We start from the raw sequence: 57,671 nt of genomic DNA, 5'->3' as shown, positions 1-57,671 counted from the left end.
TGATATTCAGCAGTTTCTCCATCTGGCTAAAAGCCGGTAAATTTGCGGCCTTATGGAGTTGACAAAAAATTTTGAACATAATGCTGCCGAACAAAAATGGTATAAGCATTGGAATGATAAAAAATATTTCAACAGTACACCTGATGAACGGGAACCCTTTACTGTAGTAATTCCTCCGCCGAATGTAACCGGTGTGCTGCATATGGGACATTGTTTGAATAATACGATACAGGATATTCTTGTACGCCGTGCAAGAATGATGGGTAAGAATGCCTGCTGGGTGCCGGGTACCGATCATGCTTCTATTGCGACCGAAGCAAAAGTAGTGCAGATGCTGCGTGAAAAAGGAATTCAGAAAGCATCACTCAGCCGCGAAGATTTTTTAAACTATGCATGGGAATGGAAAGAAAAATATGGCGGCATCATCCTTGAACAATTGAAGAAGCTCGGTTGCAGTCTTGATTGGAAGCGTACTTCGTTCACGATGGATGATGAATATTATAAAAGTGTAATTAGTGTTTTTATTGATCTCTATAATAAAGGTTATATCTACCGCGGCAAACGAATGATCAACTGGGATGTGAAAGCAAAGACGGCACTCAGTGATGAAGAAGTGATAAGAAAAGAGACAAAGCAGAAGCTGTATTTTGTAAAGTACTTTATTGATTCTCGTGAATCGTCAGACATGAAACGTGAGACTACTACTTTTACTCACGACTCACCACTCACGATTCACGACTACATCACAATCGCAACAGTTCGCCCCGAAACAATCATGGGTGATACAGCTATCTGTGTTCATCCGAAAGATGAACGTTACAAACATCTGCATGGAAAATTTGCATTTGTGCCATTGATCAATCGCCGCATCCCGATCATCACTGATGAATATGTGACGATGGAGTTTGGTACAGGTGCATTGAAAATTACACCGGCACATGATGTGAACGATTACCAACTCGGATTAAAGCATGATCTTGAGATTGTAGATACATTAAATGAAGATGGAACCCTCAATGAAGCAGCGCAGATATTTGTAGGCGAAGAAAGATTTGCTGCAAGAAAAAAAGTAGTAGCTGAACTGGAAGCAAAAGGGCATATTGTAAAAACTGAAGATTATACAAGTGAAGTTGGTTATAGTGAAAGAACGGATGCCGTAGTAGAACCAAGATTGAGCTTACAGTGGTGGATGGACATGAAAAAAATATCCGGCCCTGCATTGAAAGTGGTAATGGATGATGATATAAAATTTTATCCGGGTAAGTTTAAAAATTTATATCGCCACTGGATGGAGAATATTAAGGACTGGTGTATTTCCAGGCAACTTTGGTGGGGCCACAGAATTCCGGCATGGTACGCACCTGATGGTTCATTTACTGTTGCTGGGACAAAAGAAGAAGCGTTTAAAAAACTTATTCGTGAATGGTCAATTGTGAATGGTGAATCTAAGCAAGTAAACGAAATTCACAATTCACAATTCACCATTGACGACATTTCACAGGATGAAGATTGTCTCGATACATGGTTCTCCTCCTGGCTCTGGCCTTTTGAAGTATTTAAAGGTTATAGTCATCCCGGAAATGCAGAAGTAAAATATTATTATCCTACAAACACATTAGTTACAGCACCTGAAATTATTTTCTTCTGGGTAGCAAGAATGATAATGGCGGGATTGGAATATGAAAAACAAATTCCTTTTCGTGAAGTTTATTTTACCGGCATTGTTCGTGATAAGATCGGACGGAAAATGAGTAAGAGTCTTGGCAATTCACCTGACCTGCTTGAAATGATAGATAAAGATGGAGCTGATGCAGTTCGTTTTGGCATTATGATCTCTTCTCCTGCTGGCAACGACCTGATGTGGGATGAATCGGGGAATGAACAGGGAAAATTCTTTATCAATAAGATCTGGAATGCGATGAAGTTGGTGAAGATGTGGGAGGCAAGAGTTAGTACTCAGGAGTCAGGAGTCGGAAGTCAGGAGCCTGATTTTGCAGTAATGTGGTTTGAGAACAGACTTAACGAAGTGAAAGTAGAACTCGATGGTCAATTCAAAGAATTCCGTTTGAGTGAAGCATTGAAAACAATTTATTCTTTGATATGGGATGATTTCTGTAGCTGGTATTTAGAATGGGTGAAACCGCCGATGGGTGAATCAATTGACAAAGCTATATACGAAAAAACGGTTAGCTTCTTTGATGAATTGATGCAATTGCTGCATCCATTCATGCCATTCATTACAGAAGAAGTTTATCATACACTTCGTGAAAGAAAAGAAAGTGATGATTTAACAGTGAGACAGTCGACAGCGATCAGTCAACAGTCATCTGAAATTCTTACACAGGGAATTTTACTGAAAGAAGTAATAACCGGGCTGCGTGATGCAAGAAATAAAAACCAGATAAAGCCAAAAGAAAAAATAAAACTGTTTATTCAAAGTGAATCACCGGCAATTTATCAAACCATACAATCTATTCTTGCAAAACAGGTGAATGCAGAAACTATTGCTTTTGTAAATGAACAGGTAGCTCCGTCAATATCATCAGTTATTGGAAAGGATAAATTTTACCTGCAAACAGAACAACCGCTTGATACCGGTAATCAGAAAGACGAATTATTAAAAGACCTCGCCTATCAAAAAGGTTTTCTTGCATCAGTAGAAAAGAAACTTAGCAATGAAAGATTTGTTGCCAATGCAAAACCTGAAGTAGTAGCAAGTGAACAAAAGAAAAAAGCAGATGCGGAAGCAAGGATAAAAGCGATTGAGGAAAGTTTAGCTTCTATATAATTATCTTGGTAAAATACTTACTGGTAAAATGATCTCGAATATATTTCCTTTAAATCCGTCAAACTGGTCTGGATCGAACAGGTGACTGATGCGAAAACCAAATGTCAGTGGGTATTGGTTCCACCATTTTGTATCAAAGTAAACTTCTATACCTGTGCTACGCTGATCAGCTGTAGTTGTTTTATCCCGGGAATACACTTTAGTGAAATCATAAAAAGCATTTCCTCTTATACGTGTGATGTATAAAATATTTGCAAAACCCCAATCAGGATATAAAATTGGGAAATGATAATTGGCACTTGCACGCCACATTCTTGAAAAATAGCGGCCTTCATATCCTCTTGAATAAGGAAACCGGTCGCTGAATAATTGCGGGTTCACAGTATCCCGTTGTTGAAAAGAACCAGTAAGCACAACACTATGTGTGGAATGAAAACCCGGCAACGTAACTGATCCGCTACCCAAAAACTGGTAACCGGTATATTCAGTTATTGCATGGCGATGATTTAAAGAAACAGAATAACTGAACGGCGAATAGATATGCTGGGTTGCCCGCTGTCTCCGTTGGCTAAAGCTGATGAAATGATTCAGGTAACTAAAATTTTCATTACTGAAATTCATTTTCGATGGGCCCGTCACCATTTCATTTCTCAATACATAATTCGAACCGATACTAAAACTCTTACCTGATTTACCACTCACTTTATTTAATGGGATACTGAGGCCGATATAAGAATCAAGCTGGCTCCATTCTTTTTTCAAATTATTGATAGCTGCTACACGGTTGAAAGTATATTGCGTTCCGATATTTACATAAGGAAACCATGCACCATATACGGCAGCAGCACCTACAGAATGTTCTTTTTCATTTTCATTATACTGATAATAAATTTCTGTCTGTAAAGTATTCAGTACATTTTCGCCATATAAAGAAAAAGAAAATAGCGGATCGCTGTAATAAGGTCGCCAGCTATGAAAATTAAACAATCTCGTCCCTTTACTATACTTATTCACTTCGAAATTTCTGCTGGTTGTTGAATTTAGAATATCTATGCCGCTACCTGGGGTAAAACGGGATTGAAGGTTTTTAATATCTGCTTCCGTTAGTTCCTGCATTACTACCGGGAGGTCTGACTGCTTCAATTGGTAACCATTTGCAGTGAACTCGGAATAATATAATTTACCATCATATACATTCGGAAAATAACTACCAACAGGAGTACGATTTACTTTAAATATTTTTTTATCGCTCAGCCTGAACGCATAAATATCATTATTCCCGATATAAGAAGCCGTAAAATAGACAACCCCATCTTTTACCTGGGGATAACCAATCACATTAAAAGATAAATGAGTCAATCTTTCAACACTCCCGGTTTCAATATTTGCAATAGCAAGACACATCTTACCATCGGGAAGTCGTACTGCAGTTACAAGGGTATTATTATCAGCAAACTTTGGATCGGTGAATAAACCAATATCATTGCTTTTGATTATTTGAATTACTGTTCCATCGTCCGCATTTAATATATGCAATTCATTCTTCCCATTTGTGTCGTAAAATACAGCAACGATCTTTTTTCCATCTGCCGATATATCCGGAGTAAAATATTTTGAGTTATGCGTTATATTTTTTTGTTTACCCGTTTTAACATCAAGTAATTTTATAACACTATAATCCTTCCAGCTCCAACGGCTGTCAGTTTCGTATGCAGCATATACGATCTTGTTATTGCGGTAGCTGAATTGTTCATCAATGGAAATATCCCGCAACTTCAGTTTCTTTTCGCCGTTACTATTCCTTATATAAAATGCAGGCAAATGTCTGCCGCTTGTTTTCAAGTATACCAATGAATCATTACCGATCGCATACGGGAAATAATAATTGGTGATAAAATTCTTTTTGATCCGGCTTAGGTTTTTAATACCAGCGTTTCCGCCTTGATTAAACGTCCCTTGTCCCGCCGTTTGCGGGACTCCATTCATCTTTGTTTCCCTGGTTAAATTTTTTACCGACATATCATCCACTGTATCTGTTACAGTTTTTTGTAAGTAGTTTGTCTTATTCTCTTCATTCATCAGGTTCGTTTGCAACTCACTTTTATAAAAATCAAAAGCATCAGCAACAAATTTTTTATACTCTATCCCTGTATGTTTTTTTATCGCATGTTGGAAAGGATAAACCAATCCTTTAAATGCCGACGCATCGCTGGTTACTTTTTTCCAGAAATCATTTCCATATTTTGAATAACCATAGTTCACCAGCAGGTAACCGAGATAATAATGATTAGGCACATAATGTTTCAAGGAGCCATTACGAAGTTTCATCCATCTATAATCTTTACCTGACAACCAAAGAGACGGATATGCATTTAAAAACTGGGGCAGCCGTCCCCTGCCCTGTTCACTCAATACTGTTTCCTGGTAAACGGCGTCGCCTTCAAAAAACCAATCCGGAACAGCAGCATTACTTGCCAATGCATAACCATCTTCACCAAATAAAATACCCATTAGCTTGCTTATTCCATGCTTGAAATTATTGTATTGCTGTACATGCCGGTATTCATGCAATGCCAGTTGATCGGCCCATGTAATACTACCCTGGTCAAGATTATTAAATGCAGGCGTCATATAAAATTCACTGCGGTAAGGACCGAGATTTACATAACCGTTAGGTATTGTTGTCTGATTTTGTAAAACGATATTTATCTTTTGTACCCGGCTTCCCAATGAGTTCATATTATCCGCTGCAAGCCGGTGAACAATCGTTGCCGTCCTGTTTGCCTGGCTTTCAAGCCCAACAGGAAAAATAATTCTGACAGTATCCGTATTTATTTGTTTCCATTTAAGTGAAGGTGGGTTGCCGCCAAACTGTTGGCCTATCGCAATTACAGAAATAAAACCCGACAAAAAAACAAGAGAGATTTTTTTCATTAAAGGCTGAATTACTGCTGAAGATACAGAAAAACAATAATGTAAATATTGTACTGAATACCAGTATTTACCCTCTATCCTATTTTAGATATAAGCCTGCATTATACAAATAAATAAGGCTATCTTGTGTCTCTCAAAAATTGAAATAACATTTATGAAAATATATTCCTTGTTTGTAAGTGCAGTTTGTTCAATAGTTTTTATTTCATGCGGAAATAATTCAAGTGATGATAGCGCTGCAGCTACTCCGGCAACAAATACCCCGGCAAGTACCACGCAGCCTGTAACTACACAACAGAACCCTGGGACATCTGGCAGCACTGTTACGCCGCCACCAAGCCTTGCTCCGGGTCAGCTTACACAATCCGCTTCAGCAAATGGGGTGGTATTAAATCCGGCACACGGACAACCCGGTCATGATTGCACCATCGCTGTCGGTCAGCCATTAAAAAACACTACTGGTGCTGCATCACCTGTGGTAACTACCCAACCGACGCAAGTATCGCAAACTACTACGGCACCACCACCAACTATTGTTCCCGTATCGCAACCATTAGCAGGTCAGCCAAAGTTAAATCCGCCACACGGACAACCCGGACATGATTGCACCATCGCTGTCGGTCAGCCATTGAAAAGTACAACTACTAATGTATCACCAATAGTAAATACTCAACCCACACAAGCTGCTCAAACTACTACTGCACCGACATCAAAACCAGTTGCAGGACAACCCCGGTTAAACCCGGCTCATGGACAACCAGGTCATGATTGCAGTATTGGTGTTGGCATGCCTTTAAAAAATTAAACAGGAATTTTGCACATACATTTTATTTAAAAAATGATTAAGAAAACCCGGAAAATATTTACCGGGTTTTCTCTTTATACAAAACCATGAATCTGGAAAGATTTCTTTAATTTAACTTTTCGTTTGTTACTTGCAATCAAGCCTCCACATCCTTTGAGAAGCCTACATTTGTTTTTATTAAATCAAACCTGAATGCGGAAATTATTCTTAAGCTTATTAGTAGTAACCAGCTCAATTATCTCTTTTTCTCAATCATTAAACCGGCCCAAATTAATTGTAGGTATTGTGATAGACCAGATGCGTTGGGATTACCTATACCGTTATTATGACCGCTATGCTGCAAATGGTGGATTTAAGCGTATGCTTAACCAGGGGCATAGCTGCGAAAACACATTTATTCCTTATACCCCAACAGTAACGGCACCGGGGCATGCTTCTATTTATACAGGCTCTGTTCCTGCCATACATGGTATCACCGGAAACTTCTGGTGGGAAAATAATAAAGGTCAAAGCCTGTATTGCACTGAAGACCCGACAGTAAAAAATGTGGGTGCAGGTTCAGAAGAAGAAAGCCAAAGTCCACGCAATATGCTGGCTACAACAATCGGTGATGAATTGAGATTAGCTACAAATTTCCGTGGTAAAGTATTTGGTGTTGCTTTAAAAGACCGTGGTGGAATTTTACCTGCAGGCCATAATGCAAATGCAGCCTACTGGTATGATGGAAGGTCAGGCAACTTTATTTCTTCTACTTATTATATGAAGGATCTACCGACATGGGTAAAAGAATTTAATGGCAAAAAACTGGTAGATGGTTATTATAACCAGGGATGGAATACACTTTACCCTATCAATACTTACATACAAAGTAACAAGGATGATAACAAATACGAGAGCAAAGGGATTGGAACAGTTTTCCCTTATGATCTAAAAAAATTCATTGGTAAAAACTATGTCGCTGTGTTGACAACACCTCATGGCAATACACTTACTTCTGAATTTGCAAAAGCCATTCTTACAAATGAAAAATTAGGAACAGATTCTGAAACTGATCTGTTGGCCATCAGTTATTCCTCACCTGATTATATCGGCCATGGATTTGGACCTAATTCCATTGAACAGGAAGATGATTTTCTACGATTAGATAAAGAGTTAGGTGATCTGCTTGATTTTTTTGATGCTAAAGTCGGCAAAGACCAATATGTTGTTTTCCTATCGGCCGATCATGGCGTTTCGCAGGTGCCGGAATATATGAGTGAGAATAAATTGCCTGCAAGCAAAATCAATCCAGACGTTTTAAAAACAGAGTTGAATGCAAAACTTGCCCAACAATTCGGAAAACAAAACCTTGTAGTTAGTTCAATGAACTACCAGTACTCAATCAATTTGCCTTTGATTGATTCAGCAAAACTGGATAAAGAAGCAATTATTGACGCTATCGTCAGCTATGTATCCTGGCAACCGGGTGTTGCAAGAGTTTTTCCTATTGAAAAGATCGGTGATATCCCTTTAAATAGTAAATTGAAGGAAATGTTTGTCAACGGGTATTTTCCCCGCAGATGCGGACAGGTGCAGGTAATGATGGAGCCTCATTGGATTGAAAGTTTTGGGATTACTGGTACTACACATGGAGCATGGAATCCTTACGACTCGCATATTCCGCTATTATGGTATGGTTGGGGAATTAAACCAGGAAAGACCAACCGGGAAGTCTATATGACAGATATTGCAGCTACATTAGCGGCCATGCTGCATATACAGATGCCAAGCGGATGTGTAGGCAAACCCATTACAGAAGTTATGAAATAAGTAACCACCAAATAAAATAACAGTTATGAAAAAGTTGAGCACCACAGTTTTCCTGTTTTTTGTACTTATTGCAACCGTTGTTGCACAGGATAAAATTGACAGCATCCAGTTTTTCTTAGATGAAAAACCACTTACTGTAAACATTGCTTCAGATTTTAAAAAATTGTTTGGCACCAAAAAAGGAACTGAAACACCTTTCCAGGAAGCTACTGTTAGCATGACCTTTCCTGAAAGTGCTGCGCCTATTACAGAAGATATAAGAATCCGGGCAAGGGGAAACTTCAGAAAAGAACAATGTTACATGCCATCACTGCTATTGAATTTTCATAACCCCACTTCACCCAGGTTGTACCAGCTTGACAAATTAAAAATGGTTTCAGGCTGTGGCACCAATACAAGAGATGAGCAATTGGTGCTAAAAGAATATCTCGCTTACAAAATGTTTAACATTATATCCCCTCTCAGCTTCAAGGTTAGACTGATGCGGGTTTCTTTTGAAGACACAAAAGGGAAAATAAAAAAATATACCACTTATGGTTTCTTTATCGAAGATGTGGATATGATGGCAAAACGTAATAAATCCAGGGAATATGAAACACCCACTGAACAAAAGAGAACCGAACAAACTCGCATGACATTGGTAGCTATGTTTCAATACCTGATAGGTAACACTGACTGGTCTGTTCCCAATTTTCACAATATAAAACTGGTTACTCTAAAAGCTGATTCGTTGGCTCCGCCACTTTCAATACCTTATGATTTTGATTTTGCAGGAATGGTGGATGCAGGTTATGCTGCACCGGCAGAAATTATGGGTACAGAAACAGTAAAAGAAAGAGTATACCGTGGTTTCCCCCGCCCAATGGAAGAAATAACTGCAGCTATCACATTATTAAAGGAGAAAAAAGATGCATTTTATAAACTCATCAACGAATTTGAACTGTTATCAACAAGCGACCGCAAGACTATTATCAAATACCTGAATGAATTTTATGATACTGTAGACAGTCAGAAAGAAATACAAAAAATATTTATTGATAATGCAAGATCTAATTAATAAACACTATGGAACTACAAGAACTATTTGAAAAAGCAGCAGCTGAGAGCAAAAGCTTAAGTGAAAAGCCCAGCAATGAAACGTTGCTGCAGCTCTATTCATTATATAAACAGGGATCGCAAGGTGATGTAAATGTTGACCCGCCTTCAAATCCTTTTGATTTTGTGGCTAAAGCAAAATATGATGCGTGGTCTGGATTAAAAGGCAAAACGAAGGATGTTGCGATGAAAGAATATATTGACCTTGTAACAAAACTAAAAAGCTAATTCGTTTTAAGTACCTGTTGATACCAATCAGTAATTTTTTTTCCAATAACAGGATAACTGTATTTTAATGCGGTCAGGTTTGATATTTGATCACTATCAAAAGATGACCGCATTTTTATTATTTCCAGCATCCGCTCAGCCAATGCATCTGAATTTCGGGGCTCTGCAAAAAAACCATTGACACCTTCCTTTACTGTTTCATGAAAAACAGGAATATCACTTACAATAACAGGTATTCCGCAAGCATTTGCTTCAATAACAACACAACCAAATGTTTCATAGTCGGAATAGAGGACCAAAGCAACCGACTCTCTCATGTTGTCAGCTAATACTTGTTGAGGCACTTCAGCATGAAATGTAACAGCATTTATCAACCCAAGACTTTCTGCAAACGCTATTACTTCGTTGTTCAACGAACCGAATATTGCTAACTCCGCGGCAGGATGTAGATGCTTCACTTTTTGAAATGCTGTAAGTATTGCTTTCGGATTCTTCAACCTGGCCAAATTTGACACATGTATAAATTTGGCCGGTTTAGAAATTTTCCCAGGAGATGGATAAAATATTTCTGTATTCACTACATTGGGAATAACAGTTAATTTGCTAATGGATGCAATTTTACTTATAGCATTAAGAAGGCATCCTGATACCGAACTTATTGCAGATGCTTTTAGAAAAACCTTCCGCCACATCCATCTTGTGATTATTAACATATCCCGGTACTTCTCATCAGCCTCATTTAAAAAACCACCCCAATGTTCAGTTACGACAAAAGGGATATTTTTTTTCTCTTTCAACCACAGCGCTGCCAAACCAGCTTTCATCCCTACATGCAAATGTGCCAGCGAAACAGTTTTTTTCTCCGAAAGCAATTTTTCCAATGCCTGTTTATAAAGCCGTTTATACATTCTTACTGATAAATATTTTTCATACAACTTTATACGTGCCGGAGGTATATAATAGTAAATAATTATTTCTTCCAGGTTACCGGACTTATAATACTCCGTTGTTACATCTTTTGTTACTTTTCCGGAAAAATCCCGGACAACATGAATCACACTCACATTCATATAGCTGCTTACAGCTTCTGCATGGCGCCTCACAAAATCGCCATTATAAGGCGATAGCTTATCAGGATACCAACTCGTTAACCAAAGTACAGTAGGATTAGTATTTATTTCGTTACTCATTAAATATTCATTTGCAATTCAGCCCGAGGTTTTTTAAATTCGTTATCATCATAGTTTCCATTTAGATAAATCACGGTTGATAATAACAGACAACCGGTCAATATCATCAGATAACAATATTTTCAATTCATTCCTCAGGTTTTCATCCATCGGTTGCCTTTTTTCAATTACGATATTATTTTTAAAAGCCCGATTCATAATTCGTTCTCTTAATTTCTTAGAGGGCAATAGCACCCTCACAATCCTACGCAACATCTCCGGTGGCTTCTTTAATAACCTGTGTAATTTAAAATTACGTATTTGCTTATTGGGATTAATTACCCTTGCATCAATATTAATATCCGCAGACAATCCAAGAAATTTTATAACGTTTTTTACAACAGCAGTTGTATCACTGGCCAGATCCTCATATAAAATCACGTACACATTCTCCTTTCCAAAAACATCTAAATATCTTTTTACCTGGTCAGCAAATAGCACGGAGTCAATATAAGCTGGCAGTTTAATAAAATCAACTGACACGGGATCTTTAAGACCTTTAGCCCTGTCTTTATCATATTTTATCGCTGTGGCAAAATCCGCGATATTCTCATTACCATCATATAAATGCTGACTGTGGAGTGAATATAGTAACTCACCCGGGTTTCTGAGCATGATCAAAATTTTTGCTCCGGGAGAAAATTTTTTTATTTCTTCTGCAGCTGTTTTAGAAAACAGATACCATACAGATGCTTCACCGATGATCCTCTTTTCAGTAGCATTCTTAAACTCATGGAGGTAATCCTGCTCGGTGATCCTTGACCGCATTTCAAAATCCTTTCCAAAAAAATGCATCTCCTTTTTTTCAGCCATAAAAATATCGGGGTGAGATTTTAAGTATTCATTCATAGCAGTTGTACCGCATTTGGGAGCTCCGACTATAAAAAAATTTGGCTTCACTATTAAGGATGTTTAAATGAATTTTAACCCGGTTGTTTTGAGATTAGTTTTTTTGCGAACGATCATATAAATAAGAAAATTCCAAAGTATTAAACTGGCTCCCGAAGCAATTGCAACACCCATAAGCCCCATCGGAGGTATCAGTATAATATCCAGCACTATGTTTAGCACTATTGAAATTGCCAGCGTATAAATAGAGTATCGCTGGTGGCCTGACATAGATAAAATAACGCCTACTGATCCCATAAATACATTAATAAGCTGGGCAAAAGATAAGATCATTAACGATCTGAAAGAAACAGCGGAAGCCACATCAAAAAGAGCAAGCACTTTATTTCCGAATATGAGTATAAAAATAAAAAGTGGAAGACTGATAACTAAAGCAAGCCTTGCCGTGTAAGTGACGGCCTCCTGTAGTTTGGAAATTTCATTTTTCACAATATACTTTGATACCAAAGGCGCCAACAACATATTTACCAGGAAAAGTCCAATACCAACCAGTTCGCTCAGTTTTATAACAATATTGCAGGCTGCTACTTCTGTTGGATCATTTCTTAATAGACCAATAAGAAATATATCTACTCTTGAGTTGATATTATATAAAACATCAAGCAAGAAAAATGAAAAAGATATCCTGAGCCATGGAATTGTTTTAAGCTGAACTCCTATTGGAGCCAGCGTCTTAAGAACAACCTTGTGATGAACTGCAATTAAAACCAATACAGTCACCAACAACACTCCACTATTTATCATCACCAATTCTGAAGCTGAAAGATAACGGCCAAGTATAAAGAATATCGTTATGATGGCAATAAACAAAAGAGGTCTCAACAATTTATCCGCAAACTGGCTTAAAAAAGGTTTGCTTAATCCCTGAAAGGAAGATTGCAAAACAATGATCACCGATGTAAGCGGTAGTATTATAAAAAAAAGAAAAACAAGATCATACCAGTTAAGAGCATTTAAAGCAGACATAGAATCAAAAGCGAAAATAGAAACAAGACCTGCCAATAGCGAGAACAGCAATGTAAAACCGATCGCAAACAACAACAGGCCTTTAAACAGGGAGTTATTAGCCTGATCTTTATAGACAGCAAGATTTTTGACCAGTAAATTATCCGTGCCCATTACTGCAAATCCCGCAATAAGTGTAATAAGATTTAAAGCATACACATAAGTTCCATAGTCAGCTGTACCTGCAGACCTGATAAGTAAATAATTCAGTACGAATCCAAATACAATTGAAAGCAAATACAGCAGCAGCACAGATACAGTTCCTTTAAAAATATAGTCCTTCAAATCAACAGGTGATGACTCTGCCGGAACGAGTGAAGCTTTTATTGTAAAAAACTTTTTAAACAAGATCAAATTTTAGTTTGAAAAAACGAGGAACATTATTTTTTTACAGTGCTGATGAATTCGATCAGTCTTTTCACTGACGCCGCGATATCTTCTTTATCTGTTTCTATGATCAGATCAGGAGACTCCGGTATTTCAAAAGGATCATTTACCCCGGTCAAATTACTGATCTTCTCTGCATGCCCTTCCGGCAATAATGCCCTTTTATATAAACCTTTTGTATCCCTGCGTATCAATTCTTCAATGCTGCATTTAATATAAATCGTTTTTACATCCGGATAAGTTGATGCGATCTCTTTTCGTATCTCTTCATAAGGATTAATGGCGCAAATGATCGGGATGATATCACAGTCTGCAAACCTGCCTGCAATAAAAGCAAAGCGCCGGATATTCTGGTTCCTATCTTCTTTTGAAAACCCAAGGTCCGGACAAACATGTTTACGATATTCATCGCCATCAATTACTTCAATATTTTCATTTCGTGTTTTAAAATACGCTTTCGTTCCGGCTGCCAATGTTGATTTACCGCTTCCCGAAAGTCCACAAAACTGAATTATCATAATTCTGAATATTAATACACGAAAAAAATTGCCAAAAATAAGTACTTGCTTTTCTATTGCTGCGCAAAGTTATAGGTTTATCAGCTTTTAACCCGAATCAAAGAAGTAGAAAGGAACAAAGAGCTGAGTTCTTTTTCATGCCAAAAAAAATTAAATTTGAGGATGGCTATATTGAAAAGATTTAACACCCGTGCAAAAGCAGTTAATGATACCGGCTTTGGTGTAAACAGTAATGACAGCGGAGGCAGATTTGTAAACAGGGATGGGCATCCCAATGTTGCTAAAAGGGGTATTCCTATTCTTGAACGTTACAGCTGGTTTCATAGCATGCTTGCACTGTCCCGATGGAAATTTCTTTTCTTAATTATGCTTGCGTATATCATTATAAATATTTTCTTCGGGCTTGTATACACAATTATAGGTGTGGAAAGTTTAGGTGGAGTTGTAAAAGGAACAGCCTTTCATAATTTTCTTGAATCATTCTTCTTTAGTTTGCAGACCTACACTACGGTTGGTTACGGAAGAATAAGTCCGATTGGTTATCTCACCAGTTTTATTGCCGCCTTCGAAGCATTCTTAGGGTTGATGACCTTTGCATTAGCCACTGGTTTGATGTATGCCCGGTTTTCAAGACCCAATGCCTATCTTAAATTCAGCAGTATTGCTGTTATTGCTCCCTATAAAAACGGATCGGCTCTGATGTTTCGGTTTGTTCCTTTTAAAAACAATTACCTGACCGATGCTGAAGTAAAAGTTTCGCTGGCAATGAAACCGGAAGAAAATGGGAGCTTAACTAACCGATTCTTTAATCTTCAGCTGGAGTTATCAAAGATCAATGCATTAGCATTGAGCTGGACAATTGTACATGCTATTGATGAAACCAGTCCTTTGTATGGCATGTCCGCAGATGATATTAAGAATACATTTATGGAAGTGATGGTTTTTGTAAAGGCTTTTGATGAAGCTTATTCAAACACTGTTCTCGCAAGAACTTCCTATACCAATTCTGAAATCGTTTTCGGTGCTAAATTCAAGATTATGTACCACCCCGACAGCAATAGCCAGAAAACCATTCTTCAAATAGATGAATTGGATGATATAGAAAGAAAAGAATTACCCGTGCTGGCTGCTGCGGGTAACTGATAAGCTATCCTGCTTTAATTGTATAAAAGATTTCCGGTTGAAATAGTAAATCGCCAGCAAAAGAAAGATCGGAATAAAACTTACCAGCTTGATGAGTAAAAGACCAGTAATAAATCCCAACAAGTAAAAAAATATCATTATAAAAGCTCCACCCAGCAACTGCAGATCATTTACCGGGCTCACCACTTTGAAATAATAAAAACTCGGCTGCGTATAATTCAGTTCAATTGGTTTTGTAAAATGAAACCCGTCGGATACAACGATCTTTGTATGATTATCCTGTACTTCAATAATCACTGGTTGGTCATTATATAAAGGATATATCTCTTTACTATCCACAATAACCTGCACTTTCAGGAAACTGAGAAGTACCTGGTTTGTTCTCCGAATTACTATAAAGTTGTTTGCAGAAATAGTTTACTTCTTTAGTGACTTCATTATTTCAATAAAATCGGCAGCCACGAGCGAAGCACCACCCACCAATCCTCCATCCACATCTTTGCAACTGAAAATTTCCCTTGCATTACCCGCCTTTACACTGCCGCCATATAATATTGAAACGCTTTCAGCCACCTCTGAATTGTATTGCCCGGCAATAATTGCCCTTAGGTGTGCATGCATTTCCTGTGCCTGTTCGGTTGTAGCTGTTTTACCGGTGCCAATAGCCCAAATGGGTTCGTAGGCAATAACAAATCCTTTCATTTTTTCCGCCGGAAGATGAAAGAGGGATTCCTTTAATTGAACAGCTACATATTCATTTTGTGTACCTGCTTCACGAATTGCTAAAGGTTCGCCACAGCAGAAGATTGGGATAATATTATACTCGAGGCATAAATTCACTTTATCAGCAAGCATCGCATTGCTTTCCGCAAAATATTCACGACGTTCGCTATGGCCAATCACACAGTAATTAATGTTAATAGAACGCAGCATCTCAACCGACACTTCACCTGTATAGGCCCCAGATTTTTTGCTATAACAGTTTTGTGCAGCTACAACATAGTTCTTTTGTTCTTCTACATCACTTTTTGCCATTATCAGGTAAGGATAAGGAACAGCAAAAACAGAAAGCTGATCTTGTTTCATTTCAATTTCCGCATCCAGTATTTGATCTAACAATTTTTCTGCCTGCTGATAGGTAAGATTCATTTTCCAGTTTGCTGCTGCTATTTGCTTTCTCATAATTTTTCCTGTTATCTTTTATTTATTGTTGTTTATTTTTTATCCTCAGAAGTTCTGGAAAATATGCTTCAGGATTTTCTTTTCGTTTTGTTCAAGGCTTTTGCCCTTCATTTTTTTCCAATCTTCAATATCCAATAATGCTTTTTCAAAATCATAACGATTAACTCCATCGCTGCCCCATGCAAAAGAAGGTATATACTTGGGAGTGAGTCCTGCTCCAAATACATTAGCGCAAACACCGATTACCGTTCCTGTGTTGATAGAAGTATTAATTGAAGTATGTGTGTAATCACCCATCATTACGCCACATTTTCTTCCCACATTCAACTCACCTTTCGGCGTCCACACTCTTACATCGCTGGCATTATTCTTCATATTTGAATTTGTAGTGCCGGCCCCCAAATTACACCACTCACCTATTATTGAATCACCTAAATAACCATCATGGGCTTTGTTACTAAATCCAAATACTACTGAGTTCTTTATTTCACCACCGCATACTGAAGATGGCCCTAGAGAAACAGCTCCATAAATTTTAGAACCCATTTTCAAGCAGGCATTTTCTCCCAATGCAAATGGCCCTCGGATCAAACAGCCATCCATTACTTCTGCACCGGCACCGATATATACAGGACCAGTGGATGCATTGATAATAGCATGCTCAACCTTTGCGCCTTTTTCAATAAAAACCTGTAAAGGACTGCTTACTTTATTTGTTTTGGAAATGCGTTGTGATTTTCTTTTTCCCTTTAGTAATAAAAAATCGTGGCGTATTGCCCAATCATTCAAATGAAAAATATCCCATGGATAATGGATCGTTTTTACTTCACCATCAAAATCAACTGACTTCGTCACTTTCACTTTATGCTTTCCTGTTATTTCTTTTTTTGTAAACCTGAAAACAATGCCAGTAGTTCCTTTCGCTGAAATAAATTCACCATTCTTCAGCTGTTTGATCGTACGAATTAGTTGTGGGGTTGGCAAAACATTGCCATGAATCATAAAACAGGTATCATCATCTGCTATGTCAGAAAGATGAATGCTCCGGTCGAGATCTTTATAGTCATCTTCCTTTCGGTCATATGAAGACATACCCAACATTCGTTCCCATTTTTCTCTAATAGTAAGAATACCGACACGTATGTCCTGTATCTGCCGCGTCAATGTAAACGGGTAGAGGTTTTCCGGTTGGCAGAATTCTTCTGTGAAAATGATTTTGTTCATGGGAGTGTGATAGCTCAAAAATAAGGAAAGAAATACGGGAGGGCACAGAGGTGGTAAACAATTTTCAAACTGAGAATTATAAAAACAAACCCCCTGAAGAATCAGGGGGTTTAAAAGTATAGCCATGAAAAACAAACTCTTTGCGAAGCCTGTCCGAAGACAGTTTAACGAAGAGTCAGGACTAAGCTAAGGAATTATTTTTTTCAAACCGAATTTGTTTATAAACCGGTCATCAATTTACCTGTCTATAGTCTGATTAAGAACTATAAAAGAAGTAATTTTAATAAAACAAACCGTTATGAAGTACAGACTATTACTGTTCTCATTGGTTATTGCTTCAATAACAAAAGCCCAGACTTCTGTAATCACTTCCGGCGGCAGAACAGTTGGTGTTTATGATAACATTTACGGAGCTGTATTACCCGTCATAAAGCCGGACGATATAGAAGGCTCTCCTTTCTTAAGTGATGACTGGAACAAAGGAACTGTTGTTTTTAAAAAAGGAAAAAGAGCTGACAGCCTGCCACTAAAGTTTGACATCATAAATAACAAGGTTTATTTTCGACGGGATACCATGGCCATGGAGTTTCTTGAAGAGGTAACTTTCTTCCTATTCAATTATTATGAAGATGATGCATTAAAAACTGCATACTTTAAAAATGGCTATCCGGAAGAAGCCTCGCAGAATTCGGCAACATTCTACCAGGTCTTTGTAGAGGGCAATTCCTTTCATTTACTTAAATACCTGAAACGATTGATAAGAGAAGATTACGTGTACAATGGGCCCCCGAAAAGAAAATATGTGATGCAGGATATGTGGTATGTATTCGATGTAAAGAAGAAGCAACTAATACTGGTGAAACCCAACAAATCATTCTTACAAAAAAAGTTTAATGCTGAGTCTGATCGCATTGATGAATTGTGCCGTAAGAATAATTGGGATTTGAAAACAACTGATCAAATGATTGCCCTCTTCATTGAGCTAAATAAGGAATAGTTCATAACATGCTATATAAAAAAATAACCCCCCGGAGAACCAAGAGGTTTAAAGTATAGCCATGAAAAACAAATCGTTTAACCAGTGTTCTGCCGGTTTAAAAACTGTATTAATCTTTCTTTGCGTATTTCTTTTTGAATTTGTCGATACGACCTGCCGTATCAACCAGCATATTTTTGCCAGTAAAAAACGGGTGTGATGTATTGGAAATCTCCAATTTTACCAGCGGGTATTCATTACCATCTTCCCACTTTACTGTTTCTTTTGAAGCAGCAGTAGACCGGCTCAGAAAGCTGTGACTGTTACTCATATCTTTAAAAACCACTAAACGGTAGGCTTTTGGATGAATATCCTGTTTCATAAATCTTTGATTTTTAAGGTGTACGATTGCGACCGTACTGTTGTTAAATAATTAGGCCGGCAAAGATAAAGCCGGATAGCCGGAGTGCCAAATGAAAATTGAAAGAAAAAGGGGATAAAAACTAAAAGCGCCAAGTGAACTTCTTTCCAGCTTTCGCCTTCTTTCCGTTTACCCGACGCTTTCGTGAGTTACTTTCACCTTTTGAGGGGCTTCCGTATCTCAGGAGTAACTTCTTTCCTTGCGGATTTCTGTTTCTCCATACACTTCATTTTGTTTCCAAAACTCCGTGCAGTTGTAAAACGAATATAGCATTAGGAGATAGCGGTTTCCAAATTTTTCACCTTGTTGTTTAGCACTCCTTTTCCACTTTTTTTTACACATAAAAAGCATAAAACAACTGGGTTATCCACGTATCAATCTCTCATATTTACATATTGTAAAGGAAATTGGAGATTGGCTGTTTTGCATAGTTGGATCACGGCCTGTAAGTCGTCGATTTTTTTACCCTGGATCCTTACCAGGTCATCATTTATGGATGCCTGTACCTTCAATCCTGAGTCTTTTACCAGCTTCACTATCTTCTTTGCATCTTCCTGTGGCAACCCGTTTCTCACTGTTACTTCCTTTTTCCAAATCTTACCACTTTGAAAGCCTTCTTTTGAAAAATCAAAAGCCATCGGATCGATACCTTGTTTATGGGCACGGTTCATCAGCACATCACAAAGCTGGCGCATCTTCATGTCATCTTCTGTTTCGAGACTGATCTTAAAATCTTTCTTATTTAAATCCATCGCCACATGGGTTCCTTTAAAGTCAAACCTATTAGTAAGTTCTTTCAAGGTTACATTCACAGCATTGTCCAATGCTTGCGCATCTACTTTTGAAGTAATATCAAATGAAGGCATACAAAAAAATTTAGTCGGTCAAATGTAAGATTGTTTAAAAGAAAAAGGCCCTTCTATGAATAGAAAGGCCGGTATACACATGAGAAAACTCTGAACTATTTTATTGTCCGCCCTGCCCTACCCTGTTCTGTTCATCCTGCGAACTTGCATTGCGGCGCCGGGTTTGGTTTTGCTGGCCATTTTTACCAAAGCGCCATGTGAAGCTGGTAGAAACCTGGCGCACATCCGGCCGGGCACGGAAGCCTCCGCTTATTAACCCATACTCATTTCTTCCTTCAAATACCTGCCATGCAAAGGGATCACGAACATTTAAACGTAATGTACCCTTGCCTTTCATTATTTGCTTTTGCACACCCAGGCTCATTTGATATACTGCCTCCATTTTTGTAAGACCATTTAATGCTTTATGTCTGTAAAATCCACTAATCTCGCCGGTCCATCCTTTTTTAAAAGTATAGCTGTTCGTAATATTTATAGTAAATGTGGTATATGACATATCTATATCGAATGTGTCATACACTCCTTTGTAACGATTATTGTACACATTCGTAAAGACATTTGCATTCCACCATTTAGCAACAGTAATTGGTGCGGTGATAGAAATTCCTATGTTCCTGAAGCTGGCTACATTATCAACTGTAAGGAATCTTATTTTGCTATTCGGCTCTTGTTTCACTATTTGAGAAATGATATCATCTGTTGTATTAAAGTTTAGGGTTGTAATAAATTTGCCATTAAAGCTATGAGTAAGGTCAATGTTATGAGTGTATTGCGGACGCAAATATATATTCCCCTGCCTGTAAGAAAGTGTATCCAGGAAATAAGTAAAAGGGTTAAGATCCTGGTAATTGGGTCTCATTATACGCCGGCCATAAGCTACGGTCATTGAGTTCTTAGCATTTATTTTATAGCTTACAAATGCAGTGGGAAATAAATTGGTAGTGTCCCTTCTGAACTTTTGATTGGTCACTACCTGATTACCATTAGCAACTGTATTTTCCAGCCGCAAGCCAGCCTGTATCGTCCACTTTTTTAATTCACGGCTGTAATTCACATAAGCAGCATTGATATTTTCATCATAGATAAAATGATTGGATCGTATTACATCTGTTTCCCAGTTGCCACCAACCATTCTTTCATAATTAACAAGGTTATCATTTTTAACGAAACTTGTTTTTATTCCAGCTTCTATCTTTCCTTTTTTCAAAGGATGTGTATAATCACTTTTAAAAGTATAGATATCGATCTCAGCAGGTAAATGACCTCTTAAAAAGGATCCACCAACTTTTTCTATGTTGTTATTATAATAATCAGTTGTCAGAAGCATATCGGAAACATTCCTGTAAGTCACATAATCAAAGTCAGCCGTAAGCTCTCTGCCTGTTGAATCAAATGTGTGTTTCCAGTTGAGGTTAAGTGTAGCATTCTTAAACTTCAAGTCATTATCAATATTTGTAATCATCTTGCTCTCCAACACCCCATTTTCATCTACCAGGTCGGCTACTGAAACCGGTGTCGGGTGGCCTTTGAATGTAAACCCGCTTACTACTATACCCACAATATCTTTTTTAGTAATATCCCAATCAAGCCCAAGTTTTACAGTATGATTAGCGTTTCCAAATTTAAACTTGGTCTCAGTAAAGTTATAACCCGTTACATTTCCGTTCTCATCCAAAAACTTACTGTCAAGCGTCAGGTAATTTTGCCCACGGAAGTAGTTGGGATTATAATTTCCAAAGAGATTGATCTTATTCTTTCTCCAGTTAAAATTGAAACTGTTCTGCGACTTAGGGAAAACATACAGGGACTTCTCTGGCTTATGAAAACTTGCCGTTGCTCCCACCATTACACTACCGTTAAAGCCATTATTCTTTCCCTTCTTTGTTTTGATATTTATAATACCTGAATTACCGGCTGCATCATACTTTGAAGAAGGATTGGTCATTATTTCTATTTGGTCAAGCGCCGAAGCCGGTGTATTTCGCAGCAGGTTGGCAAGGTCAAGGGGCGATAAAAAAGTTTGCTTACCATCCATCATTACAATTACACCCTGCTTACCCCGCAAATTGATGTTACCATCATTATCTACTGTAATGCCTGGCGATTTTTCCAATATTTCCAACGCTGAAGCACCGGCGCTGGTCGGTGATGCGTCTACATTGACCACTGTTTTATCAATCTTGGTTTCAATGAATGGTTTTTTGGCAACAACCGTCACTGCATCCATTCCTTTTGCCTCTGCTACGAGTTTAATGGTTTCAGCCTTTATTGAAGAATGGCTAGATGAAATTTCAATTGATGAACCAATTGTTTTCGTAAATCCAATTGACGATACAGAAAGCAGGAATTTTCCATCACTGATATTTTCGAATTCATATTTCCCTTCTTTATCAGTAACAGCAATTTTCACCAATACTGAATCCTTTGCCCGAAGCAATGACACGGAAACTGATTGTAAAGGTTTTTGGGAATCGTCAGTGACAAGCCCGGAAATTTTTCCAATCTTATTCTGGGCAAATACAAGTGTGCAGAATAATAATCCTGCAAGGAGGACAGTTGGTTTACGCATACAATTGGCTATACTTTAAATAATAAAATTGGCTACTGTATAAAATTGCTATGAATAACTGATTGAACGAAAAGAAATATGACAAGTTTCGTAGATATTGTGTTGAAGGGTAAATAGCATGTTCCTATACACAAGCGGTAAGAATCCTATATAATCTAAACTGAATGTGAAAAATTGTTAAAAGCAAAAGCCCGTTTTATAAAAACGGGCTTTGCTCTCTTGAAAATTCCAAACTACTACTGACAGACTTCACAAGATTGTTTTATGGCTATGTAATAAATTTTAAATTATAGAATTACTCACCTCCTACCTTCACACGGTTCTGTTCATCGCTTGCACCACTGGTTCTTCTTTTTGCTCCGCCAACTTTTCCTTTGCTGAAACGATAAGTGAATCCTAATGCAACTTGTCTTGAGTCACGTTTCTGCTGGAATGATGCATCGATATTACTGTACTTGATAGTACCTTTTGCTTTTTGCGAATACAATACATCACGAACTACAAGTCTGAGTGTGCCTTTTCCTTTTATGATCTGCTTGGTTACTCCGACATTCAGCATACCCATTGATTGGATTTTAAAAACACCATCCACACCCGGTGTTCTGAAGAAACCGCTCAACTCACCGCCCCATGTTTTGCTGAACTTAAACTGGTTGTTGATATTCGCCATTGCTGTTGTAGCGCCGATCTCAACAGAATCACCATTTACAATTCCTTCAAACTTGTTGTTGAAAACATTTACATATAGATTTCCGCTCCACCATTTTGTAACCTGGCCATTTGCACTTACAGCTATTCCATACTGTCGTTGCTTTGCAATATTTGCTTTCTTTATAAAAGTTTCATTCTCGTCTGTATTCTGCTCCAATACTTCATTGATGATGTCGGTAGTACGTGTATAGTTCAATGTTGTTGTTAAAAATGATTTGTATGTATGACTCAACTCTACATTGTGTGAAAACTGTGGTTGCAAGTTCGGATTACCCTGTTCAAATGTGTATTTATCAAGGAACATAATAAATGGATTCAGATCTTGATAATTTGGACGATTGATACGACGGCCATAATTTAATCCAAGATTGTTGTTTTTATTTACTACGTATTGGAAGTAAGCAGTAGGGAAAAGCTGTGTATAGTTCCGGTTGAATTTCTCGCCAGTTGTTATGAGGTTTCCTTTTGCAATTGTATTTTCTAATCTCAAACCAAACTGCCCGGTTAATTTTTTGCTGAGTGGTTTTGAAAAATTCACATACGCAGCATTCACATTCTCCTCATAAATAAAATGATTACTTCTCCCGATATCAGGGACTTTAATGCCGTAGTTCAGGCTGTCATAGATTGCATTGTTATCTGTTTTTACAAAACTGGTTTTAACACCTGCTTCAAACTTTGCACCTTTCTTCATCGGATGTAAATAATCCATCTTAGCCGTGAGGATATTTATATTCTGCGGTAAGCTACCCAACAATGTATCTGCTTTGGCAATAGGATCACCATGTGTATCATAATAAGCATTGATCAGATACTGTGCATTTTCACTCTTATAATTGATATAATCAAGGTCTGCTGTTAATTCTTTACCTGTAGAATCAAAGACATGACGGAAATTAAAATTACCACTGAAGTTTTTCCATTTCTTATCATTTGAAGTACTTGCTAATGTCTGGCTTTGCAACACCTTGTTAGCATCATAGATCAATACATCACTGTTGTTACTGAACGTACCGGGGTTATAAAATCCCGTAAGTACAACGCCCAGCGTAGTTTTCTTATTTACAAAATAATCCATTCCTAGCTTTGTATTGAGGGACTGAGAATGTTCTTTTATTCTTGATTCCTGTTCAAAGAGAGAACGAACTTCATCAGTAGATGCATCAATAAATTTTCTTTGAATATCGAGGTCCTGGAAATTCTTCCGGTTAGTATATCCCAAGTTTGTAAACAGGTTTACTTTATTTTTCCTATAGTTGAACATGAAAGATTCATTCACTTTCGGATAACGGCCCTGACTCCATGTAGAAGAGAAACTGCCTGAATAACCTAATTGCTTGGTCTTTTTGGTTTTGATATTAATAATACCACTATTACCTGCTGCATCATATTTTGCCGGAGGATTGGTCATGATCTCGATCTGATCAAGTTGATTACTACCAATGCTGCGCAGATAATTTGCCAAATCAGTACCTGATAAATAAGAAGGACGGCCATCAATATAAACCTGCACCCCTTGTTTTCCTTTCAGGCTGATGTTGCCATCTTTATCAACAGAAATACCAGGAGATTTTTCCAATACTTCTAATGCAGATGTACCTACGTTAGATGCTGAAGCTTCTACATTCACGATCGTTCTATCAATCTTTTGCTCTATCAAAGGTTTTTTGGCAGCTACTGAAACGCCGCTTAGTTCCTTTGAAACAGGAATCAATTCAATTGTTTTTAATGTAACAGATGAATTAGCAGAATTGATCTCAAATTTTTCTGAGAAACCTTTTGCATGACCAACAGCAGTAATTGAAACCATATAACTTCCTTCAGCTACATTTTCAAAAACAAAATTTCCTTCTTTGTTAGCAACAGAAATTTTTGCAACAGAAGAATCTTTTGCTTTTATTAAAGTAATGGTGGCGGACTCAATGGTTTTAGTGTTGCCGTCAATTACTTTTCCAGCTATTCGTCCATTTTTCAATTGAGCCAAACTGACGATGGATAAGGTTAGTGCGACTGTCAGTAGAGTCAGAATCTTTCTCATTTGTGTAGGTTTTATAGTTAATTACTTGCTTTAATCAATTACAGTTCAAATATAAGTACTTGTTATTGCCAAGTACAGTGTTTTATAATGAGCGGCCATTTTCAATGATGTGTGGCCGCTTGTTGTTATGGTAAATGGGACGCAGAACCTTTATGTGGGTTACAATAAAATCCGATTCTGGTATAAAAGGTAAAAATCAGGAGATGACTGGTTTTAATAACCAGCCCTGAGGATGAATGAGTTAAATGCCAAACTCAACCTTTATATGATCATAATAGGTTCTACCTGAGGTTAGGCGAGTGCCTGATTTATCATCCATTACAAAAAGGAAACGGCCATTAAAATGCTTGTGCATCTCCCGGATCTTCTCCTTATTAATAATGTATGATTTCTGTATCCGGTAAAACCCGGCTGGAAGTTTTTCCTCCAGAATGCTCAAAGTCTGGTCTGTCAGATGCTTTTGGCCATCTGTTGTAAAGACAAAAACATACTTATCCTGGGCTTCCAGATAACTAATATTCTCAAACCTGATCAGAATGATCCGATCCCCGGTCTTAATTGGCAGGGCAGTTGCTTTTTGAGGGGCCTTTAATTGACTAATTATCTCCTGCAAGCCAGGTACATCTATCTGTGAGTTTACTTTTCCAAATTGCTTGAGTTTAAAAATACTTTGCTCCAGTCTTTCTTCTTTGATCGGCTTTAATAAATAGTCAATAGAAAATGTTTCAAATGCTTTGATCGCATATTGTTCATACGCCGTTGTAAAAATGATATTGGGTTTATGAATTAATTTCTCAATCACTTCAAACCCTGTAAAGTCGGGCATTTGTATATCTAAAAAGATCAGATCAGGTTTTAATCGTTCAATTTTTTCCAATGCCTCTCCCCCATTACCGGCCTCATCTATTACTTCCACCACATCTTTATATTCTGCAAGCAGACTTTTCATCAATCGTCTTGCAGCCGGCTCATCATCTATCACAATGGCTTTATACTGTGGGTTCATCTTTCATCAGTTTATGTATATGAATAGTAACCTGCTTTTGCGGCTGATTACTGAAATGAATTTCATAATTGCCAGGAAATAACAGATCAAGTTTATCGTAAATACTTTTTACTCCATAACCCGGGCTGAGTTCATCCGAAAAAGCTGGCCCGTTATCTTTTACTATCATCAGCATACCATCCTCATCACGTATTACTTCAATTTTTATCTCCGTCATTCTACCTGTTGCCTTTAGTCCATGCTTTACTGCATTCTCAACGATCGGTTGCAGTACAAACCGGGGAACCATAAAATGATTCAGTTCCGGATCTACATTTACAGAATACGTCAACTGGTCTTCAAATCTTACTTTTTCAATTTGCATATACACTTCTGCCATCTCCACCTCATCTCTTATTGTAGTGTAATTGTGATTACTGTAATTGATACTGTAGCGAAATAAATCTGCCAAAGCAATCGTCATCTTTCTTGCTTTCTTTCCATCGGTAATAGATAAATCAGCTATTGAGTTAAGAGCATTATATAAAAAATGCGGGTTGATCTTTGAATGCAGTGCATCCAGTTCAGCTTTTGTTTTTAATGCATGCAATTTTGAAAGTTCCAATTCTTTTTCATCCAGCTTTCGTTGCCTTTCCAGGTTTACATAACTCATCGTTACATATATAAATCCAGCAATACACCCGGTGTATAAATTAAATAAGAGGGTAAATTCAAGTTTGACGAATTTGCTGCCATTCGCAAAATAATTTACGGGGATGCCAGAAATAATGGTACAAACAATTACCGTAATTAATATTGTAGCCATCTTTTTTCGAAAGGAAGCTGTCTTTACCCAATTTAAATCACTGATGAACCATGTAACATTGAAAACGAACAGAACCATCCCTGTTACTGCAAGTGTCTGAATTAAATAATAGTGTAATACTTTTCCAGCGGTCGCCATTCTTGAAAACTCCGGCGAGGTAGGGGAAATAGCCAGGATGATACAGATCGCAACCAGCCAGACTACCAGGTTTTTCCTGATTAGCTCATTTTTAATAAATCGTTTGAATAACCGATTAATGTTAGCCAGCAAATAAAGGCTTGCAACCAATAAAAGCAGGCAAAAAATGATCATTATTAATAAATGATGAAACTTAAATTCCATAAGCCTGCAAATTAAAATTAAAGTGCCGTTGGTCAGGTTTGCCTTCGTAAACTAACAAATTTCAGGTGTGAACGAAGTATATTGCGGATAAAAATTAAGGATGATAATTGATTTCAGATCGGATACTGTCACAAAACCTTCACCCGGAATGCTGGAAGCCATGATGAAAGCACCGGTTGGTGATGATGTATTTGGAGAGGATACATCGATAAATGAGCTGGAAACAATGGCTGCAAAAATGTTCGGAATGGAAGCAGCGCTGTTTTGTCCCTCGGGGACAATGACAAACCAGATTGGTATTAAATGCCATACTCAACCCGGGGATGAAGTGATTTGTGATGAATCAGCACATGTTTACCAATATGAAGGTGGTGGTATCGCATTTAATTCGGGTGCATCTGTAAAGTTGTTATATGGTGACCGGGGAAGAATAACTGCAGAACAGGTAAAAACTTCGATCAACCCGGACGATAATCATAAACCAAGGACAAGTTTAGTTTGCCTGGAAAATACCAGCAACCGTGGAGGCGGGAGCTGTTATGATTTCAGTGAAATAAAAAAGATAAAACAAGTTTGCGCCGAAAATAATCTTGCCCTTCATTTAGATGGAGCAAGATTGTGGAATGCAATGATCACAAAAAAAGAAACTGCAATTCAGTATGGTGAAATATTTGACAGCATCTCGATTTGTTTAAGTAAAAGTTTAGGCTGCCCCATTGGTAGTTTATTGCTGGGCAAAAAAGATCTGATAAAAAAAGCAAGACGTGTACGAAAAGTTTTTGGTGGCGGAATGAGACAGGGTGGTTTTTTAGCAGCAGCCGGCATATATGCATTGCAAAATAATATTGAAAGGCTGGCGGAAGATCACTTAAATGCAAAACAGATAGCAGATGCGATCGCAAAGAAGGATTTTGTAAAACAATTGTTGCCTGTTGAAACGAATATTATCATATTTGAATTACATGATAATACTGCTCCCACGATGGTGAGTAAGCTTGCTGAAAAAAATATTTTATGCTATGCAATAGCGCCTAACAGGATAAGACTTGTGCTGCATCTTGACATTACTGAACAGATGGTTTCAAAAACAATAGATACATTTCAATCGTTGTAATTAAAATATTAACAACTATGCTCCCAAAAATAAATCCCTCAACAACCGAAGCCTGGAAAGCATTGGAAGCTCATGCTGCTGAAATGAAACAGCTGCATCTGCGTGAATTATTTGTCAATGACACTAACCGCTTTGAAAAATTCACTTTGAGCTCAAAGGATATTTTATTTGACTACTCAAAAAATATAATTGCAGGGAAAACAATTCAGCTTTTATTACAACTGGCGGATGAATGCAAACTGAAAGCTGCGATAGAAGCTATGTTCAATGGCGATAAGATCAATACAACAGAAAACCGTTCAGTGTTGCATATAGCATTAAGAAATTTTTCCAAACAACCTGTTTATAGTGAAGGGAAAGATGTAATGCCTGATATAAAAAAAGTGTTACGTCAAATGAAAACATTTTGCGATACGGTGCATGCGGGCAAATGGAAAGGGTTTACCGGGAAAAAAATAAAATATATAGTCAATATCGGGATTGGCGGAAGCGACCTGGGACCATTGATGGTTACTGAAGCGTTGAAACCTTATACTGTAAAAGGAATTGAAACCTTCTTTGTAAGTAATGTGGATGGAACACATATAGCGGAGACATTAAAAAAGGTTGATGCAGAAAAAACTTTATTCCTTATCGCCTCCAAAACTTTTACAACGCAGGAAACCATGACGAATGCCCATACGGCAAGAGAATGGTTTCTTCAACAGGCAAAAAAAGAAAAACATGTTGCCAAACATTTTGTCGCATTAAGCACAAACGAAACCGAAGTGGTGAAGTTTGGAATTGATAAAGCCAATATGTTTCCTTTCTGGGATTGGGTAGGCGGCCGCTATTCAATCTGGAGTGCAATCGGCTTATCTATTGCTTTAACTATCGGCTATAACAATTTTGAACAATTATTAAAAGGAGCTAACGCAACTGATACGGATTTCCGTAATGAATCATTCGAAAAAAACATTCCGGTGCTAATGGCGTTGATCGGTTTATGGTACACTAATTTTTTCGGTGCTCAAAGCGAAGCTATTTTACCTTACGATCAATACATGTATCGCTTTGCTGCTTATTTCCAGCAGGGCAATATGGAAAGTAATGGTAAATCTGTTGACAGAAATGGAGAAGCAGTTGAATATGCAACGGGGCCTATCATTTGGGGTGAACCGGGTACAAATGGTCAACATGCATTTTACCAACTCATACACCAGGGCACACCAATGATCCCCTGCGATTTTATTGCTCCGGCACAATCACATAACCCGATAGGTGATCATCATCCAAAACTGCTGAGTAACTTTTTTGCACAAACAGAAGCATTGATGAACGGGAAAACAGAACAGGAAGCTGAAGCAGAATTAAAGAAAGCAGGATTAACGACTGAAGAAATTTCAAAGCTATTGCCCTTTAAAGTTTTTGCAGGCAATAAACCAACCAATTCATTTTTGATCAAGAAGATCACTCCTTTCAATCTGGGACAGTTGATTGCGATGTACGAACATAAAATTTTTGTACAGGGTATTATCTGGAATGTTTACAGCTTTGACCAATGGGGAGTTGAACTCGGTAAACAATTAGCAAATAAAATTCTACCTGAACTAAAGAGCAAAGAGCCTGTAAGCAATCATGACGCTTCGACGAACGGGCTGATTAATGCGTATAAGAAAATGAGGAAATAGATTTAACTATAAAGTAAAATCACAACCATGAAAGCTTTAACAACAATCGTGTTTGTTTTTATTATCAATTCTGTCATTGGACAAAACAGAGAATTATTCGATGTGCAAAAGCATATTCAAGCCAACTTCAAAAAACAGAATCAATCAAAGCAACAGGACGCAATAGAACAATTCAGGAATAGGTTTCAAATTTTCATACCCGCAGCTTTTGATGATCAGATCAAGAAAAATGAAAAATCATCAATAGCAGGTAAGATTCCTACTCTAACATTTCAAAAACCTACAATGGGTTTAATGCCAACGTTAAATGCAAGACCAGTTACATCAGGAAAAATTCCAGACTCACAAGACCGTTGGCGATATCAATAATGTAATTCCGGAACTAACTCAACACTGTTTTTTATCTGATGTATCCTGTTCTTTCCTTTATACTTAATATACAAGTAAAAAGATGGCGGCGATTTTTCCTTGATTATAACTAAATCTCTCATTGCTTCTCCAACAGTAATTTTCCAAAGCGAAAGACCAGCTCCGGCGTTTAACTCTACCCGTTGATTATCCGGTAATCGTTCACCAACATAGATTTTGTTGGAATCAATCTTCGAAATGACCGGAATATAGTAATGATGATCTATAACCACAGCAATGATCTCCGGCGCCTTCACCGATTTTGTCACGATATAAATTTCCCGAATTGTATCCCTGTTTCTTCCAATTTCATTTCCACTATCATCAACCGGTATAGTACCCGGTGTATTGATCTTATAATAAGAGGCAGTTTTATAAATACCTGTTGCTGTTTGTGAACAGGAGCTTAGAACGACCAGGAGTGATAGTAGTGTAAAAACAAATATTCTATTGTAGGCCACATTCATACTTTACTGAATATTTATCAACTGTAAATTACTATTGAATATTCAATATCATGCCGGATTTAGATGTAAATAAAAATGGCTGCCTTCGCAGGCAGCCATTTAACAGAATGAAATGTTTTCTTATTCAACAATGACCTTCCCACCCACTTTCCAATCTTTCTGTAAGCGGTGACCGATCTGGATAATATAAACGCCTTTTGGTTTGCTTGTAAAATCAAAATCCATATCAAGCCATGGGTTCGTAGTATTCGTCAGCAGGAATTCTTTTTCTGCAACCATCGAACCAGCAGAGCTATAAATTCTTACTACTCTCCAATCAGTTCCCACTGGGGCAAATAACCTGATATGGAATAAACCTGTTGTTGGATTCGGATAAATAAATAGCTGCGAAAAATTTTGCGATGTAATTTTTACGGTGCCTGATTTATTTACACATCCGTTTATATCTGTTACAGTTGCCTGGTATGTGCCAATTCCATCTAAGTCCACAGTAACAGAATTGCCGGTTGCAGGTATTGCAGCTCCATTTAATGTCCATGCATAACTAACTGCTGCAGGTACACTACCCGCTGTTACAGTTGTTGTCTGTGTGGGTCGTACTTCGGAAGTTGGCGCTGCAGCTATAGTAACCACCGGCAATGTATTTACAGTAAGTATAACCGGCGAAGAAGTAACAGAACCACATGCAGCAATTGTTGCCACAGCACGGTATCGGTTACCATTTAAAGATTCTGTTGCTGATGTTATTGTAAGTGTAGCCCCTGTTTGTCCTGCAATGTTTGAATAATTGATACCGCCGTCAGTACTTACCTGCCATTGATAAGTCGGATTATTTCCAGAAGCTGCTACAGTGAAGCTTGTATTACTGCCAACACAAACTTTTCCGGTTACCGGTGGATTGGTTGTAATAGCACCTGGTGTATTAATAGTAAGTACTGCTGCAGCAGATGGAGTATTTAAAGGTGTGCAGGTTCCATTCAACACTACCCTGTATTGATAATTATTCATAGCTGTAGTAGCAGATAAAATACTAAGTGTAGCGGTAGTAACACCTGAATACGACGGACCATTTGAAACATTACTGAAGTTGGCGCCACCATTTGTACTCACCTGCCATTGATAGGTTGGGTTAGTTCCAGTAACAGTTACAGAAATAGAACCACCGCTTCCATTACAAAGTGTAGTGTTGGCCGGTTGTGCAGTTGGTGTAACAACAGCACAGTTCTGCAGATCAATTGTATAATCTTCCACCTGTCCCCATTCAGAGTTTCCGCATGAGGTATTATTTGTTGGAGGGCTTCCGGTATCCTGCAAACGTACACGCATCAGTGTAGTGCCTAATAACACATTTGCTGATTGTGCTGGAATTGTAATTGTGCCACTATGTGGACCTGCACTAATAGCGGATGTAAATACTAATTCACCTGCATCAGTAAATAATCCATTATGGTTAAAATCAATCCAGATATAAACCTGGTCATCCTGCCAGCCATTGGATAAGTTAACTGTAACAGGATAAGCATTGCCGGGCTGGAGTAAAGTGGAAACAGTCCTGAAATCTTCATACCCTGCTGCTGAAGTCGAATTGTTATTGATAGTATTTAATGTAACATTCGAAATTTTTTCACCGGCCGGATTGGTACTGTTTGCGCCTGCTGCACAATAAGGATTCCAACGATAGATCTGACCGGTTGCCGGTTTGGTAAGAATTGTTGATACCTCAGTTATAGAACTTACTGATGGTGATGCACTCGCATTTGACAATGACCAGAAACTATTGTTGCCTGTTCCCGTTGTTGTGATACCAATAGAAGCACCACCTCCTGCAGTGGCGATAGCACCTGATTCCTGCTGATAAACAAATTCGATAACATTAGTTGTTTCATATAGTTTTAATTGGAATGACATTACTCCTCCTAATGCATTAAAGTCCCATTTTGCATTTGCCCACTGAATGGTAAGCACTCTTGAAGGAGCCGAACCAGTGAGCACATAAGAAACAGCACCTGCCACACCCATATCAAGGTCATCCCATAAAAGAGCAACGATCGGACGTTGTGCACTCACACCACTTACAAGACTATTACTCCATGTATCTGTATTATTAGCTAAGGCTGTAGAACCAAAGGCAGCAAAGCCATTTGCACAGGGGCGAATAGTAGTATAAGGAACTCCGTTATAAGTAAACGTAAAGCCTATAGGAACTGCGTTAGCAGGTGTTGCAATACCATCGTCGTTATTAGCTGCAGCATTGTATGTGAGTGTAACAGCAGTACCACCACTGATGGGAGTATAAGTTCCGCTTACTGCTTCAAAAGAATATAGCGGCTGTGCATTTACAGTATATACTATCAGTATAGCCAGCACCGTGGTTAAAAATTTTCCATTCATAAAAAGGTATTTGGGATTGTTAGTTTTTTAAATTCAGATGAAAGAAGACTGCCGCTGGGGCAGTCTTCCTTATGATTGAAATTATTGCTTCATGAGTTTTTGCGTGAACTGTTTATCACCCACATTTATTTTCAACAGGTAAATACCTTTAGATATGATACCAGTAGTATTAATATCATACGTAACCAACCCGGCAGCACCTGAATATTGTTTTACCAGTTTACCGCCTGCATCATAGAATGAGAATTTAACAGGCTCTGATGGCATCCGTGCAAACCGGATCGACAATGAAGTTGTAAATGGATTCGGATAAATAAACAACCGCTGTGGTGCATTATCCTTTTTCAGGTAAACGATATTACTATACAGAATATATCCATCTGTATGCATCATTTTAATACGGTAATAATTATCCAGCACATTTTCATGATCAACATATCCATAAGTGCTTGGTATCAGTTTATTTCCGGCTGCATTCACAAAACCGATCTGGTGGAAATTAGTACCATCATATGATTTTTCAACGATAAACACAGAACTGTTGATCTCTGCAGATGTAGTCCAACTCAGATCGATATCAGCATTATTGGAGTTAATACTTCCGGTAAGTGTAAGTATCGTATTCATTCTTCCCGGTATACCAAAGCCATAAGCAGACAAACCATTTTCAAAAATACCGGTTAGTGTATAGAAGTCATTCGGCCCGAATGTTCTGCGTACAGCATTGATCACCTGTACTGAACCCGGTCCATCGGGTTGTGCAACAGCCGGTGTTACATTATTTATTCTTGAAGGCAGTTTAATGATCTGGATACTATCCCATGTTTTTCCTGTTGCGGCTTCCCATCCGTCTTTTTCTGCTTTGGTAAAGTAGAAAGTCACTTCATGTTTACCTGTTGCATTATTCGTAGCTGGCAATACACGGAATGTTTTATTCATCAGGTAATTTGCTGTATTCGTATTCCAGAACTGAGTTACTCCAGTGCCCGCCCTGTCTATAACAACCTGGGTACATCCGTAATCATGTGATGAAAGATTCAGCACCCTTGACATTATTTCACCTGATGCATTATAGTAATACAAATCAGCTGAAGGCGCCAGGTATTCAGTTTTTGTACTGTTGAGTGCTGTAGCAACAGGATCACCAAAGGTTGCAGCAAATGTTGCGACAGTTCTTGCATCATTTACAAACGCAGCAGCTAATGCACAACCGGCTCCTCCTGCAGTTGTCCAATTAGAATAAGTAGAGCCGCGTACGCCAGCACCAAGCGGAGAACCCATTGCTTCTATTACATCACCTAATGCATCAGCCGTACCTCCGGTATTATCATAACACATTTGAACTATAATGTTTGAAGTTCCATCCCAGTTAAATGGTGTACTGAAATTAAAATTATTGTCGCCTGTAACGGTTGTATAATCTCCTGTGTAGACCTGGGTGAATGCACCTCCAGCAAATCCAGCACTAAGTGTACCAAGAGTACTTTGTGACAATGAAATATTAAGCCCTTTAAATGGCTGTGTTGAGTTTTTAGTTTTTACTCTTACACGCATTGCACTTAAGGTGGCTTTTGTTGTAATACCCGCAGCTCTCAATTCTGCAGCAGTATATAGCAATTGAATCCGGTGCTTCAGTTTTGTTCCATCAAATGGAGTTGACAAAGAGCTAAGATCTGTATTATAAGTTCCGATTGTAAATTGCCCGTTGGTTACAAATGGAATCGGGAACCTGTCATTATCTGCAATTGTTACCTGGTGACTGGTTATTAAACCCGGAACTGCATTTGTAGTACCGGATACTGTAAATCCGAATGTAAAGTTCTCAGGATTTTCAACCTCAGCATCATCATAAATGCGAAGTGTAATAAATTTTACACCGGTAGCTCCGCTGGTAAAACTTAGCTGGTTCGATGGTGCCGCAAAATTTCCATTAGTTGTAAAGTCATAGTCAGTTACTCTAAGCGCAGATCCTCCGTTTACATTAATATTTACTGTTGCATCACCACTCGCAGGATTCACTAAACCAATTCCGATCTTATAATCGTTATAAGAACGACAACCTGTTGTAGAAACTGTTTGCTCTGCAACCACTGATGATGATTGAACAAAGCTTACATAAGGAAGAACCACTGCAGGAATTTTAGCAGTAAATAATCCCCGGCCATGTGTAGCAGCAACAATAGTGCTGTCACTGGTACGCATTCTGATCATATCGGTACGTACAGTTGGGAAAGTTGTATTCGGCATCCAAACCGTGCTTGCTCCATTTACCAGATCAGTTGAATAGATCCCTGCTTCTGTTGCAAGTATTAACCTGTCGTCACGACCTGGTTCAAATAATGCCCAACGAACAGGCATATCAGGTAAGTTACCGTCAATAGCTGTCCAGTTTGTACCACCATCATTTGTATACCAAACATTATTAATACCAAAGTTTGTGTACACGGCAACTAAAACATTATCAGATGTGCCTGTGTTGATACAGTTAATTGTACCTCCTGTGAAAGATGCTCCAGTGATATTTGTTATTGTAGGTGTTGCATTCGCATTATCCAATCTTAAAACACGACCGCCATTTGATCCCAGGAAAACACGATTGGGTGTATATGGAGAAACTTTAACCGATGCGGCTACGCCACCATTTAATAATGCAACAGGAACTACAGTTGTTGTATTGGCTGTATTTGCATTTGGCCAGCGCATAATATTATTCGCCGTCCAGCAGGCATACATTGTGTTTTGTGCATCATCATAATCAAACGGGTTTACAAATAAACCTGCTGTAGTTGATGGATTAATACTTGACCAGGTTTGTCCGCCGTTTGTAGTTCTACGGTATTGATTAAATACATAACTGCCAAATTGAATATTCGGATCCAGTTGATTGATGTAGACATAACAACCATCACCACCAGTTACTTCATTCGAAGGCCCGAGTCCCGGATATTTTAACTGGTGAACTCCATTGTCCTGCGCTCCGGCAATTAAATAAGGTGAGCCTGCAGCCGGGTGAATTGCACCGGCATAAAATTGCTTGATACCGAGGTTACGGTTTTTATCTCTCCATGTCACTCCATTATCTCTAGTAAGAAATACACCACCGTCGCAACCGATAAGTATCCTGCTTTCGCCATCTTTATACCACCATTGCATGAAATGCTGATCAGCATGAACATAAGGCGCAGTAGTAACCCAGAAAGTATGTCGTGTCCATGTAGCTCCACCGTTTGTTGATCGGTATGCATCCAAACCACCACAAAGCAGTTCATTTGTATTTCTTGGATTAACCGCTAAAGTAAGATTGTACCAGCCCTGTCCGCTGCCAAGACCGGCCGGCAATATAGTTGTGTTTTGTTTTACCCAGGTTACACCACCATCAACAGATTTATAACAGCTATCAGTATTATGTGCTGTGTTTGTAGTAACACCATACACGGTATCTGCAATTGCTGCAAGCTCGAGCCTAACGGCCAATGTATTTGATATCCTAAAATTTGATCCCAATGTCCAACCTGTAGCTTGAGTAACATTAACCGGGTCATTGGTAACATAAGGCCTTACAGTTCCTCCGGCAGTATTATAACCAAAACTTGCATATAATTTACCAGTACTACTTATTTCAAGATCAGTACATGTGGCCGTAGCTGTAGCAGTACCTAAAGCAGTAGGTGTAATATTTTCCCAGGTAAGACCGCCATCTTTAGATCGTGACAGACCATTTAAATTGGATGCAGGCGATGCAGTAGTTCGTGATCCCAGGTAAACATTACCTGCATTATCACAAACTATCCTGAAGTTCCTGATGAAATTTACAGAAGAAGGAAGTTGCGTCCATGAAAGACCTTTGTCAGTAGATTTCCAAACTCCTTTACCCAATACAGCGTCTGCATTGCTTGCAGCTTCTCCTGTACAGAAATACATGATGCTTGGGTTTGCAGGGTTCTGACAGATAAATGCAATCGCAAGATTGCTGAAAAAATCATCAACTGCCGTCCAGTTTGGAATTTCAGACAGGAAATTTGTGCAACGCCATAAACCCCCAGCCACACCACCAGCAAACACTGTATTGCCAGTAGGATCATTTAAAGTATCAACCAATACTGCACGTACACGACCTGCAGTATAATTTACACCAGCACGGGTGTTACCATTGCTTGGGCCAAGACTATCATAAATTGGTCCCCGCTCCTGCCAGAGTAATGCTTGTTGAAGACGTTGCTGAGGCAATTGATTTTTTAATTGCTCGGTATAAACCATGGCATCATAAAGCCTGGTGTAAGGAACATAGCCCAAAGCAGGATCTTTCAGGCGATCAGCCTCAAATTGATCTCTTTCCATTGGGCCATCATAGCCTTCTTCCTCTTCTTCTTCATCAATAAAAACCTTTGATTGGGATGTTGTACAGGAATAAAAAGTGTAAGCGCATAAAACGGCACTTACCATAATCAGGTAAAATTTTCTCATGCTTTAATTAATTTTTGGTTTAGCATCAAGCGAAAGCTGAAGATACGTGTTGTTACGAAGACAACCTTTTGACGGAGAAATATTTATTTACCGTCTGTGGAAAAAAGGCTGTGGAAAAGATTTTTCCAAAAGACTAATTCTCTGTCTACAATCATATAATAAAAAAGTGTCGGATTCACCGGCACTTTTTTTATCAGGTTATCGAAATTTACTGTTTGATAAAAGGAGAAGTATATAATTTTTCGCTGATGCCTAATCGCAGGGTATATCGTCCTGTCGGTAAAACAGCAGCATTAATTGGCTGATAAATTCTTCCGGCATCAGGTAATACGCCGGTGCCACGTTGAACCAGTTGCCCATTGTTATTAATCAATTGCCATTCGAATTTGCCGCCTGCCCCGTTTGTCGTGAGTTCAAATGAAGCATTGGACACAACAGGATTTGGTAATATGTTTAGCTGAATACCTTTCACCGGCCTGTTATTTTTTACAGAAACGATATTTGAAAATACCGGCGGCCTCCCTACTTCAGTTGCGATCACACGATAATAGCCCATTTCAGCACCAAAGGAATGTTCAAATCTTCTAGCACTGTACGAAAGTTCATTTACATCTGTGAACCTTGATCCATCAGGACTGTACTGAACCATAAATTTGGTATCGCTGGTTACATCTTCCGCAGTCCAGCTAAGTAATGATTTGCCATTACCTGCCAATGAAGCCTGCAATCGAACATCACGTACCGGAAGTACGACATTGAAATTTGCAGTAAAAATTCCACGACCATGTGTAGCTGCCGCAATTGTATTATCAGATGTCCTCACTTTAAGCATATCAGTTCTTACTGTTGGAAAACCAGGATTGGTCGTCCACACTGTTGAACCTCCATTGAGAACATCGGTTGTGTATACTCCGGCTTCTGTTGCTAATATTACAGTACTGTTGCTTCCAGGCTCAAACACGGCCCATCGAACCGGCATATCTGGCAGGTTGCCATCGCATGTAGTCCAACTGGTGCCACCATTGCTAAAAAATGCCCAGCAGATTATTATCATCTGTACCAACTGCCACACAGTTAATAGTACCAACGGGAAATGAAGCACTGCCAATAGCAGTCGTATTTGCATTAGCAGTTCCTGCATTTACAGAACTGGCATTATCAAGACGCAGAAGTACCCCTCTGCTGCTTCCTATATAAACCCTGTCTGCTGTATAAGGAGAAACTTTAAATGCTGTTGGGTTACTATTAGAAGTTCTTGTCAAAGCACTTAATGTTAATGTTGTGTTTGTTGAACCAGTTTGTGGATTATCCCATCTTCTCAACTCGTTAGTAGGTGCAGCACTATTACCATTACTACAATACATCACATTCAATACATCATCATAATCAAATGGGTTAATAAATAAGCCTTCTGTTGAAGACAATGTTATACCCGACCATGAAGTACCTCCATTTGTACTGCGACGGTATTGGTTGTAGACATAACTGGTAAATTGATATTGCGGTTGATCCTGATCGATGTGTACGTAGGCGCCATCACCACCGGTTACTTCAACTGAAGAAGTAAGGCCGGAGCCATTCAATTTATGACTGCCATTATCCTGCGCCCCTGCCAACATATAGTCTGTGAGTGTCGGATGCAATGAAATTGAAAAAAATTGTTTTAAGGAAAGATTCCTGTTCCTGTCACTGAATGTAGACCCATTATTTCTTGAAAGAAAAATACCACCATCGCAACCAATAATTATCCTTCTTTCAGTTCCTACATTGTACCATTGCATGAAATGATGGTCGGCATGAACATAAGGCCCGGTAACTCCTGCCCAATATGTCATTCTTGTAATAGTAGTACCGCCATCTACAGAAAGATATGCATCAAGGCCGCCTACGATCACACTATCAGTAAAGTTAGGATTGATGGCAAGTGTAATTCCATACCAGCCCTGACCATTTGATAAAGATGTTGTAAAGCTTGCACCATTACGTTGCGTCCAGTTAGCGCCTCCATCTGTTGAACGATACATATCAACAACATTATTTGAGCCATTACTCGGTGCTGCATAAATAATATTTCCGACTGTTGCCAGCTCTATTCTGTTGGCTGCAGTTGTAAGACCTGCTGCTGGTGATGTCCATGTTGCTGTGGTAACGGTTGATGGGTTATCAGTATAACGATAGTTACTTACGCCGCCCCCGCCTGTAGAATACCCAAAGCTTGCATGAAATCTTCCGGTTGAACTTATTTCTATATCAGTGCAATTAGAGTTTGATGCCGTCATACCTGAAGGTGTGATATTGGTCCAGGTAGTACCGCCGTCAATAGAACGAACAAGTCCATTTGATTGAGTTGGTAATGGAGCTGATGTTGTACGCAATGCGATGTAAACATTACCAGAAGCATCACATACTATTTTGAAAGCCCTCCAGTAATTGGTAGTAGAGGCTAATTGTGTCCAGGTAACACCATGGTTGGTAGATTTCCAAACTCCTTTTCCGTAAACAGCGTCTGAATTGCTTGGTGCCTCGCCAGTAGAAAAATACATCACATTCGGATTAGTAGGATCCTGGCAGATAGATCCGATGGCAATGCTTGCAAAATTGTCGCTTACAATAGACCAGTTGGCCGGTTGGGTTAAAAAATTTGTTGTCTTCCATAACCCACCTGCTATACCCGCTGCAAAAACAGTATTACCGGTTGCATCAGAAGCATCAACCATGATGGCCCGCATCCGGCCTGATGTGTATTCATTATTTGCTCTCAGGTTACCATTACTCGGGCCAACTACATCATATATGGGACCACGGGCCGTCCATGCATAGCTTGTACTCATCCTCGCAGAAGAAAAAATTTCTTTTTGATAATTGGTAAACTCAATCGCATTCATCAGCCGGTCTGCAGGCACATATCCCAATGCAGGATCTTTTGTTTTTTCAAACTCCTGCATTCCAATTTGCATCGGTCCGTCGTAGCCTTCTTCACCCTCCTCAGCTTCTTCAGCTTTTTTTTCCTCTTCGAGTTCTTCACCCTCTTCTCCTTCTTTGAGTTCTTTAAAGGCATAAACTTTTTGGTCTGGCTGCAATTTTTTAGAGCTGATGATAGAAATGAATAGAAGGATGCATCCGCCCAGAATGGTTAAATTCTTACGCATAGGATATTGGTGTTTGTGCTGCTAAAATATAATCCTATGAACAGAATTAGAATGTATTAATACCCGATTTACTATCCTGGCTTTTTGGGAGAACTACTAAGCATATAAAAGAAAAATCCCGCCTTTGGACGGGATAAGAATTCACTTACCATTTATCTACTTCTTCAGAACCGGTATTATTAGTGTTGGTATCCTCCACTGGTGCAACGGGAGCTTCTGATTTTATTTCAACATGATTAGTTGGTTCTACAGCTGTTTCACTTGTCATTTCACCATTACTTTCCATTTCCGGATTATCATGATTAAATGCATCGAAATCAAAATCCGGCATCAATTCAGTTTTCACATAATCAACTGCTTCGCCGAGGGCTTTAATAAATTTATTGAAATCTTCTTTGTATAAGAATATTTTATGCCTGTCATACCCATTATCATCAAAGCGTTTGCGGCTTTCGGTGATAGTAAGATAATAGTCATTACCACGGGTAGCCCTTACATCAAAGAAATAAGTCCTTCTTTTGCCAGCACGGATACGCTTGCTGTAAATACTTTCCATTTTCTTGTCGTTGTTCTCGTAAGCCACTTTATAAAATTTTACAGTTTAAAAATCAGTTGTTTATAAAAAGAAGTCACAAATATATTGATGTTTTTGAAACGGCCAAATCTTGCTGAAAAATCAATCTTCGGGGTCGAAACCGCTGAGTTGTCGACGATAGATGCCGGCATAGTACCCATTTAGTTCCATTAACTGGTTATGGCTACCCTGTTCAGTTATTTCTCCCTCATCCAGCACTATGATTTTATCAAAACTGAAGAGTGTATATAAACGATGGGTAATAATAATTACAGTTTTTTCTTCCAATGATGCATCAAGGTTCTGCATGATCTCCCTTTCTGTTTTTGAATCAACCGCACTCAGGCAATCATCAAATATTACAAATGAAGTTTTTTTAATTAAAGCCCGGGCAATAGAAACTCTTTGCTTTTGGCCACCGCTTAATGTTACACCCCTCTCTCCTACCATTGTGTCATATTTTTCTGCAAACTGTTCTATATCCCTGTTGACGCCGGCATTTTTTGCAGCTTCAACTATACCACCATTGTTTTCATCAATACCAAAACTGATATTATTCTTTACAGAATCACTGAACAAAAAAACATCCTGCGGCACATACCCTGTCTGTACACGCAATTGATTTAAATCCCAGTTTTTAATATTTGTTCCTTCGATCAGTATTTCACCATTTGTACAATCATACATTCTTAGTAACAACTGGGCAATTGTCGATTTTCCACTTCCGGTTTTTCCGATGATAGCAATACGTTCGCCAGGTTTTATCGTAAGGTTAAAATTTTTCAAGCCCTGTATACCTGTATGCGGGTAAATAAAATCAACATTTTTAAATTCAATATTTCCCTTAATAATTGATTTTACCGGCGATTGTGTATTCTGAATTTCAGGTTCTGTTTGTAAAAATTCATTCAGCCTTTTTTGAGAAGCGGCAGCCCGTTGTATCATACTTGCCGTAAGACCGATTGCACTGACAGGAAATGTCAATATAGTAACATACAATACAAACTCCACAATTGTTCCCAAAGTGATGCTATGAGTACCGTTAATATAATAGATACCACCGATCATGATGGTGATAAGAATACTTAACCCGATCAATAAAGTAATAGAAGGAAAATAAATGGCTTCCACTTTTGCCAGCCCTATAGCATTATGCCTGTACTCTTCCGATTTTTTTGAAAAGAAACCCAGCATTGCATTTTCCTGGACAAATGATTTAATAACGCGGATACCTGAATAAGATTCCTGTGAATGCGTTGTAAGATCAGAAAGCAGGGATTGGTTTTTTTCACTGCGCCGGTTGATAATATTATTTACAAAATAAATAGCAATAGCCAGCAGTGGTAATGGCGCCAACACATACCATGTAAGTGCTGCATTCGTTTCAAACATAAAATAAACGCTGAGTGAAATGACCGCTACCAGATTAACAAGATACATCAGTGCAGGCCCGGTAAACATTCTTACCCGGCTTACATCTTCGGCAATACGGTTCATCAGGTCGCCGGTATTATGCGTTTTAAAAAAAGCAGTATCTAATTTCTGATAATGCTGAAACACTTCATTTTTCTGATCGTACTCAATGTGGCGGCTCATTACAATGATCGTTTGCCGCATGAGAAACAAAAAGAAACCACGAAGCAATGCCAGAACAAGAATAGTAATACCACAGATGGCTACAACATTGGTTTGCTTTATGTTTTTCATCCATTCAACAAACCATTCCACAATTCCGGAATAAACCGGTGGATTTTTTGGCTCAGTATATCCCGGCAGATTAAGACTTTTCTGAACAAAATCAATAACAAACCGGGTGATCTGCGGCGCCAGAACAGCAAAGTAGTTGGATAGAAAAACGAATGCGATTCCGAACGATAAACGGACACGGTATTTCCAGAAATACTTATTGAGGGCCTTGAGATGCTTCACTATCAGCAAAATTAGGTGGATGTAATTAGCTAAATACACCACTTGTCAATTCGCTGAAACAAAAAAATTTATTTATAGCTCCCTGATTTTGCTGATTTATCCTTCAAACCTATTTTTGCGCCGGAGAGATGGCAGAGCGGTCGAATGCGGCGGTCTTGAAAACCGTTGACCCAAAAGGTCCGGGGGTTCGAATCCCTCTCTCTCCGCATTTCTCGGAGAAAATTAGCGCAAAGCTGGCTTCCAGACTAAATTACGGAAGTTGAGTGTAACCGAAAACGCACCGACTCACAAATGACTCACCTGAAAATGGTGAGTTTTTTATTGCTTTCTCAATAAAAATCACATCGAATGAACAACACGAAATACATATCAAAGACCGCATCATTCCGATCAGCATTAATTACCAGAAACATTTTAATATATTACTGAAAAAAAAGAAAGACCTGAGGAATTACAATAATAAATCCACAAGCAAAACTCAGAACTCCATTGTTATATAAACATTAATCATTTTGGCACTTTTGCGGCTGGTCTTACTTCACTGCCTGCTTGTTTGGTTAGATCATCGCCTAATTGTTTTCTGTATCCGTCTGCGATAACCATGAGTTGCTGAACAATCTCCGGGTGATATTCTTTTACATCCAGTGTTTCTCCCGGGTCTGTTCTCAAATCATACAAAGCTAGACTTACACTATCACTTGCATATTTACCCGGCCATCCATTATAACCGATAGCAGATGCTTTTTTATAAGTTTGAGAAACGCACGGGAAGGTTAATTTCCATTGCCCTTTCCGGATACATTTTAAATTATTCCTGTCATAGTAATAAACCATTTCATCGCGGGGGTTGGCGTTTTTTTCCTGCTTGAATAATGAAAGAATATTCACGCCATCAATTTTTTTCACCGGCATTTTCGCTTTACATATTGAAACAAGTGTCGGAAGCAGATCCATACTTGCCGCCATATTATTACAAATAGAGCCAGACTTGATCATTCCCGGCCAGCTAATGATAAAAGGAACTCTTACTCCACCCTCCCATGCACTTCCTTTTCCTTCACGAAAACCACCGGTGTTTCCACCATGATCTCCATAAGTTAACCAGGGACCATTATCACTGGTAAAAATTACAATTGTATTTTTTGTAAGACCATTTGTTTCCAGTGTTTTCATGATCTCACCCACTGACCAGTCAATCTCCTCCATCACATCGCCATATAATCCAGCACCACTTTTGTTTTTGAATTTATCCGAAACAGCTAAAGGGACATGTGGCATGTTATGGGCCAGGTATAAAAAGAAAGGATTGCTTTTATTCTTCTTAATAAAATTGACAGCTCGTTCAGTGTACATAGTAGTAAGCTGAGCAGCATCATCCAAAGTTGTGATCGTTTTTGTTCTTTCATTTCCTTCGATTAGTTTCAACACCGGCCACTTGCCTCTTGTAGTTGAAGTATCAGCAGGTTTGCCATCATAATTCACGGGCCAATAATCATGTGAATAGGGCAGACCAAAAAATTCATCGAAGCCATGGCCCATTGGGAGAAAAGGTGGTTTATATCCCAAATGCCATTTGCCAACCATACACGTTTTATATCCGTTTGCTTTTAATAATTCAGGAATGGTTTCTTCATCCGGATTCAAAGCGATATCAGCAGTAGGACTTAACGCACCGCTGATACCAATGCGATTGGGATAACAACCCGTTAAGAAAGAAGCACGGGAAGGGCTACAGACTGCCTGCGACACATAAAAGTTTGTGAACTGCATTCCCTGGTTTGCAAGTTTATTGATATTGGGAGTATGATATGGATAACCACCATAAGATTCAAGATCGCCATAACCCATATCATCCGTTAATATGAGAATAACATTGGGAGTATTTGCTTTTTCTTGCTGCGGTTCGAGTTGTTTGAAACCAGAGAGACCAACAACCACTATTGCAAAACTTAGAAACCAAACCAGTATATTACTTTTTTTCATGTTCAGGTTTTTTACTTCAAGAGAAAGCAAACATTAAAGGTATTGTTTTCAAAAGCCGGATGATCTGCATTTCCTTTTGAAGGTTCATTGATAGAAGCTGCTGCAAATAGAGCGATAGGTTGTCCATTTTTATCAGTAACTACAAAAGGACGTTCAAGATGAGCCAATTTTGTTTTCTTTGCGTCTTTCATTTTCATTTCCCTGAGTGCAATCAAGGGGTGTGAAGCAGGCTGCCAATGCAAACCATCAACGGAAGTAATCAAAGCCAAAGCACCGAACTGTGGAACTAGCTTTTTACTATTGGAATAATATTTGACCGCAGCGTAAAACCGTTTTCTTTTTTTATCATACCACATGCAAGGATCTTCACAAGCCATCTCTGCCGAAGTAAATACTTCACCAAGCATTTTAAATGGGCCATCTGGTTTATCACTCTTCGCCATCCAGAAGGTCATATTACCAACATTTGGTTTGCGGGATTTATACATCATATAGAATTTCCCATCCGGTCCTTGTGTTACCGTAGGATTTGTAGCTACTTCAAATGTGTTGACATTATCAGGAACCATTAAAGGTGATGAAGGTTTTTCATATTTACCATTCACCAGGTCAGCAATAGTTTTCGCTTTTATCACTCCTATCTTTTGTGTGCTATTATATTCCAACCAGTGCTTCCAGTCCTTACTCATTTTTGATTCATCTTTAAACTGAAGAGTTGAATCAAATGAATTGCTGATATAATAGAGATAATAATAATTACCGAATTTTCTCATCTGTGGGTTATGCATAGTAAACCTGTCCCAATGATCAGGATTACCATCGCCTTTCAATACTGTTGATACATATTTATACGGGCCATTGAGTTTATCAGAAACTGCATAAGCAATTTCAGAATACTTACACCATCCTTTGAAGCCGTTGAAAATATAATTCATGGAATCATCATCCAATTTTCTTTTACTATGTGACCAGCGGGAATAAAACATATGATATTTTCCATCTTCTCCTTTAATTACACTACTGCACCATGTATAAAAACTATCGGAAACAAATATTCCAGGTGAACCTGGTTTCTGCAACAAGGATTGAAAGTCCAGGTTATCCTGGCAAAAGGAATTTCTTGTAAAACAATTTAATACTAGTAAAAAGATCACCCGAGATATTATCGTTCTTTTATTTATCACTTTTCTCAAATTATTTTTCGAGAGGTTTTATCCAGATAGCTTGTCCGCCTGAAGCGATCAGTTTTGTATCCAGCACTGTAAAAGCATCAACTTGTATACGTTTGATAGAAACTTTTGTTCGAACCTTTGAATTGGAATCATCATAATAGATACTCGCTTCGTATTTTTTTCCAGGCGTTAAAAAGTTCAAGGGGGTTTTCAAATCCCTTTTTTCAATATTGGTAACTGTACCAACAAACCAGTAATCACCTTTTCGGCGGGCAATGGTAACATGTTTTGCTATTTCTCCATCCACCACTTTTGTATCATCCCAAACAGTGGATACTTTATCAAAGAATTCCAATTCAGGTTCATCTTGTGAATCTCCAGGTTTGTCATACCAATACAAAAACTGCAGCGGACTATAGAAAACAACTGCCAGTGCCAATTGATGCCCCGAAGTTGTTTTCATCACTCTTGCATTTTGTGTTTCTGCCAATCGTGGTTTTAATTCTGGACGATGGTAATAACAGATCGTATGGTCGGCGGCTCCGGCAATAAAACGTGTAAAAGGAAGAATGGTACTATTTGTTGCTTCAGGCATTTCTTCATTACCACGTACACCTTCCTGCGTTAATAAATTAGGATAGGTTCTACTGAAACCAGTTGGCCTGTATTCATCATGAATATCTACCATCAAATTATACTTCGCACATTTCTTAATTGCATCATGTAACCAGGTTGTCCATTTGTGCGAACCTACTTCTACAAAACCAAACTTAATTCCACGAACGCCCCATTTCTGATATAAAGGAAGAATTTCATCTAACTGTTTATACAATGCCCGCTGATTCACATAAAGAAATACACCGATTCCTTTTTCATTTGCATAACGAATTACTTCCTGCAAATCCAGATCACTATTTGGATTGCGGCGGGGATCAACATTTACTTTAGTCGCATCAGAAGTATCAGCATATTCATACCCATACCAGCCAGCATCGAAATGAATATATTGTAAATGACGTTTTACCGCAAAATCAACTAACTCTTTTGAGCCTTTCATTGAAAGACTCATTTCACGTATTATTTTCCCAGGCTGGATCCATGAAGTTTTTTTGATCTCACATGCCGGATTCAGGTTCAACAAGAGATCATTATTTGCCAGCAATTCTCCTGCATGTTCCGCAACCATTACTACTCTCCACGGAGTTGCGAATGGCGTTAAGAAATCTACACGATCATATATAGAACAATTAATAGTGTTTGCTTTGTTTGAATCAAGTGAAAATTTTGTACGGGAATAGTAGACCATCTCTGCTTCCGCCAGACAAGCATATTTCCCATCAGGAAGTTGTAACACAAGTGGCCTTTCACTTTCGCCAGGCCAATTACTCATTGGCAACAACTTGTATTCACCTTGTGCCCTGTTTGTAAACCAGGCCATTGTTCCTTCGGGCACTGTAAAATTTGTCAACTCTTTTTGAATATTGATATCCTTTTCTCCTTTGCGATTTTCAGGAAAAAAATATCGAAATGCAATGCCTTCGTTATAAGCTCTTACTTGTATTTGCAGTTTTAAATTTTCATCGTTGTTACGTAGTAATGTAATTGTCATTCCCTGGTAATGATCCCGAACCTGGCTTCGTTCGCCATATACCGGTTTCCAAACTGTGTCTTGTTTTGAAACAAAAACATCATTCAATGCAAATCCACGATCCCAACCATTTAATCCTAATGAAGAAGAAAGTATAACAGCTTTTTTATTATGAGAGATAGAATAAACAGGTGCTCCGTTATTCGACAGATCAAATACAAATTGAAGCTTACCATCCGGTGATGAGATCTGTTTGGAAGATTGCGCAACCAAATACTGCGACAAAAGCAGACCACAAACAAAAAATATAATTATCCTGGACATATAGCGAAGGGGGTAAAATAAATTTAATATGCAAGGTGTGCTTAATTAATTATTTATTTGTTCTTTTCTACTTAGACTCTTTATAAGCATGATCAGCAGGAAGATCAATCCCTTTCCAAATCTTTTTGCTTGTCCAATCTTCAGCTTTACCGGTCCAAAATGGATCGTTTGCAGGCAAGCCAAGGGGTAACAATCCAACCGTACACAAATACAGACTGCCAGTAGTAATATAGTTTTCGGCCATACTGGGTTGACTACCTATTACACCCATATTGAGCCATCCTTTAGAATCAAATGTGTTGGGAGCTTTCATTGTGCGGTACACAACAAGCGACAATGCGCTGCGAACCTGTGCAGGTGAAATTTCGGCTGGTAAATTTTTTTGCAATGCAATTTGTGAAAGCAGCTGGAATGCTCCAAAGCGATAGATCATGGAACGACCAATAGGTGGGTAAGTTCCTTCTGGTGAGATCAATCTTTCCTGCACTGCTGCATAACGTTGTGCCCTGTTCAAAACTTTTTGATACGAGATGACTGTGTCCATTTTTTTTTCACTCAACACTCTGGTAATATCAAGCATCATGGGTTGAATAACAAAACTGTTATAGTAGTCCCAGTGAAACTCTTCGCCATCACCATAAGCTCCGTCTCCCTTGTACCAATCCATATGTTTTTGCAATGCATACACAATGCGATGCACATCGCCACCATTACCTGATTTTATTAAAAAGGCTTCAATGATTGCACTAAATAACAGCCAGTTATTTTCCCCCGGTTTGATAACCCGCGAACTCTTTAATGCATTTACAATATTTGCCTTCGTTGCATTATCAAGTGGCTCCCATAACTGTGTATAACCCCGCAATAAACCCTGAGCCATAAAAGCGGCATCCACCAGTGGTTGTTGTTGTTTATTAAAATTCAAAAAGTCGGGTGAAGATGGATCAACTGCAACAGTTAAAGCTTTACGGGTTAGCTGGATATATTTTTCTCTCAGCTTTCCTTCAGCGGTATTATCTACTCCTAATTCAAGCCATGGAGCTATTCCGGCTAACGTTCTGCCAAAGGCTTCGAGATGAGCAACTCTTACCCGGTTGGAGTCTTTATTGATCACCGGCATCTTGGCCCGCAACTGTTCCTGGCTAAGATTTTTTAATACGGGATCAGCGATCTTTATCATTGTTGCTATCCAATATTCACGACTATCATATTTTTCAACATTTTGCTGGCTAAATGCTGAAAAATTAAACAGCAATACAAGGGCTGAGCTTATTATGGCATTTGAAACAATCTTTCTTCTCATACAAATTCTTTTTATGATGGAAAACAATCGAAAAAATTTCAGCACTCGCAAAAGAAATTTTGCTTTGCTTGCATTTTAATAGATTATTATTTTAGTTTCTGATCGGTCAGTATCCCAGGTTTTGAACAAGAATTGGATTGTTACCAATTTCACCAGACGGAACAGGATATAATTCTGAGCCCAGTCGCCACGAATTAGTAGGTGATAATGGCCTGAGCACTGTCTCTGCACGATTGGTACGTTTTAGATCGAGCCAGCGATGTCCCCATTCTGCAAAAAACTCGACCTGGCGTTCTTTCTCGATAGCAAGATAAAAAGCATTTTGATCTGCAGGATTCACGGCTGGTAAACCAGCACGGCTGCGAACTGTATTAAGATCTGTTATAGCCTGCGCCAACTTACTTCCACCTTGTCGTGCCCTGGCTTCTGCACGAATCAGGTATTGTTCGGTGAGGCGAAATACAATATAATATTCCGTCACTGTAACAGAAGTTCCAGCTTTATATTTTGCAGGAAAAGCCCAGGTAGGATTTGCAACAGGGCTACTAAATCCTATCCATTGTGTTTTACGATTATCGTTTGGCTCGAAAGCAGACAAGAGGTTTTGTGTTATTTCAAAACTGGGTCTTGCACCAGCTGCTGTAAGAAAGAAAAAAGCCTCGTTTGTATTGATGCTTGCACGGACAGGTTGCAATTGCCAGATCGTTTCAATGCTTTCTTTTTTGAAAACAAGGTCAATAGCAGGCAGACTTGCTCCATAAACACCTGATGTAATAATGGCATCCGATTCAGCTTCTGCATCCGCCCATCTTTCTAAGTACAGGTATGTACGGGCCAACAAGGCTCCGGCTGTTGCACGATTGGGGCGAAGTCTTTCAGGTGTTAGATAGTTTGCGGGAAGCAGTTGCTTAGCATCTTTCAGATCATTGAGGATTTGCTCCCAAACTCTGGCCGATGGGGTTCTGGCCATATTCATATTTGCCCGGTAGTCCGTACTCAAAACAAGGGGTACATCACCAAACAGGTTTACAAGATAGAAGTAACAAAACCCACGTATGAATTTGGCTTCTCCTTCAGCAAGTTTTTTTCCATCTGGTGTCATGCCTGTTGAAGGAGCAATGCCTTCAAGGATAGCATTTGCACGGTAAATATAATTGTACCCATCCTTCCAGAAAGCTGCTACATTCGGATTTGGAGGAGTAAGATCATGTGTTGCAAATTCCTGGAAAGCCGGAGTGTTAATATTGCTCTGAGTCCACTGCAATTCATTACCTGAAAAACCGGCCAATGCTGTCATAGAAAAACAGACGAATGATCCCTCACCTCCGAATTGGTAATTCATCATATCAATATAAATAGAAACTATTGCCGAATTTGCTGATCTATCATCTGCAAATACTTTTTCTGTGGTGAGAATGCCTGGCGGATTTTCAACAGTTACAAACTTCTTGCAAGATGGTAAGATGGTTGTCAGCATCACCACCATAAGAAAGTACCGGGTGTTTGCTTTTATATCTTGAAGTATGCCTGTATAGTATTTCACAATTATTCTTTGTCTCTAAATTAAAAAATGACCTGTATACCTACGCTTAGCATCCTGAGTGGCAAAGTGTAATACGATAATGTTTCCGGATCCCCGTATTCATACGGAGTGAACGTGAACAGGTTTTGTCCCTGGAAATACACTTTTAAACTTTCTATCTTAAATTTTTCGATCAGTTTTTTGTCGAATTGATAAGAGAGTGATACATTCTTCAAACGAATGAAAGATGCGTTCACTACTCTGGCACTGGAGAAATTGGAATAAAGGCTGAATTGAGTAACAGCTGCCCCGGTAGTAGAGAATTTCTGTATATCGGTAATTTCTCCTTTATGCTGCCATCTGTCTAAAACTAATATAGTCTGATTTGAACGGTTACCCGGCGCCACGAAGTTAATGCTGCTCAAACCGTCTTGTTGAACAAAATGGAAGAACAGATCAAGAGACCATCCTTTGTAAGTAAAAGTATTTTGCAATCCACCATAAAGGCGCTGTCCCAAATCACGTACCTGGGTTCTGTCTTTAGTCAGGTTGATCCCATTAAGCTTGTAAATACCGGTTGCAGTATCAACCCCCTGGTACTCGAGGTATTTGCGTACGGTAACAGGATATCCTATAATAAGCGCATTGGCAAAGCTTGATGTTTCAAGATTAGGATATGCCACCAATTCGCTGCGTGGTATCGAAATGTTGAATGAACTTTTCCAGGTAAAATTCTTTGTCCTGATGTTGGTAGTATTGATCATGAATTCCCAACCCCTGTTTTCAACTATTGCATTCCTGTTGGCCGTAATGCTTGCAAAGCCTGTCTGTGATGGAAGCGTGTAACCGATCAGTTGATTATCGCTCCGGCTCATATAATAAGTGGCGCTTGCAAACAACCTGTCTTGAAAAAATCCAAGCTCAATTGCAGCTTCCCATTTTTGATTGCGTTCCCAGGCAAAATCAGGATTTTGAAGATTTATTGGAAAAAAACCACTAATACCCTGGTAAGGAAGGGCGGCACTTGTAGTACTCCAACGTGCTATGTACTGGTAGTTGCCAATACGGTCGTTGCCTGTAACACCGATACTTGTTCTGATCTTACCGTAGTTAAGGAAGGAAATATTTTTCATGAACTTCTCTTCAGAAAATATCCACCCCGCTCCCACTGCACCGAAATTGCCAAATTGTTTTCCCGGTCCAAAACGACTGGACCCGTCGCGACGGCCAGATATATTTATAAGGTACTTATTGTTATACCTGTAACCAACCCTGCCAAAAAAAGCGTTGTACCGGTACTTACCGTAGTTGCTGGTAACCGATTTTGTAGCCGCAGGACCTGGTGTTCCAAGTAATTCATCACTTGCATACCCGGTGGCACTTATTGTTGCTCCTTCTGTAAGCTGCTCCTGGAAACTACAACCCGCCAGCACTTGTAACCGGCCTTTCCCAAATTGTTTAGTGTATTCTGCCTGCGGCTCCACGATCCAGTTTCGCTGGGACTCGTTAAAAAATTGAGCTGAACTTATTGGCGTTGTCCCTAAAGGGCTTTGAGAACTTACCGGGTTGGTAGTTCTCTGGTCAAGGCGTACGATATTCATCCCTCCATCTATCCTGATCTCAAAATTTTTGCTGAAACGATAACCCAAATTGATATCGCTGATGGAGTGTTCTGTTACGCCTTTGTATAGCTTTTTTGTAAATTGAAGTGGGTTTGAAAAATTGACACCCTTATCACTCCAGACCAGGTTTCCATTCGCATCAAGCGGGTAGGGCGCATTGGGTATCGTAGTTAGCAATTGGCCCATATCTATTGTATTGATATTATTATTATCAATGTTATATCCTGTACTTAGTGTAAGAGAAAATTTCTTATCAATAGAATGATGCGTCATGTTTGCCCGAACATGAATACGATCATCGAACATGTTACCATAGAAGACAGGCGTCTCACGGTGGTAGCCTGTTGAGAGCGAAAACCGGGTTTGCTCGTTTCCCCCTGAAAGGCGTACCTGTGCATCATAACTACGTGCGGTTTCACCCATCAATATTTTTGCCCAGTCATTATAACGTGTCGTGTCCCATACCATAAAATCGGTGGCATTAGATGCTGTGGGAATAATTCCATCATTCTTAAACGCTTCTTTTCGCATTGCCACATATTGCTGTGTATTCAGCATTTCAGGCATAATGGTAGGCCGTCCCCAACCGGTATAAAAACTTGCCTCAACGGATGTCTTATTTGCTTTGGCTTTTCTTGTAGTGATGAGTATTACCCCATTTGACCCTCTTGAACCGTAGATGGCAGTAGCATCCGCGTCTTTCAGCACTTCAATGCTTTCAATGTCGGCAGCATTAAGGGTTACAAATGGACTTGTACCGTTAGTGGCGTTGTTAAGTCCTCCCAATGTTTGGGCTGTAACATTATTTGAAAATACTACAGTGGATAGCGAATGGGCAAAAGGTACACCATCAATAATGTATAGAGGCTCGGACCCGGCTCCAAGAGAGTTTCTGCCACGGATACTTATACTAACTGCCCCACCGGCCATACCGTTGACTTGAGTGATCTGCAAACCCGGCGCTCTTCCTCCTAATGCAAGCATGGGATTTTCTACCGGTTGATTCCTGATATCTTCCCCTTTTATTTTTGAAATGGATCCTGTACTAAAACGCCTCGTGGTTGTACCATAGGCAATCCTCTGCACCTCATCCATTACACTAACTTTTGTTTTTACATTTATTGTTAACTCTCTCCTTCCATCTAATTTTATTTCCAGTATTTCAATACCAACTGCGGAAATTATAAGACTGCCCTCGAGATCCTTGACCACTATAGCAAACTCACCCTTGTCATTGGTTGAAGTTGCAGCTTTGCCAGTACCCTTAGCGGTAATAGTGGCTTGCACTGGCTCACCTCCATCGTTTACGATGCGGCCACGAACTGTAATTGGTGGCGACGGCAATGGAGTTTGTTCTTTTATTATTGAAGGATCTTTTTTTACAATAGCGATGGTTTTGTTTTCAATGGAGTAATCTAATAGCTGGTCATGCAGAATTTCTTTTAACACCTGTTCAATTTCAACATCCTTTACCTGTATGGTTACAGGTTTGGCTCCGTCAAGTATGCTTACATCATAAAAGAAAACATAACCGGTTTGTTTTTTTATTTGCTTAAATATCTTTTCCAGGTTGGCATTTTTTTCAGAAATAGTTACTTTCTGACTATACCCGTTGACACTTGCGGTGAGGCAGGCTGATAAGATAATAATGGTCGTGAGTTTCATGACTCGTAGCGTTTGACAGTTAGCTTAGGGAAAGATACCGAAAAAAGTTCAGCACATGCTTTTACATGACAACTTCAAAAGCATACATAAATTTAAAACATAATTTTGTTTTTAGATTGGGTGAAACAATAAGGAGTCTGCAAGGACATGTATTGTTGGGGTTAACCCGAACCAACACATCCTTATAGGAAGTGTAAACCATTTTTTTACATTGCTTGCAATGGTAGTAGTTGAAGAAGATGACAAAAAATAAAAGGAGCCTGAACAGGCCCCTCGTAACCAAAACTAACTGCTTATGAGAAAAATTTATCTTAGTTTTTTTGTTTTAAATATCAATTAGCTTAACCTTTTACTAAAGGTTTTTCTTGTAAAGCCTTATCCAAATATTTTTTAAGGTCTTCTTTTGCTTCAGGTCTTGGGCAACGAACTTCTATCCATTTACCATCTTTGCTTATCAGTAAAAATCTTGGAATGGCATTGATCTCATATTTTTTTCCAAAATATTTTCCCATGTCATCAAATAATTGCAAAGGCGGCAAATTTTCTTTCTTTATCGTGTTGAGCCATTTCTGACGATCCCTCTCCCTATCAATGGTTATACCCAGGAAAACAATATCACTGTTGTTCTTATATTCTTCTTCAACTTCTTTAAGAAAGGGAAATTGTTCCCTGCAAGGTCCGCACCATGTTGCCCACACATCTATAAATACTACTTTGCCTTTAAAGTCTTTCATGGAGATCATACGACCAGTAGAATCCGGCAGCGTAAAATTGTATGCGGATTTGCCAACATACGCTGTATCGCTGCTGAATTGATCGTAGATCTTTAGGTATTCCCTTTTTACAGAAGCAGGTTTCGTGTATTTTTTATAGGGCTCCAATATGGATCTGAATTCGGTCAGGTTATTAATTGCTATTTCTGACATCTGGTCTTTTAGGAAATAAGATTTTAATGTGTCATTCGAAATTGTATTGATCATCAGCCCGAGCTTTTCATTCTCAGTTAATTGCTTTTTCTTATCTTCCGGTAAAGAAGCAATAACAAGTTTAGTATACAGGTTCATGTAACGTCTTGCTTCACCAATATTTAATAGTGACGCATCACTGAATTTATTTGTTTGTATGAAACTCTGGTAAAAAGCAGGAACATCATTAAAATTCTTCGGTGTACCCCCAAAGCCCTTTGCATTCTTTACTGTGCTATTAAATAAAAATAAAATTGGTGCGAATTCTTTATCAACACCCATTGCCGTTCTGAAAATCTTGCTGAATCTTGAACCAATATGATTGATATTGTTTCTGAAATTGACAATTGATGGTTCCAGGCTTTCATAGGTTTTCTGATAGGCATTAAGATCAAAAGAATCTCTTTGTACCATTATTGAATTATAGCCATAGCTTGTAATTGGAGAGATCAATTGCTGCCATTCTTGCATCAATTGATTTTCTTCAGAACCATTAACGACCTCGTAGGACCCTGACATACCATTAATTGCCAGTTCAAGGTTGTCTGCAGGTTTCAGATAGATACGTATTCTCCAGCGTGGAGAAATGAGATAATAAAAACCTTCCTCTTTTACCAGGCAAGGCAACAAAAAAGGCTTTTCATTACGATTGCTAAAACTATTTATTGTTTCGTAACTGCCATCAACAACTCTCTGCATAGTAATACTTACTCCAACTTTCCAATTAACGAATTTTCCGCTTACAAATGCAATAGAAGATTTTCCTGTATCTGGCTTAAATTCAAATCCTGTTTTTTTCTCAGCATTTAATTTTGACAGGGTAACTTTTAATGAATAGTTCTGTCCTGGTTTAAGTGTTAATGGAAGCGTATAATATTTGTCTGCCTCCAACCTCATGTGCCCCTGTTTTAAAGTTTTTACCTGGAAACTATAATTGATGGTCGTATCAGCGGAAAAAGCAAAAACAAAATCAGGGTTGCTTGGGTTGATCGTGTAGTCACCTAATTTTTCAATTTTCCCGTTTACTGTTTTAATAAGTTGCAGTTCGGCATTTATTTTTTCAGTAAATGTGCCGGTTAAGATCACTTGATCTTGTTGTGCCATAGCAGCATTAAAAACTACCAGGCTGGCAATACCTGCAAAAATATTTTTTATACGAATTTTCATTTTTCGCTATTGGATTGAAGTGTTTGTTCAATTAATAATTTGAATTCCGGATCAGAAGGACGCGGTGCATCCACCGTTACAATTTTTCCTTCTTTATCAAAGATCATAAAGCGGGGAATGCCTTCGACCTTATAATATTTGCCGATAGATTCATCGTAATTGGCAAGCAATTCAATGTTTTTCCATCCTTTCTTTTCAACAAAATTTTTCCAAACCTCTTTTTTCGCTTGTCCATCATGTGATACCCCAATGAATATAATATCATCCCTATCTTTAAACGCCTCTTCTACTTTTTTGAACAAAGGTTTTTCTGCAAGACAGGGAGCACACCACATCGCCCATATATCCATCACAACAACTTTTCCTTTAAAATCGGATAATGAAAAGGTTTGATCTTTTGTATCCTTCAGTGAAAAATTATAGGCTGGAGCACCTTTTGCATACACTGTCAGCTCATCAACTTTCTTTTGGTAAGCTTGTTTTAAATCAGTTGTCGTAAATAGTTTTTTAAAAGGTTCTATATCGATCTTGAATTGTTCGTAATTGGTAATTTGCTTCATACGGTCTAAAGCATATACTGCACGAACCGTATCGTTGCATATCATCTTCATCTTTTCAACAAATGAAGTTGCCAGCATTTGTTCCTGCGTTCCGTATTTCTGGAATAGCTGGTAACCGAGGTTGTATTTTAACAAAGCCAATCCGTTCTCTGATTGTAACAGACCTGTATTGCAAATTTTTTGTTTTGCTATCGGCTGATAAAACTGACTACGTTTAGAATTGCTGTCAAGACCAGAATTCATCCTTTCTCCGTAATGGAAGAAGGCTGCTGCTCTTGCATATTGAAGATCCGCATCTAGTTTTAATGTAAATACCTTTTTGAAAAAGCTATTGTTCGATGGAGTTTTTCTTTTTAGTTCCGCTGCCTGTTCTGCAAGTTTGTTGTATGCAATAATATACTCATCCTTCTTAGTTCTATTCATACCCAGCTTAACAACCCCATTAAACAAATTAGCCCATGTTTGCAGGATAACAGTTTCATGATTTGGACTTTGAACTTTGCAACTATCGAAATCAAGTCCCAATTTGCTGGCATAGATATCAACTGATTTGTTATCACCTGGCTTCAGGTAGATCACATAATTAAATGCCGGCATGTGGCCACCAGCTCTTTGGATAAAATACACACCTTCTTTTTCCATGG

General features: G+C 38.7%; 38 protein-coding genes, 1 tRNA gene and 1 pseudogene (1 of these 40 only partly in view). 11 read left to right on the top strand and 29 right to left on the bottom strand.

All coding sequences use genetic code 11. The annotated features are described in order from the left end of the window. The first annotated feature begins 52 nt into the window (after positions 1–52). Entirely contained in the window at positions 53–2,788 is a 2,736-nt protein-coding gene (locus E6H07_18760; GenBank protein ID TMI61564.1) for a valine--tRNA ligase, read from the top strand. Here E6H07_18760 and E6H07_18755 read toward each other — a convergent pair whose 3' ends face one another. Next, positions 2,789–5,722 (bottom strand): PQQ-like beta-propeller repeat protein, encoded by a 2,934-nt coding sequence (locus tag E6H07_18755; GenBank protein TMI61563.1) that lies wholly within the window; start codon positions 5,720–5,722, stop codon positions 2,789–2,791. 154 nt (positions 5,723–5,876) lie between these two features. On the opposite strand from E6H07_18755, the gene E6H07_18750 reads away from it, so the two are divergent. The 4 genes from E6H07_18750 (at position 5,877) to E6H07_18735 (ending at position 9,659) form a co-directional block, all read left to right on the top strand. Beyond that, entirely contained in the window at positions 5,877–6,527 is a 651-nt protein-coding gene (locus E6H07_18750; GenBank protein ID TMI61562.1) for a hypothetical protein, read from the top strand. Positions 6,528–6,719: 192 nt separating this feature from the next. Next, the gene (locus tag E6H07_18745; GenBank protein ID TMI61561.1) at positions 6,720–8,336 is read left to right on the top strand and encodes an alkaline phosphatase family protein; all 1,617 of its coding nucleotides are present in this window, start codon (positions 6,720–6,722) and stop codon (positions 8,334–8,336) included. A gap of 25 nt (positions 8,337–8,361) precedes the next feature. Continuing rightward, on the top strand, positions 8,362–9,393 hold the full coding sequence (locus tag E6H07_18740) for a hypothetical protein (protein TMI61560.1): 1,032 nt from the start codon (positions 8,362–8,364) through the stop codon (positions 9,391–9,393). Positions 9,394–9,401: 8 nt separating this feature from the next. Then, the gene (locus E6H07_18735) at positions 9,402–9,659 is read left to right on the top strand and encodes an acyl-CoA-binding protein (GenBank protein TMI61559.1); all 258 of its coding nucleotides are present in this window, start codon (positions 9,402–9,404) and stop codon (positions 9,657–9,659) included. Here E6H07_18735 and E6H07_18730 read toward each other — a convergent pair. Genes E6H07_18730 through cysC form a run of 4 tightly spaced genes read right to left on the bottom strand, consistent with a single transcriptional unit; the run spans position 9,656 to position 13,707 of the window. Next, positions 9,656–10,849, bottom strand: coding sequence for a glycosyltransferase family 4 protein (locus tag E6H07_18730; protein TMI61558.1), 1,194 nt, complete (start codon positions 10,847–10,849; stop codon positions 9,656–9,658). The genes E6H07_18735 and E6H07_18730 overlap by 4 nt on opposite strands. Positions 10,850–10,897: 48 nt before the next feature. Then, complete coding sequence (locus E6H07_18725) at positions 10,898–11,788, bottom strand: sulfotransferase domain-containing protein (protein ID TMI61557.1); 891 nt, start codon at positions 11,786–11,788, stop codon at positions 10,898–10,900. 12 nt (positions 11,789–11,800) lie between these two features. Next, complete coding sequence (locus E6H07_18720; GenBank protein TMI61556.1) at positions 11,801–13,156, bottom strand: hypothetical protein; 1,356 nt, start codon at positions 13,154–13,156, stop codon at positions 11,801–11,803. A 26-nt stretch (positions 13,157–13,182) separates the two neighbouring features. Further along, on the bottom strand, positions 13,183–13,707 hold the full coding sequence (gene cysC, locus E6H07_18715) for an adenylyl-sulfate kinase (protein TMI61555.1): 525 nt from the start codon (positions 13,705–13,707) through the stop codon (positions 13,183–13,185). Between the two features lie 162 nt (positions 13,708–13,869). Between cysC and E6H07_18710 the strand changes: the two genes are divergently transcribed. Then, positions 13,870–14,850, top strand: coding sequence for an Inward rectifier potassium channel Irk (locus tag E6H07_18710; protein TMI61554.1), 981 nt, complete (start codon positions 13,870–13,872; stop codon positions 14,848–14,850). Here the strand turns inward: E6H07_18710 and E6H07_18705 are convergent. The 3 genes from E6H07_18705 to E6H07_18695 all read right to left on the bottom strand — a co-directional run bounded on the left by E6H07_18705 (position 14,821) and on the right by E6H07_18695 (position 17,256). Continuing rightward, entirely contained in the window at positions 14,821–15,201 is a 381-nt protein-coding gene (locus tag E6H07_18705) for a hypothetical protein (protein ID TMI61553.1), read from the bottom strand. The two genes, E6H07_18710 and E6H07_18705, sit on opposite strands and share 30 nt — an antisense overlap. A 66-nt stretch (positions 15,202–15,267) precedes the next feature. Beyond that, the gene (locus tag E6H07_18700; GenBank protein ID TMI61552.1) at positions 15,268–16,032 is read right to left on the bottom strand and encodes a triose-phosphate isomerase; all 765 of its coding nucleotides are present in this window, start codon (positions 16,030–16,032) and stop codon (positions 15,268–15,270) included. A 45-nt stretch (positions 16,033–16,077) separates the two neighbouring features. After that, positions 16,078–17,256: a glucose-1-phosphate thymidylyltransferase gene (locus tag E6H07_18695; GenBank protein ID TMI61551.1), complete on the bottom strand. Its 1,179-nt coding sequence runs from the start codon at positions 17,254–17,256 to the stop codon at positions 16,078–16,080. A 298-nt stretch (positions 17,257–17,554) separates the two neighbouring features. Between E6H07_18695 and E6H07_18690 the strand changes: the two genes are divergently transcribed. Next, positions 17,555–18,253 carry a hypothetical protein gene (locus tag E6H07_18690; protein TMI61550.1) on the top strand — a complete coding sequence of 233 codons (699 nt, stop codon included), beginning with the start codon at positions 17,555–17,557 and terminating at the stop codon, positions 18,251–18,253. Between the two features lie 109 nt (positions 18,254–18,362). On the opposite strand, the gene E6H07_18685 is transcribed toward E6H07_18690, so the two are convergent. From E6H07_18685 to E6H07_18660, 6 genes are all read right to left on the bottom strand, one after another. After that, positions 18,363–18,614: a type B 50S ribosomal protein L31 gene (locus E6H07_18685; GenBank protein ID TMI61549.1), complete on the bottom strand. Its 252-nt coding sequence runs from the start codon at positions 18,612–18,614 to the stop codon at positions 18,363–18,365. Positions 18,615–19,027: 413 nt separating this feature from the next. Continuing rightward, complete coding sequence (locus tag E6H07_18680; protein TMI61548.1) at positions 19,028–19,519, bottom strand: YajQ family cyclic di-GMP-binding protein; 492 nt, start codon at positions 19,517–19,519, stop codon at positions 19,028–19,030. 100 nt (positions 19,520–19,619) lie between these two features. After that, the gene (locus E6H07_18675) at positions 19,620–22,088 is read right to left on the bottom strand and encodes a TonB-dependent receptor (protein ID TMI61547.1); all 2,469 of its coding nucleotides are present in this window, start codon (positions 22,086–22,088) and stop codon (positions 19,620–19,622) included. Between the two features lie 295 nt (positions 22,089–22,383). Then, positions 22,384–24,837: a TonB-dependent receptor gene (locus E6H07_18670; GenBank protein ID TMI61546.1), complete on the bottom strand. Its 2,454-nt coding sequence runs from the start codon at positions 24,835–24,837 to the stop codon at positions 22,384–22,386. A 241-nt stretch (positions 24,838–25,078) separates the two neighbouring features. Further along, the gene (locus E6H07_18665) at positions 25,079–25,843 is read right to left on the bottom strand and encodes a response regulator transcription factor (protein TMI61545.1); all 765 of its coding nucleotides are present in this window, start codon (positions 25,841–25,843) and stop codon (positions 25,079–25,081) included. After that, positions 25,827–26,990 (bottom strand): hypothetical protein, encoded by a 1,164-nt coding sequence (locus E6H07_18660; GenBank protein ID TMI61544.1) that lies wholly within the window; start codon positions 26,988–26,990, stop codon positions 25,827–25,829. Before E6H07_18660 ends, E6H07_18665 begins: the two co-directional genes overlap by 17 nt. Positions 26,991–27,090: 100 nt before the next feature. Here E6H07_18660 and E6H07_18655 point away from each other — a divergent pair, with 100 nt between their 5' ends. Genes E6H07_18655 through E6H07_18645 form a run of 3 tightly spaced genes read left to right on the top strand, consistent with a single transcriptional unit; the run spans position 27,091 to position 30,143 of the window. After that, on the top strand, positions 27,091–28,104 hold the full coding sequence (locus E6H07_18655; GenBank protein ID TMI61543.1) for an aminotransferase class I/II-fold pyridoxal phosphate-dependent enzyme: 1,014 nt from the start codon (positions 27,091–27,093) through the stop codon (positions 28,102–28,104). Positions 28,105–28,121: 17 nt separating this feature from the next. Beyond that, on the top strand, positions 28,122–29,774 hold the full coding sequence (locus E6H07_18650; GenBank protein TMI61542.1) for a glucose-6-phosphate isomerase: 1,653 nt from the start codon (positions 28,122–28,124) through the stop codon (positions 29,772–29,774). Between the two features lie 27 nt (positions 29,775–29,801). After that, positions 29,802–30,143, top strand: a complete 342-nt coding sequence (locus E6H07_18645; GenBank protein ID TMI61541.1) for a hypothetical protein — start codon at positions 29,802–29,804, stop codon at positions 30,141–30,143. Here the strand turns inward: E6H07_18645 and E6H07_18640 are convergent. The 7 genes from E6H07_18640 to E6H07_18610 form a co-directional block, all read right to left on the bottom strand. Then, positions 30,137–30,649: a hypothetical protein gene (locus E6H07_18640; GenBank protein TMI61540.1), complete on the bottom strand. Its 513-nt coding sequence runs from the start codon at positions 30,647–30,649 to the stop codon at positions 30,137–30,139. The two genes, E6H07_18645 and E6H07_18640, sit on opposite strands and share 7 nt — an antisense overlap. A gap of 120 nt (positions 30,650–30,769) precedes the next feature. Beyond that, a complete protein-coding gene (locus tag E6H07_18635; GenBank protein ID TMI61539.1) occupies positions 30,770–33,040 on the bottom strand; it encodes a T9SS type A sorting domain-containing protein in 2,271 nt (756 codons plus the stop codon). Positions 33,041–33,121: 81 nt separating this feature from the next. Further along, a complete protein-coding gene (locus tag E6H07_18630; protein ID TMI61538.1) occupies positions 33,122–37,504 on the bottom strand; it encodes a T9SS type A sorting domain-containing protein in 4,383 nt (1,460 codons plus the stop codon). 208 nt (positions 37,505–37,712) lie between these two features. Beyond that, entirely contained in the window at positions 37,713–38,558 is an 846-nt protein-coding gene (locus tag E6H07_18625) for a T9SS type A sorting domain-containing protein (GenBank protein TMI61537.1), read from the bottom strand. Then, on the bottom strand, positions 38,530–40,653 hold the full coding sequence (locus tag E6H07_18620; GenBank protein TMI61536.1) for an exo-alpha-sialidase: 2,124 nt from the start codon (positions 40,651–40,653) through the stop codon (positions 38,530–38,532). The genes E6H07_18625 and E6H07_18620 overlap by 29 nt, the downstream gene beginning before the upstream one ends. A gap of 145 nt (positions 40,654–40,798) precedes the next feature. Further along, positions 40,799–41,236: a DUF3276 family protein gene (locus tag E6H07_18615; protein TMI61535.1), complete on the bottom strand. Its 438-nt coding sequence runs from the start codon at positions 41,234–41,236 to the stop codon at positions 40,799–40,801. Positions 41,237–41,329: 93 nt separating this feature from the next. Further along, positions 41,330–43,156 (bottom strand): ABC transporter ATP-binding protein, encoded by a 1,827-nt coding sequence (locus tag E6H07_18610; GenBank protein TMI61534.1) that lies wholly within the window; start codon positions 43,154–43,156, stop codon positions 41,330–41,332. 122 nt (positions 43,157–43,278) lie between these two features. Here E6H07_18610 and E6H07_18605 point away from each other — a divergent pair. After that, positions 43,279–43,362 (top strand) — tRNA-Ser (locus E6H07_18605). A 301-nt stretch (positions 43,363–43,663) separates the two neighbouring features. On the opposite strand, the gene E6H07_18600 is transcribed toward E6H07_18605, so the two are convergent. The 8 genes and pseudogenes from E6H07_18600 to E6H07_18565 all read right to left on the bottom strand — a co-directional run. Next, a complete protein-coding gene (locus E6H07_18600; GenBank protein TMI61533.1) occupies positions 43,664–45,139 on the bottom strand; it encodes a sulfatase in 1,476 nt (491 codons plus the stop codon). A gap of 11 nt (positions 45,140–45,150) precedes the next feature. After that, positions 45,151–46,194, bottom strand: a pseudogene (locus tag E6H07_18595) (hypothetical protein). A gap of 139 nt (positions 46,195–46,333) precedes the next feature. Beyond that, the gene (locus E6H07_18590; GenBank protein ID TMI61532.1) at positions 46,334–48,223 is read right to left on the bottom strand and encodes a glycoside hydrolase family 97 protein; all 1,890 of its coding nucleotides are present in this window, start codon (positions 48,221–48,223) and stop codon (positions 46,334–46,336) included. A 67-nt stretch (positions 48,224–48,290) separates the two neighbouring features. After that, positions 48,291–49,526, bottom strand: a complete 1,236-nt coding sequence (locus E6H07_18585) for a DUF2264 domain-containing protein (protein ID TMI61531.1) — start codon at positions 49,524–49,526, stop codon at positions 48,291–48,293. Between the two features lie 106 nt (positions 49,527–49,632). After that, positions 49,633–51,069, bottom strand: a complete 1,437-nt coding sequence (locus E6H07_18580; GenBank protein ID TMI61530.1) for a RagB/SusD family nutrient uptake outer membrane protein — start codon at positions 51,067–51,069, stop codon at positions 49,633–49,635. 20 nt (positions 51,070–51,089) lie between these two features. Beyond that, the gene (locus E6H07_18575; protein ID TMI61529.1) at positions 51,090–54,335 is read right to left on the bottom strand and encodes a SusC/RagA family TonB-linked outer membrane protein; all 3,246 of its coding nucleotides are present in this window, start codon (positions 54,333–54,335) and stop codon (positions 51,090–51,092) included. Between the two features lie 341 nt (positions 54,336–54,676). Continuing rightward, positions 54,677–56,467 (bottom strand): TlpA family protein disulfide reductase, encoded by a 1,791-nt coding sequence (locus E6H07_18570; GenBank protein TMI61528.1) that lies wholly within the window; start codon positions 56,465–56,467, stop codon positions 54,677–54,679. Then, positions 56,464–57,671: the 3' portion of a TlpA family protein disulfide reductase gene (locus E6H07_18565; GenBank protein ID TMI61527.1), read on the bottom strand. Its footprint extends 214 nt past the window's final position; 1,208 of the gene's 1,422 nt are visible here — the last part of the coding sequence; its start codon lies off the right edge, out of view; its stop codon occupies positions 56,464–56,466. Before E6H07_18565 ends, E6H07_18570 begins: the two co-directional genes overlap by 4 nt.

This window comes from Bacteroidota bacterium, from assembly GCA_005882315.1.
GTDB lineage: Bacteria > Bacteroidota > Bacteroidia > Chitinophagales > Chitinophagaceae > VBAR01.
Note: the sequence above shows the minus strand (reverse complement) of the source record. Positions and strands in the feature narration are given on the sequence as shown.

Coding starts and splice junctions, on each gene's coding strand:
- E6H07_18760 (TMI61564.1), top strand. CDS start 53: ATGGAGTTGACAAAAAATTTTGAACATAATGCTGCCGAACAAAAATGG.
- E6H07_18755 (TMI61563.1), bottom strand. CDS start 5,722: ATGAAAAAAATCTCTCTTGTTTTTTTGTCGGGTTTTATTTCTGTAATT.
- E6H07_18750 (TMI61562.1), top strand. CDS start 5,877: ATGAAAATATATTCCTTGTTTGTAAGTGCAGTTTGTTCAATAGTTTTT.
- E6H07_18745 (TMI61561.1), top strand. CDS start 6,720: ATGCGGAAATTATTCTTAAGCTTATTAGTAGTAACCAGCTCAATTATC.
- E6H07_18740 (TMI61560.1), top strand. CDS start 8,362: ATGAAAAAGTTGAGCACCACAGTTTTCCTGTTTTTTGTACTTATTGCA.
- E6H07_18735 (TMI61559.1), top strand. CDS start 9,402: ATGGAACTACAAGAACTATTTGAAAAAGCAGCAGCTGAGAGCAAAAGC.
- E6H07_18730 (TMI61558.1), bottom strand. CDS start 10,849: ATGAGTAACGAAATAAATACTAATCCTACTGTACTTTGGTTAACGAGT.
- cysC (TMI61555.1), bottom strand. CDS start 13,707: ATGATAATTCAGTTTTGTGGACTTTCGGGAAGCGGTAAATCAACATTG.
- E6H07_18710 (TMI61554.1), top strand. CDS start 13,870: ATGGCTATATTGAAAAGATTTAACACCCGTGCAAAAGCAGTTAATGAT.
- E6H07_18700 (TMI61552.1), bottom strand. CDS start 16,032: ATGAGAAAGCAAATAGCAGCAGCAAACTGGAAAATGAATCTTACCTAT.
- E6H07_18695 (TMI61551.1), bottom strand. CDS start 17,256: ATGAACAAAATCATTTTCACAGAAGAATTCTGCCAACCGGAAAACCTC.
- E6H07_18690 (TMI61550.1), top strand. CDS start 17,555: ATGAAGTACAGACTATTACTGTTCTCATTGGTTATTGCTTCAATAACA.
- E6H07_18685 (TMI61549.1), bottom strand. CDS start 18,614: ATGAAACAGGATATTCATCCAAAAGCCTACCGTTTAGTGGTTTTTAAA.
- E6H07_18680 (TMI61548.1), bottom strand. CDS start 19,519: ATGCCTTCATTTGATATTACTTCAAAAGTAGATGCGCAAGCATTGGAC.
- E6H07_18675 (TMI61547.1), bottom strand. CDS start 22,088: ATGCGTAAACCAACTGTCCTCCTTGCAGGATTATTATTCTGCACACTT.
- E6H07_18670 (TMI61546.1), bottom strand. CDS start 24,837: ATGAGAAAGATTCTGACTCTACTGACAGTCGCACTAACCTTATCCATC.
- E6H07_18665 (TMI61545.1), bottom strand. CDS start 25,843: ATGAACCCACAGTATAAAGCCATTGTGATAGATGATGAGCCGGCTGCA.
- E6H07_18660 (TMI61544.1), bottom strand. CDS start 26,990: ATGGAATTTAAGTTTCATCATTTATTAATAATGATCATTTTTTGCCTG.
- E6H07_18655 (TMI61543.1), top strand. CDS start 27,091: ATGATAATTGATTTCAGATCGGATACTGTCACAAAACCTTCACCCGGA.
- E6H07_18650 (TMI61542.1), top strand. CDS start 28,122: ATGCTCCCAAAAATAAATCCCTCAACAACCGAAGCCTGGAAAGCATTG.
- E6H07_18645 (TMI61541.1), top strand. CDS start 29,802: ATGAAAGCTTTAACAACAATCGTGTTTGTTTTTATTATCAATTCTGTC.
- E6H07_18640 (TMI61540.1), bottom strand. CDS start 30,649: ATGAATGTGGCCTACAATAGAATATTTGTTTTTACACTACTATCACTC.
- E6H07_18635 (TMI61539.1), bottom strand. CDS start 33,040: ATGAATGGAAAATTTTTAACCACGGTGCTGGCTATACTGATAGTATAT.
- E6H07_18630 (TMI61538.1), bottom strand. CDS start 37,504: ATGAGAAAATTTTACCTGATTATGGTAAGTGCCGTTTTATGCGCTTAC.
- E6H07_18625 (TMI61537.1), bottom strand. CDS start 38,558: ATGATAATAATCTGCTGGGCATTTTTTAGCAATGGTGGCACCAGTTGG.
- E6H07_18620 (TMI61536.1), bottom strand. CDS start 40,653: ATGCGTAAGAATTTAACCATTCTGGGCGGATGCATCCTTCTATTCATT.
- E6H07_18600 (TMI61533.1), bottom strand. CDS start 45,139: ATGAAAAAAAGTAATATACTGGTTTGGTTTCTAAGTTTTGCAATAGTG.
- E6H07_18590 (TMI61532.1), bottom strand. CDS start 48,223: ATGTCCAGGATAATTATATTTTTTGTTTGTGGTCTGCTTTTGTCGCAG.
- E6H07_18585 (TMI61531.1), bottom strand. CDS start 49,526: ATGAGAAGAAAGATTGTTTCAAATGCCATAATAAGCTCAGCCCTTGTA.
- E6H07_18575 (TMI61529.1), bottom strand. CDS start 54,335: ATGAAACTCACGACCATTATTATCTTATCAGCCTGCCTCACCGCAAGT.
- E6H07_18570 (TMI61528.1), bottom strand. CDS start 56,467: ATGAAAATTCGTATAAAAAATATTTTTGCAGGTATTGCCAGCCTGGTA.